44 protein-coding genes (2 of these 44 cut by a window edge) are annotated in these 57671 nt (G+C 52.1%); 10 read left to right on the top strand and 34 right to left on the bottom strand.

What is annotated here, in order from left to right; translation table 11 throughout:
* The 7 genes from AC506A_RS22640 to pdaA all read right to left on the bottom strand — a co-directional run.
* Nucleotides 1-854 carry the 5' portion of an MFS transporter gene (locus tag AC506A_RS22640; protein ID WP_495463262.1) on the bottom strand. 355 nt of this gene lie to the left of the window's left edge, so 854 of the gene's 1209 nt are visible here — the first part of the coding sequence; the start codon lies at nucleotides 852-854; the stop codon falls past the left edge of the window.
* A 14-nt stretch (nucleotides 855-868) separates the two neighbouring features.
* Entirely contained in the window at nucleotides 869-2197 is a 1329-nt protein-coding gene (locus AC506A_RS22635; protein ID WP_495463261.1) for a D-arabinono-1,4-lactone oxidase, read from the bottom strand.
* A complete protein-coding gene (locus AC506A_RS22630; protein ID WP_495463260.1) occupies nucleotides 2194-3387 on the bottom strand; it encodes an amino acid deaminase/aldolase in 1194 nt (397 codons plus the stop codon). The genes AC506A_RS22635 and AC506A_RS22630 overlap by 4 nt, the downstream gene beginning before the upstream one ends.
* 24 nt (nucleotides 3388-3411) lie before the next feature.
* On the bottom strand, nucleotides 3412-4785 hold the full coding sequence (locus AC506A_RS22625) for an aldehyde dehydrogenase (RefSeq protein WP_495463259.1): 1374 nt from the start codon (nucleotides 4783-4785) through the stop codon (nucleotides 3412-3414).
* An 86-nt stretch (nucleotides 4786-4871) separates the two neighbouring features.
* Nucleotides 4872-5930, bottom strand: coding sequence for a class I SAM-dependent methyltransferase (locus AC506A_RS22620; protein ID WP_495463258.1), 1059 nt, complete (start codon nucleotides 5928-5930; stop codon nucleotides 4872-4874).
* 99 nt (nucleotides 5931-6029) lie between these two features.
* Complete coding sequence (locus AC506A_RS22615) at nucleotides 6030-8885, bottom strand: response regulator (protein WP_495463257.1); 2856 nt, start codon at nucleotides 8883-8885, stop codon at nucleotides 6030-6032.
* Between the two features lie 148 nt (nucleotides 8886-9033).
* Nucleotides 9034-9849 carry a delta-lactam-biosynthetic de-N-acetylase gene (gene pdaA / locus AC506A_RS22610; RefSeq protein WP_495463256.1) on the bottom strand — a complete coding sequence of 272 codons (816 nt, stop codon included), beginning with the start codon at nucleotides 9847-9849 and terminating at the stop codon, nucleotides 9034-9036.
* Nucleotides 9850-10029: 180 nt separating this feature from the next.
* Here pdaA and AC506A_RS22605 point away from each other — a divergent pair, with 180 nt between their 5' ends.
* A complete protein-coding gene (locus AC506A_RS22605) occupies nucleotides 10030-10620 on the top strand; it encodes a DUF3238 domain-containing protein (RefSeq protein WP_495463255.1) in 591 nt (196 codons plus the stop codon).
* Nucleotides 10621-10649: 29 nt separating this feature from the next.
* Entirely contained in the window at nucleotides 10650-10865 is a 216-nt protein-coding gene (locus AC506A_RS22600; protein ID WP_495463254.1) for a hypothetical protein, read from the top strand.
* Nucleotides 10866-11231: 366 nt separating this feature from the next.
* On the opposite strand, the gene AC506A_RS22595 is transcribed toward AC506A_RS22600, so the two are convergent.
* The 11 genes from AC506A_RS22595 to AC506A_RS22545 all read right to left on the bottom strand — a co-directional run bounded on the left by AC506A_RS22595 (nucleotide 11232) and on the right by AC506A_RS22545 (nucleotide 29527).
* A complete protein-coding gene (locus AC506A_RS22595) occupies nucleotides 11232-14360 on the bottom strand; it encodes an alpha-mannosidase (protein WP_495463253.1) in 3129 nt (1042 codons plus the stop codon).
* A gap of 3 nt (nucleotides 14361-14363) precedes the next feature.
* A complete protein-coding gene (locus AC506A_RS22590) occupies nucleotides 14364-16673 on the bottom strand; it encodes a glycoside hydrolase family 3 N-terminal domain-containing protein (RefSeq protein ID WP_495463252.1) in 2310 nt (769 codons plus the stop codon).
* Between the two features lie 76 nt (nucleotides 16674-16749).
* Complete coding sequence (locus tag AC506A_RS22585; RefSeq protein ID WP_495463251.1) at nucleotides 16750-18405, bottom strand: type 2 periplasmic-binding domain-containing protein; 1656 nt, start codon at nucleotides 18403-18405, stop codon at nucleotides 16750-16752.
* Between the two features lie 142 nt (nucleotides 18406-18547).
* A complete protein-coding gene (locus tag AC506A_RS22580; RefSeq protein WP_495463250.1) occupies nucleotides 18548-19447 on the bottom strand; it encodes a carbohydrate ABC transporter permease in 900 nt (299 codons plus the stop codon).
* A 14-nt stretch (nucleotides 19448-19461) separates the two neighbouring features.
* Nucleotides 19462-20367, bottom strand: a complete 906-nt coding sequence (locus AC506A_RS22575) for an ABC transporter permease (protein ID WP_495463249.1) — start codon at nucleotides 20365-20367, stop codon at nucleotides 19462-19464.
* A gap of 326 nt (nucleotides 20368-20693) precedes the next feature.
* Nucleotides 20694-22904 (bottom strand): helix-turn-helix domain-containing protein, encoded by a 2211-nt coding sequence (locus AC506A_RS22570; RefSeq protein ID WP_495463248.1) that lies wholly within the window; start codon nucleotides 22902-22904, stop codon nucleotides 20694-20696.
* Nucleotides 22905-23013: 109 nt separating this feature from the next.
* Nucleotides 23014-24396: an alpha-L-fucosidase gene (locus tag AC506A_RS22565; protein ID WP_495463247.1), complete on the bottom strand. Its 1383-nt coding sequence runs from the start codon at nucleotides 24394-24396 to the stop codon at nucleotides 23014-23016.
* Between the two features lie 35 nt (nucleotides 24397-24431).
* The gene (locus AC506A_RS22560; protein ID WP_495463362.1) at nucleotides 24432-25697 is read right to left on the bottom strand and encodes a glycoside hydrolase family 125 protein; all 1266 of its coding nucleotides are present in this window, start codon (nucleotides 25695-25697) and stop codon (nucleotides 24432-24434) included.
* Between the two features lie 84 nt (nucleotides 25698-25781).
* Nucleotides 25782-27554 carry a glycoside hydrolase family 35 protein gene (locus tag AC506A_RS22555; protein WP_495463361.1) on the bottom strand — a complete coding sequence of 591 codons (1773 nt, stop codon included), beginning with the start codon at nucleotides 27552-27554 and terminating at the stop codon, nucleotides 25782-25784.
* Nucleotides 27555-27818: 264 nt separating this feature from the next.
* Nucleotides 27819-28727: an AraC family transcriptional regulator gene (locus AC506A_RS22550; RefSeq protein ID WP_495463246.1), complete on the bottom strand. Its 909-nt coding sequence runs from the start codon at nucleotides 28725-28727 to the stop codon at nucleotides 27819-27821.
* 146 nt (nucleotides 28728-28873) lie between these two features.
* Nucleotides 28874-29527, bottom strand: coding sequence for a glycosyltransferase (locus AC506A_RS22545; protein ID WP_495463245.1), 654 nt, complete (start codon nucleotides 29525-29527; stop codon nucleotides 28874-28876).
* Between the two features lie 198 nt (nucleotides 29528-29725).
* Here AC506A_RS22545 and AC506A_RS22540 point away from each other — a divergent pair, with 198 nt between their 5' ends.
* Nucleotides 29726-30256, top strand: a complete 531-nt coding sequence (locus AC506A_RS22540) for a hypothetical protein (RefSeq protein WP_495463244.1) — start codon at nucleotides 29726-29728, stop codon at nucleotides 30254-30256.
* A gap of 53 nt (nucleotides 30257-30309) precedes the next feature.
* On the opposite strand, the gene AC506A_RS22535 is transcribed toward AC506A_RS22540, so the two are convergent.
* On the bottom strand, nucleotides 30310-32229 hold the full coding sequence (locus AC506A_RS22535) for a beta-L-arabinofuranosidase domain-containing protein (RefSeq protein WP_495463243.1): 1920 nt from the start codon (nucleotides 32227-32229) through the stop codon (nucleotides 30310-30312).
* A gap of 189 nt (nucleotides 32230-32418) precedes the next feature.
* On the opposite strand from AC506A_RS22535, the gene AC506A_RS22530 reads away from it, so the two are divergent.
* Nucleotides 32419-33273, top strand: a complete 855-nt coding sequence (locus AC506A_RS22530) for a helix-turn-helix transcriptional regulator (protein ID WP_495463242.1) — start codon at nucleotides 32419-32421, stop codon at nucleotides 33271-33273.
* A 77-nt stretch (nucleotides 33274-33350) separates the two neighbouring features.
* On the opposite strand, the gene AC506A_RS22525 is transcribed toward AC506A_RS22530, so the two are convergent.
* The 3 genes from AC506A_RS22525 to AC506A_RS22515 all read right to left on the bottom strand — a co-directional run bounded on the left by AC506A_RS22525 (nucleotide 33351) and on the right by AC506A_RS22515 (nucleotide 36185).
* The gene (locus AC506A_RS22525) at nucleotides 33351-33779 is read right to left on the bottom strand and encodes an SRPBCC family protein (RefSeq protein WP_495463241.1); all 429 of its coding nucleotides are present in this window, start codon (nucleotides 33777-33779) and stop codon (nucleotides 33351-33353) included.
* A gap of 54 nt (nucleotides 33780-33833) precedes the next feature.
* Nucleotides 33834-34322: a GNAT family N-acetyltransferase gene (locus AC506A_RS22520; protein ID WP_495463240.1), complete on the bottom strand. Its 489-nt coding sequence runs from the start codon at nucleotides 34320-34322 to the stop codon at nucleotides 33834-33836.
* Nucleotides 34323-34715: 393 nt separating this feature from the next.
* On the bottom strand, nucleotides 34716-36185 hold the full coding sequence (locus AC506A_RS22515) for a DHA2 family efflux MFS transporter permease subunit (protein WP_495463239.1): 1470 nt from the start codon (nucleotides 36183-36185) through the stop codon (nucleotides 34716-34718).
* 158 nt (nucleotides 36186-36343) lie between these two features.
* Between AC506A_RS22515 and AC506A_RS22510 the strand changes: the two genes are divergently transcribed.
* Together AC506A_RS22510 and AC506A_RS22505 are read left to right on the top strand one after the other, a co-directional pair.
* The gene (locus tag AC506A_RS22510; RefSeq protein ID WP_495463238.1) at nucleotides 36344-36877 is read left to right on the top strand and encodes a PadR family transcriptional regulator; all 534 of its coding nucleotides are present in this window, start codon (nucleotides 36344-36346) and stop codon (nucleotides 36875-36877) included.
* A 173-nt stretch (nucleotides 36878-37050) separates the two neighbouring features.
* A complete protein-coding gene (locus AC506A_RS22505; protein ID WP_495463237.1) occupies nucleotides 37051-40350 on the top strand; it encodes a DEAD/DEAH box helicase in 3300 nt (1099 codons plus the stop codon).
* A gap of 81 nt (nucleotides 40351-40431) precedes the next feature.
* On the opposite strand, the gene AC506A_RS22500 is transcribed toward AC506A_RS22505, so the two are convergent.
* Nucleotides 40432-40821: a VOC family protein gene (locus AC506A_RS22500; RefSeq protein WP_495463236.1), complete on the bottom strand. Its 390-nt coding sequence runs from the start codon at nucleotides 40819-40821 to the stop codon at nucleotides 40432-40434.
* 42 nt (nucleotides 40822-40863) lie between these two features.
* Nucleotides 40864-42036, bottom strand: coding sequence for a WD40/YVTN/BNR-like repeat-containing protein (locus AC506A_RS22495; protein WP_495463235.1), 1173 nt, complete (start codon nucleotides 42034-42036; stop codon nucleotides 40864-40866).
* 187 nt (nucleotides 42037-42223) lie between these two features.
* Between AC506A_RS22495 and AC506A_RS22490 the strand changes: the two genes are divergently transcribed.
* Nucleotides 42224-42469 (top strand): hypothetical protein, encoded by a 246-nt coding sequence (locus tag AC506A_RS22490; RefSeq protein ID WP_495463234.1) that lies wholly within the window; start codon nucleotides 42224-42226, stop codon nucleotides 42467-42469.
* A gap of 106 nt (nucleotides 42470-42575) precedes the next feature.
* Here AC506A_RS22490 and AC506A_RS22485 read toward each other — a convergent pair whose 3' ends face one another.
* The gene (locus AC506A_RS22485; RefSeq protein ID WP_495463233.1) at nucleotides 42576-43124 is read right to left on the bottom strand and encodes a hypothetical protein; all 549 of its coding nucleotides are present in this window, start codon (nucleotides 43122-43124) and stop codon (nucleotides 42576-42578) included.
* Between the two features lie 430 nt (nucleotides 43125-43554).
* On the opposite strand from AC506A_RS22485, the gene AC506A_RS22480 reads away from it, so the two are divergent.
* The 3 genes from AC506A_RS22480 to AC506A_RS22470 are packed head-to-tail and all read left to right on the top strand — an operon-like array spanning nucleotide 43555 to nucleotide 47330.
* Nucleotides 43555-44622: a LacI family DNA-binding transcriptional regulator gene (locus tag AC506A_RS22480; protein WP_495463232.1), complete on the top strand. Its 1068-nt coding sequence runs from the start codon at nucleotides 43555-43557 to the stop codon at nucleotides 44620-44622.
* An 8-nt stretch (nucleotides 44623-44630) separates the two neighbouring features.
* Nucleotides 44631-47003, top strand: a complete 2373-nt coding sequence (locus AC506A_RS22475) for an alpha-L-rhamnosidase-related protein (RefSeq protein WP_495463231.1) — start codon at nucleotides 44631-44633, stop codon at nucleotides 47001-47003.
* A gap of 12 nt (nucleotides 47004-47015) precedes the next feature.
* On the top strand, nucleotides 47016-47330 hold the full coding sequence (locus tag AC506A_RS22470; protein WP_495463230.1) for a TfoX/Sxy family protein: 315 nt from the start codon (nucleotides 47016-47018) through the stop codon (nucleotides 47328-47330).
* 144 nt (nucleotides 47331-47474) lie between these two features.
* Here the strand turns inward: AC506A_RS22470 and AC506A_RS22465 are convergent, their stop codons facing one another.
* The 9 genes from AC506A_RS22465 to AC506A_RS22425 all read right to left on the bottom strand — a co-directional run.
* On the bottom strand, nucleotides 47475-48353 hold the full coding sequence (locus tag AC506A_RS22465) for an ROK family protein (protein ID WP_495463229.1): 879 nt from the start codon (nucleotides 48351-48353) through the stop codon (nucleotides 47475-47477).
* Nucleotides 48354-48446: 93 nt separating this feature from the next.
* The gene (locus AC506A_RS22460; RefSeq protein ID WP_495463228.1) at nucleotides 48447-49187 is read right to left on the bottom strand and encodes a hypothetical protein; all 741 of its coding nucleotides are present in this window, start codon (nucleotides 49185-49187) and stop codon (nucleotides 48447-48449) included.
* The gene (locus AC506A_RS22455; RefSeq protein ID WP_495463227.1) at nucleotides 49180-50469 is read right to left on the bottom strand and encodes a M48 family metallopeptidase; all 1290 of its coding nucleotides are present in this window, start codon (nucleotides 50467-50469) and stop codon (nucleotides 49180-49182) included. Before AC506A_RS22455 ends, AC506A_RS22460 begins: the two co-directional genes overlap by 8 nt.
* Before the next feature lie 100 nt (nucleotides 50470-50569).
* Complete coding sequence (locus AC506A_RS22450; RefSeq protein ID WP_495463226.1) at nucleotides 50570-51655, bottom strand: glycoside hydrolase family 172 protein; 1086 nt, start codon at nucleotides 51653-51655, stop codon at nucleotides 50570-50572.
* Nucleotides 51656-51795: 140 nt separating this feature from the next.
* Nucleotides 51796-53151, bottom strand: coding sequence for an ABC transporter substrate-binding protein (locus AC506A_RS22445; protein WP_495463225.1), 1356 nt, complete (start codon nucleotides 53149-53151; stop codon nucleotides 51796-51798).
* Nucleotides 53152-53153: 2 nt separating this feature from the next.
* Nucleotides 53154-55439 carry a putative bifunctional diguanylate cyclase/phosphodiesterase gene (locus AC506A_RS22440; protein ID WP_495463224.1) on the bottom strand — a complete coding sequence of 762 codons (2286 nt, stop codon included), beginning with the start codon at nucleotides 55437-55439 and terminating at the stop codon, nucleotides 53154-53156.
* Nucleotides 55440-55640: 201 nt separating this feature from the next.
* Nucleotides 55641-55949, bottom strand: a complete 309-nt coding sequence (locus AC506A_RS22435) for a thioredoxin family protein (protein ID WP_495463223.1) — start codon at nucleotides 55947-55949, stop codon at nucleotides 55641-55643.
* A 45-nt stretch (nucleotides 55950-55994) separates the two neighbouring features.
* Nucleotides 55995-56654, bottom strand: a complete 660-nt coding sequence (rnhA, locus tag AC506A_RS22430; RefSeq protein ID WP_495463222.1) for a ribonuclease H — start codon at nucleotides 56652-56654, stop codon at nucleotides 55995-55997.
* Nucleotides 56655-57671: the 3' portion of a diguanylate cyclase domain-containing protein gene (locus AC506A_RS22425; RefSeq protein ID WP_495463221.1), read on the bottom strand. Its footprint extends 387 nt past the window's final position; the window shows 1017 of its 1404 coding nt (coding positions 388-1404); its start codon lies beyond the right edge, outside the window — the gene reads right to left on this strand; its stop codon occupies nucleotides 56655-56657.

Genomic DNA, 57671 nt, shown 5'->3' with positions numbered 1-57671 from the left:
CGATTGCCGCGCATTGCGAAGTCCGGCAGCACCGCCGCCCCGATAATACCAGCCGCCGTCATGAGCCCAAGGCCCGTTCCGACCTGCACCGAGTTGTAACCGATTGCATCCGCCAATACTTCGAGCCATGTCGCCAGTGTAATGAAAATACCGAAGCCTGCAAACAGGAGCAAGCTAAACAACCGGACCCACTTCTGCGACCACAGCGTTCGTAAGGTGCGAAGCGCTGGCGCTGGCTCCACATCCGTTGTCGCCCCTGCATACAGCGGAGGCTTCCGAAGCGTAATCAACAACGCCAAACAAGCGGCTGCACTAATAATCGCCTGCGTCCACAGCACGGCAGGCATTCCGCCCCATTCCAGCAAAAAAGGCACCGTCACATTGGAAACCATGATGCCGACAAACAAGCTGGCGGTGCCGGCTGCAATGGCAATTGGACGTTTTGGCGGTGCCGCATAGAGCACCGCCATTTTGTTTACCGCATTGAGCACAAGCGGCTGACCAACAGCGATGACGAACTGCCCGATCAGTGCATACTCATATCCGGGCATGACCCGGATTAGCGCGCCGGCTACGGTAAGTCCCGCTCCCCAAGTGAGCGCGCCGCGGAAACTGCGATCCGACGCGAAACCAAACGGAATAGACAGCAGCACATAGACAAGCGGGAAAATGAGCGAAAGCCACCCAACGGCATCGACAGATACCCCCCACAGTTTAGAGACGTCCGTTGTGATAGGCGTAAAGGTTACCCATAGCAGCTGAGTGACCGCCACCAATCCCGCATAAGCAGCGATAACGGACCAGCGCGAAGCCCCGTGCCCGTGCCCGTGCCCTTGCCCTTCCCTCTGATCCAAACCGTGCCTCCCCATCATAACGACAACTCCGAAACCCCAAACAGCTTCTCCAAATAAGGATTCAGCAGAACGCCATCCGGATCGTACTGTTCACGCAGACGGACGAAGGGTTCCCACATCGGGTACAACTCCTGCAGCTGCGACGCGCGAAGGGAGTGCATCTTGCCCCAATGCGGCCGCCCCCCGTAGCGCAGGAAGATCTTCTCCATCGCCGCAAAATAAGGCCCATATGGCATTCCTTTGTACATATGTACGGCAATATAAGCAGAATCCCGGCCATAGGCAGGGCTCAGCCAAATCTCATCACCTTTGGCATAACGGCATTCAATCGGAAAATGAACCGCGAACCGCTCTTGCGCCATAACCGCACGCATCTCCTCGATGACAGCAGGCATGGCTTCCGCAGGCAAATTGTATTCCATCTCATTGAAACGAACGAGCCGCTTCGTGGCGAACAGACGATGGCTGTATGCCACCTTACTGAAGAGAGGGAATTGCGCCGCAGAGAATCGGCTTACAGACCTGCACAGCTTCGGTACCCGTCGACATAATCCGGAGAGCAAGCCGAATACGCCATTCTCAAGCACGACATCGCTGATATAATCACCTACCCGCCGCGGCGTGACGGAATCGAAAGTTTCATTCATGATTTTGAGCTGGCACGACTCCGCATAGGGGAACCAGTACATCTCGAAATGACGGTGCGAGTCAGCAAGCGTTGGCAGCTGCGTTAAGCAATCCGTCAGCTTCGCCCGCTTGCTCTCGTAGCGCATTTTGAATGCAAATCGAAGTCTCAGCTTAACCTGCACCAATACGCCGAGTGCGCCTAGTGATACTTGCATCCCGCGAAACGTTTCCGGGTGGGAATCCATCGTGCATTCGACAACCTCGCCGCACCCGGTTACAACCGTCAGCCCAATCACCTGTGTCGCTATATTGCCGAATTGCCGGCCTGTTCCATGCGTGCCTGTGCTTATTGCCCCTGCGATGGATTGGACGTCAATGTCGCCGAGGTTCTCCTGTGCCAATCCTTGCTGAAACAACAGATCGCCGAGCAGCTTCAGCTTCGTACCGGCCCAGACGGTGGCCGTCTCTGCTTCGGCATCGACTTCAACCAAGCCCTGCATCCGATCGAGTGAGACGAGCACGTCACCGGACGCTGCTATTGGTGTAAACGAATGTCCCGTTCCGACAACCCGAAGCTTCCGCCCCTCTCGCCTGCACGATCGCACAATATCGACGACCGCCTCTATCGAATCGGGGTAGAGGATCGCAAGTGGAGTTGCCTGCACGGAGCCGGACCAATTCGACCATGCTACGCGCATTGCCGCATGTCCATTCATAGAAAACAAACCCCCATTCCGCGATAGGTTGCATATTCACCAACAAGTTGGCCATTCGACACAGCAACCAGGTGCAAGAAGCGCTCACACAGCTCGCCTGCTTTGGCATGTCGAAAGAAGACCGGATCGCCGATCGCAGGCACAATCCCGTTCTTAAGCACGCGCAGCGGTGTCTGTACCTCGCCTGCCCCTTCAAGGGGAAACAACTCCAGCCCCATTGGCAAATAAACCTGTGCCTGCTTCTCGATGCCTACCGCACCGGAAGCCGTATAACCGCCGCCCATGCAAGTCACGATATCCGGCTTTGGACGGCGCACAACCTCCACCGCATACCCCGCCGCGGGCTCATAGCGAAACCCGGCGTACCCGTCAAACAAGCCAGGCGCATAGAATCCTGAGCCTGCCGTAATCTCGGTCACGCACGCTTCCAGCCGTGAACTGTCCATACTGCCGGTGCCTCCGGCATTCACGAAACGAAGGGCCGCCCCCATCGCTTCGAGGCCTTCCGCGACTTCGCGGCGCCGCTTCGCCACCTCGGCGATCGAACGCTTCTTCAGCCAGCGGATCACGCTGTTCTTCAGCTTCTTGCCGGGCACGTTGTCGCCAATACCGGCAACCTGCGCCTCATAGCCCATAATGCCATCCAGCTTAAGCCACGCCGAAGCGACGATGAGTTCCGCAACGGGGCGCACCTGCTCCCATTTCGATAACGGTGAACGCCAGACGCCAAAGTGCAACCCCGGATAATCCGCCGACATGTCGATATCCAGACATAGCGGCACGATGACTCCCTGCTCTGCGGCAATCCGCTCAATCTGAAGCACATGCTCGGCACAGTCGACCATAAAGGTAATCGAGCGACCCTCTCCGATTGACCGAACCAGTTCGGCAATCCGATCCGGCTGCCACTGCGGGTAGCCAAGCAGCAGGTCATCAAAGCCTTCACGTATGAGCATCGCTGCTTCATCAGCGGTGTAGCACATGATCCCTTGATAAACCGGACTGCTGGCCAGTATTCGCCGCATCACCTCCGGGCATCGGATCGATTTGCTCGCGATCCGCACTTTCTTGCTTCCCGCTGCCTGCGCAATAGCCGCGATGTTGCGGTCCAGCATATCCAAATCCACGAATGCAAACGGCATCGGCACGCCTTCAAAAACCGTTTTGTAATACGCATAGGTACCCTTCATAGTCGTCTGCACATCCTCTTTCGCCTAAGGCTTCATTAGCATGCGAATAAACTTGAGCCCATTCTTGGCAGATGGGTAGCGGAAAGGAAAGTCGAACAACGTTGTCTGCTTAAGCACACTCTTCATATGGGAGAACGTGCGGAAGCTCTGCTCGCCGTGATAGCTGCCTGTTCCGCTGTGGCCTACCCCGCCAAATGGCAAATACGGTGTACCGATATGCAGAAGCGTATCGTTGATACAGCCGCCGCCGAAGGAGATGTTTTCTGTAAACAACTGCTGCACCGCTTGATCCTTGCTGAAAATATACAGCGCCAGCGGTTTGGGCCGCGCATTCACAAGGGCCACCACTTCACGCGGGTCATCATAGGTGAATACGGGCAGGATCGGCCCGAAGATTTCCTCCTGCATCACGGGAGAGTCCCAAGCAACATCCTCAAGCACGGTCGGTGCGATGCGCAGCTTCTCGTCATCCGTTCCTCCGCCGATGGCAGCCATGCCATCCGCAAGAAAGGCGCGAAGCCGATCATAGTGGCGACGAGTGACGATCGCGCCATAGTCCGGATGCTCCAGAGGTGTCTCTCCGTAGAACGCGGTCACGGATTGATGAATAGCTGCAAGCAGCTCATCCTTCACGCTGTGATGCACGAGCAAGTAGTCAGGCGCGAGGCAGGTCTGCCCGCTATTGAGAAACTTGCCGAAAGCAATCCGCCTGGCCGCAAGCGCAATAGACGCATCGTGATGCACAATACACGGCGACTTGCCGCCGAGCTCTAAGGTGACGGGTGTTAGATGCTTGGCTGCCGCAGCCATCACCGACTTGCCAACTTCTACGCCGCCGGTAAAGAAAATATGATCAAAGGGCAGCTCCAGCAATGCCTGACTTGTCTCCACCCCGCCTTGGACGACAGCAATATAGTCGGGCTGGAAGCTGTCTGCAATTATAGAAGCGATGACGTCCGTCGTTGCCAGTGATAATTCGGATGGTTTCAACACAGCTGTATTACCAGCGGCGATTGCGCCGATTAGCGGAACTAACGTGAGATTGAAGGGATAATTCCAGGGGGCTATGATGAGTGATGAACCAAGCGGCTCCGGCATCACGTAACCTCGGCTGCCAAGATGCGTAGACGGCGTCTTGACCCGCTTCGGCTTCATCCATTTCTTAAGATGTTTAATCGCGAAGTTGATCTCGGTGTAAAAGGGGCCGATCTCCAGCGTATACGCTTCATGCTCACTCTTATTTAAATCCGTGTGGAGCGCTGCGATAATCGCAGCCTCGCGCTCTACCACAGCTCGCTTCAGCTTCTGAAGCTGTGCAATGCGAAACGAATAGCTTCGGCTTTCACCTGTTTGAAACCAGGTCTGCTGCCGCTTCAACAATGGATCAAACGAAGTCATGCTATCCCTGCTCTCCCGGTCAGCCGGACCAATCCGGCCTCCGAATGTAAGTGCTTACATCAATCCATAACATAGAAGCATACGCCCTAGCGTACCTGGGCAATTACCGCATTGTGCGCCTTGATATAGCCATGGCGTATGATGTCGAAGCCATTTTCGTAAATATATAATCCCATCTGCTCCACCGTCATGAGCTCGCGATACGTGTGATTCATAATATCAGCCATAACGACGTAGAACAATCTGCTCTTCCATTGGTTGCGCGGTGTTGTGAAGATCGCATAACCGCCGTCTTTGAGGAATCTGCGGTGCCAATCCACGACTTCCGGTTTGTAGGCATCCGGGAAATGCTCCAGTAGTCCAACCGACAGCACAATATCAAACGTCTTGCCAAACGATAGATTACGAACGTCATCGACCACGTATTCGATATTGAAGTCAGTCTTATAGTACACCTTCGCCCCGCCCGTAGATGAGCTTGAGCCTAGAAACGGATATGAATCGGGAAACTCACCGTGACGAACGGTTTTGCAATAGGCATCATAGTCGACCAGCACAACCTCGGCACCCGGATACAGCGCCGCAAGCTGCATCGCCTCATAGCCTTCCGCAGCACCGAGAAACAGAATGCGCGGACGCACTACATTCAGCCCTTCAAACAAGGATCGTTTACCGCGCGGGTCCCATACACCGTCTTGCACACGGTGCACATAATTCCAAAAATGAATGCGGGCCACATCGCCAAGCGCAGCACGAATTTCGGACGGCTTGAACGTTGCGAGACTCTTCATAAACGCAGACTGTTCGCTGCTGATTTCCTTCGGGATGTCCTTGTCAAACCACTCGTGAAAGGCTTTGTTAAAATAGGTCCACGACGTCTTCGCATCCATCGCCTTCTCATGCTCCTGCTCCCACTGCTTGCGGGTTTCCGACATCGTCCGCACCTCGTAAGGCTTGCCAACCCGCTCCCAGGTCAGCTGAGACCAATCCTTCACCGTATTCACCCGGATAAATTTCTCATACGCTTTATCTTGATGCGGGCGCAGATCCACTCGGTAGGATGGCGTGAGCTCCGTTAGGCCAATCTGCTGCTCCGAGTAGGGCTGCTCTAAGCGGGAAGTGTTCGCTGGTTTTGCTACATTCATTCCTTACTCACCTCGCTCATAAATGACCAACTATACATCAAAGTATATCATCAGCAGCTCATCTTTAGTGGTGAATTATTCCCAGTTCCCACTCCAATACTAGACTGTTTTCTGCAAAGATTGCAGCAGCACCGTGTAAATCAATGCAGGATCAAACGGCTTGGTCAAATAATAGTCCATGCCCGCTTCAAGCACTTCTTCCTGCACGCCTTTCATCGCATCCGCGGTCATCGCGATAATCGGCGTTTGTTTCGCATGCTCGATCTGCCGAATGAGTCTTGTTGACTCGTAACCGTCCATAATCGGCATCTGCAAATCCATCAAAATAACATCGTATCGCTTGCCCCGCACACTGTTCACCGCTTCCTCGCCGTTATCGACGACATCGATGAGCATCCCCATTCCCTTGAGCAGTTCCATCGCAACGAGCTGATTGATCGCGTTATCCTCCACAAGCAGCACGGAAGCACCGCGAAGCACCGCATACTTCTCTGCCCGTTCCGCATCTTCCGTCTCGAGCAGTTTCACATTTGCTTGCGGCTTCATCAGCGAAATCACTTCATCGAACAGATGCGACTGACTGATTGGATAGAAGAACACCTTCTCAATTGCCGGAGACGGTACGCCCCTTTGCAGCTCCATCTCGTGATAGGCGCTTGTAAGCACAATGGCTTGCGACTTGTCAGGCAGATCTCGTTTGATTCGTTCCGCAAGCTGCACCGCATTACCGGATTGCAGTTTCCAATCCACCATAATCAAGTCATACCGGTTATGCATCGATAGGTTATAGATCGCTTCTTGCTCCGACGCAGCCAAGCTGACAATAAACTTAAACTGCTCCAGCTGGTTACGCAGCACCTGCTGCATCTCCGGGTTATCGCATATGAGCAGCACGCGCAGAAACTTCATATCCAGCTCCAGTCCTTGTCGCATAACCGGAGCATCCGTACTTCTAAACTCCGCCATAAAGGAGAAGCAGCTGCCGACGCCAGGCGTGCTTTCGACTTCGAGCTTGCCGTTCATCAGCTCGACGAATCGCTGACTGATGACAAGTCCAAGTCCCGTGCCGCCATACTGCCGCGTCGTCGACATGTCTGCCTGCGTGAAGTTATGGAACAGCTTCTTCTGCTGCTCGCTGCTAATGCCGATGCCGGTATCTCTCACTGCAAAATGCAGCGTAACATCATGTTCGCTTCGTTCCACGAAATCGATGGCGACCGCAATTTCCCCTAGATGCGTAAATTTCACGGCATTGTTAACCAGGTTAAGCAGAATCTGTTTCAAGCGAAGCGGATCGCCGCTCAGCATTTGCGGTACACGGTGATCAATCGCGAAGTGCAGCTTCAGCTCTTTCTCGTACGCTTTGACCGCTACAATATTGGAGAGATCATGGATAACCTCGTACAAGTCAAAAGCAATCTGCTCGAGCACAATCTTATTCGCTTCGATCTTCGAGAAATCAAGGATATCGTCGATAATATTAAGCAAGCTTCTCGTCGATAAAATCGATTTGTTGACATAGTCTTTCTGTCTATCGGAGAGTTCTGTTTTCTGCAGCAAATAATTAAGTCCCAGAATCGCATTGATCGGCGTCCGAATCTCATGGCTCATCTGCGCCAGGAATTGGCTCTTCGCTTTGTTGGCCCCATCGGCTTCGCGTTTGAGCTTCCAATCGGTCAGATCATGGAAGGTAACCTTGATCCGCGTCTTCCCTTTCACGGTCATAGGCAGAATGGTGACGGAGAAACTCCGCGGGGACTGATCCTCGAAGTAGAGCTCCAGCTCAAACCGGAGCATCTCCTTCGTTTCGACTCCTTCACGGAAATACCTTTCCCACTCTTCCTCTTTGCCGATGCGTACCAAATCAGTGAGCCGCTTGCCCTCAATCCGCTCCATATCCAGATCCAACATCTGGGCCAGCTTCGCGTTTACCGATAGAATCGTCCCATCATCATTGAACGCAATGAAGATGTCGTTGGAATTCTCGACAATGGTCCGGTATCGCTCTTCGCTCTCGCGCAGTTCATCCTCCGCTTGCTTCCAATTCGTAATATCGGTGCTGGAGAGAATGATCTCCGTCACTTGTCCGTCCTGATAGATCGGCTGCACGATATTAAACGTTCGAAACCCGTTAAAACCCGACTCGTACCTGACTTCCTCGCCTCCGAACGCACGATCGTAGATGCTTGCAACCTGTTCTAAATGTTCCTGGGTCAGTCCTTCTAAATCGTTCAGCCGTTTGCCCGTTATCTCGACATTCGTCCAGCCTTGTTTGTGCAGCAGCTGTCCTTCAATTAAGGAATAGCGGTAGTCGCCGCGGCTGTCCCGGATGATCTTCGCCGTCATACCGGATTGGAGGTGCAGCAGACGATGCAGTTCTTCGCCTGCGCGGAGATTCTTCTGTTCCAGCTCGCTCGCACGAATGATATAAGACCGGAAATAAATCATCGCGTAACAACCTAATGTATTGGTAAAGCTGAGGATGAGCAAAATCTTCACCGGAATGTGAATCATCTGTGTGCCGATGATCAGGAAAACAATTCCGCTGAACAGCGTGGCATACACCCACTGGCGGAAGAGGCTGCGGACACGCAGCATGATGAATCCAACCCCGCCTACATAAACCAGCATCGTCACAATTGCCGTGATGGCGCCAATCCCGAACGGTGAAACCGTCAAACGGTATATAATGACTAATGCTCCCGCTATTGCGGCAGCCCAAAACCCGCCGAAGTAAGTCGCCATCAAAACCGGCACATAACGCAAATCGATGACAATGCTATCGCTCAGGCGGACACCGTAGTAGACGAGAATACAGCCGAGAATGCCTTGTACAATGCCTAATTTGAGGATTTCTTTCCACTTGCTATATTTTCTGTTTGTTGCAAACAGCCTGCTGGAGAAGAAGGTGATCATGGTCATGAATGCCGCATTAACAACCAAATCTTTTATCATATCTACTCCCCTTCCTACTGTTACTGTCGTGCTCGTTGGTATTACCATCCAATATTCGACATAATTCGATAATTCCCTCTCTTTGTCGACAAATAAAAGAGAGGTGCCTGCGCAGCACCTCTCTTCGCCTTCCCCTTACTTTATACGGTTAATAACTCTTGGTTTCCAGCTCATTGAGCGGCTTAAAGGTGTAGCCTAGCTGCCTCGCCGCATCGATGATTTGAGGGAGGGCTTCCGTGTTGTCTTTCGATACACTGTGCAGCAAAATCACCGCTCCGGGATGAAGCTGCTTCATCACGTTATCGTAGGCGTAACGCCAGCCGCGCTGGGCATTCGGCTCCCAATCTCTATAGGCGACCGACCAGAATACACTCGTATATCCCTGCTCCTTGCTAACGGCAAGTACCCGGCTGTTGAAAATCCCCCTAGGCGGACGAAGATACTGCATCTCCTGCTGCCCGGTCAGCTCTGCTACGGCCGTCTTCACTTTAGCGAGCTCCGTTTGGATTTGACTGCTTGGAATAACGCTCATATCCGGGTGGCTCCAGGAGTGATTGCCGATCAGATGTCCCTCAGAAGCCATCCGCTTCACCAGCTCCGGCTTGTCCTTGACGTAATGACCGGTTACGAAGAAGATGGCCGGGACGCCCTTCTCCTTCAGCACATCCAGGATGCGGCTCGTGTAGCCATTCTCGTAGCCGTTATCGAACGTGAGATACAGCTCTCTTTGTTTCGTATCGCCAAGGAAGATTGCCCCGTGCTGCTCCAGTATCTGCTGAAAGCCCTCTTCTCTAATTGAAGGCAGCATACCGCCAACACTCTTCTTAAATCCAAAATGGAAAGGGCCTCCTGGCGCGCCGACTGTCTCCGAGGCCATCGCCGTTCCTGCAACGGAAAGCATGAGGACAAGCGACGCCAACAGAGAAAGCCAAGCTTGTGGGCGAAGACGGTTTGGTTTGTACATGATGTTCGTTGTTCACCACTTTCTTCTCGCATGTAGCCTGCTGCATGTTGGAACCATACAGAAGTTACTGTATCCCGGAATGCTGGAAGTTATGTGAATTTTTCGGACAGGCTGCAAGGTGAGGGTCATTTCTATGCTAAAATAAGCGGAGCAAATGCTGAAGGTGAGGAGAATTCAACAATGGCTTCAATTGTGAAAATAAGAGGAAGTGTATTTATCGGCGGCTTGCAATGGCTCCCAGCTATGACCGACCCCGAAACCGGCCTGATCCATGAGTATGCAGGTGATGCACGGGAATTTACGCCTCATGCCGTTAATACAGGAAGATCTCGCGTGGAGCAGGAGGTTGTCGTTGATTTTGTGAAACGCAAGCTGTTTACGTTTGCCAATACCGGCCTTACTACGCTGCGAGTGACCAAACCGGGCGGGATTGCCGAGTTTAATCAAGGCAAAGCCTCTGTCGATGGCGTGACGGTCTCGGATGAAACATGGGAAGCTTCATCGGTTGCCTTCATCATGAAAGCAACTGCCGCCAATCCGCTGCGACCCGCTGCTCCGGCAGTCGATTATGAGCTCCAAGTGACCGTTCACGAAGAAACCGGTCAAGTCGAAGTGAAGGGCAGCCATGACGGGTTCCCTTGCTTCGAGTTCTATAAGCAAGTCGATTTCGGTGATTATGAGCTGCTGTACACGCATGATTTCCGCGTTACGGGCGATACGCCTGCCGCAATGGCCGGAGACATGGAATATGATTTCGAGCGCAAGCTCTAGTACGGGAACCTGAGGAAGGAGGCCTTGTCATGGCCATTTACCGCCGTCTCCAGACGGATGACGATTTCAACGAGGCGATGGAGCGCCAGTTCAAGCTTCGGGTCTATAAGGACGACCATATCGTCGACACAGGCGGCATCATTATCCGCTTCGACGATACGACCGTCGTCAGCCAATCCAGCGTCAGCGACGTTGCTTACCACGAACGCGCCGCATGCGAGTTCTTCGAGATTCGCAAGCGGTAGTTGTCGGAACTGCATAAGAGCCATTTTCCAACTTGTAACGGTTGTGAGAGTGGTTATATTGCCGAAATAGCCCATTTTTATTTTCTTACGGTTGCCATCGAGCTTATTTGGACATGTTCCGGTAGAAATCAACCATTTTATAGCGAATAAAGATGCTCACAACCGTTAGAATTCTAAAAGTCGTTCATTTCATGAAATAGACACGCTGACAACCGTTAAAGTTTATTCGGTATGAAGAAGATTGCCCTCAGATTAACCGACAATTAAAAAGAAACCCAACGTTATAAAAAACGCTGGGTTTCTCTATAATCCGAAGAGCTGTCCCACATATGGGACAGCTCTTCATGGTTTGATTAACAGTCTTCATTATTCGAATCGAACCGTTTGAATCTCGTATGGTTTAAACGACAGAGTAAGTACGCCATCCGCTCCAATGCTGCATGGTTCCAGCTCATCCTCGAGCAGGTTAACGATGCTCGCCCGCTTCGTACCCGCCGGCAGCTGCACTTTCACTTGATCACGGCTTCCCGTCGATTCATAGAAACGAAGAATCGTTCCTTCGCCGCGTTCTGCCGGCTTGACGGTATCCAGCAAGACGGAACGGCTGTCCAGCTGCAGCATCGAACACGATGCCGGCAGGGAGTTTGCCGATACGTTGCCTTCCGGAAGACGAAGGGCAATCGCGGGATGGTTCAATTCCGCCGCTCTGCGCACAACCTCAGCCTGACGCCAATCCTGCTCATGCGGGAACAACGAATACGTAAATTCATGCTCGCCTTGATCCGCGGTATTATCCGGCCATTTCGGAGCGCGAAGCAAGGATAGACGCAGCACGCCGTCTTTCACGTCGTAGCCGTATTTGCAATCGTTCAGCAGGCTGACGCCGTAGCCGCCTTCCGACAAATCCGCCCAGCGATGTCCGCAAACCTCGAATTGCGCCTGCTCCCAGCTCGTATTGCGATGTGTCGGACGCTCCATGGCGCCAAACGGAATTTCATAGGTTGCCTTCGTGCTCAAGACGTCCACAGGGAATGCGACCTTCAGCAACTTATGGCTCTCATTCCACTGTACGCGCGTCTTGAAATCGACACGTTTCTGATGATGGTACAGCATCAGATCCTGCGTAATACTCGATTCGCCCAAGCGCCACTCGAAGCGAATGATATCGAGCGATTCACCGGAAAGAACGAGCTTCTTCGAAATCAGCTCTGCTTCGCCAGCTCTGTACTGCTCAAATTTAGGATCGATGTCCCACGCGTCCCAGTACAGCGGTCTGTCGTGGAAGAACTGCAATTCATTGGCCTTCGCACCCTTAGGCAGCAGTTCACGGTTCGCCGCTTTGTCGAGCCAGCGGACGATCTCTCCGCGCTCATTGAATGCCAGCTTGTAGTGAGCGGTTTCCCACTCGTCTAGGGAACCAGCATCGTTAACAGAGCTCACCTGACGCAGCTTCGCTTCAGCACCTTTTGGCTCCCGCAGCCAGATCGTTTTATAGCCAAAGGCCGGGATAGCAGAGACGGCAATCGACAATTGGAACTTGCCGCATTCAAGCTCTACCCGATCGCATGGCAGACGACGGCCCCCGTCATCAAACGCGCTAACGCCTACTTGATGCGCGCCGACCTCAAGCACGACGGTTTCATCGCGCTCCCAACCAAGACTGTTGAACACGGCGTATGGCGTTCCTTCGCCGACCGCGCCAATTTCTCCAGCGACTGTAAGCATCGCTTGCGAGAGCCCTTGGTTGCCGATCGCAAAAATTTGCTCGTATTCCGCAGCTGACGTTTCATACGTTTCCGTAATGGCTGTACCCGGGATAATGTCGTGGAACTGGTTAAGCATCATCAGTTTCCAGCCCTCAGCAAGCGCATCCGTATTGCCGACAGTGCCCGTGTATGCACGAGCCAGCGAGCTCCAAATTTCCGCTTCGCGGTACAGTACCTCCGCTTTGCGGTTGCTCCTCTTGTTTCGACCATGCGTCGTCAAGGTGCCGCGATGCAGCTCCAGATACAAATCACCATGCCACTCCGGCAAAGTGTGAGCGACTTCTTCGACAGAATCGAAGAATGCGGCTGCCGTGCTGAAGCTGCTCGTCGGAAGACCTGGCATCAACGACCCGCGTTTCGCGAATTCAACCATTTCGCGTGTCACGCCGCCGCCGCCATCTCCATGTCCGTACAACAGCATCAGCTCGTTCAGCTTATCCTTCTGACGATACTCTCTCCAGTGCTCCTCAACGTCTTTCGGTCTTGTATGCTCGTTAATGCCATGGTTCAAGTACGAGACAATTGCCGTTCCGTCGATGCCGACCCAGCGGAACAGCTCATGCGGGAATTTGTTCGTATCGTTCCAGTTCAGCTTGGTCGTCATGAAGTAATCGACTCCTGCCAGCTTCAGCAGTTGAGGAAGCGAAGCGCAATAGCCGAACGTATCCGGCAGCCATTCGATCGCCGAGCTCTTGTTAAACTCATCGCGGTAGAAGAGCTGTCCGTACAGCATTTGACGAACAAGCGACTCCCCGCTTGGAATGTTGAGATCCGGCTCGACCCACATGCCCCCAACAAGCTCCCAACGGTCGTCTGCTACGGCTTGTTTGATTTTGGCATAGAGTGCAGGATCATGCTCTTTCACAAACGCATACAGAAGCGGCTGGCTTTGGGAATAGATGAACTCCGGGTATTCCTCCATCAGCGACGTCATCGTCGAGAAGGTACGGCTCGCTTTGCGCACCGTCTCCCGGACAGGCCACAGCCAAGCAATATCAATATGCGATTGACCGACCATATGCATCTTACCCTGTGAGGGACTCGCCGGGAATTGTTCACCGATCCGGTCACGAAGTCCCTTCTCAATCGCAGCAACAAGCTCAGGGCTATGCCAGCTATCCTCTGGTAATTGCTCCGCTTCTTTCATGGTCACATACAGCGTGTCCATCATCTGCTGGCGGTTGTAGTCCTGCTCCGGCAGCATACGCATCGTTTCGTAAACCGCTTGAACACTGTAGAGCAAGCTCTGCACAGGTTTGTTGACGCGAACTAGATTCACTTCATAATTCGTTATCGGCGCGACAACCGGTGCTTGGTTGTTCAGCGGATCAAACGGCTCCGGAATCGGATCCATCAATTCGATCTCAAGCAGCGGCTCACGGCCCGCTCCTTTCAGGTAGAGGGGTACGAAGTCATGATTGCGGTCCAAGCCCTGATAAGACGCACCGTTTACGCGAAGCAGTCCTTCTCCGCCGCCACTGATCGATAAACCAGCCGTTCCGTCCTCCCAATGAGCAGGAATCGAGATTTGCTTCGTCAGAAAATAAGTAATCCCGTGCTTCCCATCCAGACGCGTGTCCTTCAAGATACTTGACTCTCCGCCCGGAAGCGTCTCATATTCACCCGGCAAGCCGTAGCGGACCTTTCGCATCTCCCAATCCAGCAGGGTCGACGCCTCTGCCCACTGACGCTCCGACAGATTTCGAATAAAACGATTAATGCGATACATTCTCTACACCTCGCTTCGCACATGCAAGGATGTGCTGATTACGTCTTCTGCGTTTCTTCCGATCATCATCAGGAACTCGCCTGCTTCGACAAAAGGCTTCAAGTTCGCATCCAGCATTTGCAGATGCTCCTTGCCTACGATGAAGCTGACGGTCTTTGTTTCTCCCGGCTCAAGCACAACGCGTTCGAAGCCTTTCAGCTCCTTTATCGGCCGAGTAATCGAGCTTACTTTATCGGAGATATAGAGCTGAACGACCTCAGCACCTGAGACATCCCCGGTATTCGATACATCTACGGTTACGACTGCCTTCCCGTCCGGTGCTATCACCTCAGGGAATACGGCAAGTCCGCTATATTCGAAAGTCGTGTAACTCAGTCCAAAACCAAACGGATAACGCGGCTTTGCATCCATTTCCAAGTACCGTTTGCCCCGGCTTCTTTTGCCGTTATAGTAGACCGGAAGTTGACCTACATGTTTCGGTACAGATATCGTCAGTCTGCCGGACGGATTGACATCGCCGAACAGAATGTCTGCGAGTGCAGCGCCCCCTTCTTGCCCCGGATACCAAGCTTCAAGAATAGCATCGGCATGCTCGTCGATCCATGGCTCCACAATCGGTCGTCCGTTAATATAGACCACAATAAGCCTCTTGCCTAATTTATGAATTTCCTGCGCCAGCGTAAGCTGCACGCCCATCAAATGAAGACCGGTGCGGTCGATCCCTTCCCCGCATTCCATATCGCTCCAAGCAAGCTCCGATACGACGGATGCGCCTGTGCGCAAATCGATTGTGCCTTCGCCAAAGTCCCGCGCACTGGAGCCGCCAAGCGCCAGTACGACGACATCTGCTTGCTCCGCACAGGCCAAAGCGGAAGCAAAGCCGTCCGTGGAATCGCCTTGAATTCTGCAGCCTGGCGCGTAAAGCACACGCTCCTGCGCCTGTTCGCCCAGCGCTGCCTTAATTCCGTCAAGCAGCGTGACAATTTGTTCGCGTGGCTGCGGCGACGTATAGTCGCCAAGCTGGTTGTAGATGTGATCGGCATTGGGACCGATCACGGCAATTTTACCACTCGCTGCTTTGGACAGCGGAAGCGCCGCATTGTCGTTCTTCAGCATAATAATGCCTTGACGAGCAACCTCGCGCGCAAGCTCGGCATGTTCCGGGCAGCCGATAATCCGCGCAGCCGCTGCCGGATCGACATAAGTACGATCGAACAATCCCAGCTCGAACTTGGCCTTTAGAATCCGAAGCACTGCCACATCGAGATCCGCTTCTTTAATTAAGCCGTTACGCAGCGCGCCGTGAAGATGACCTGCGAACATCGCTCCCGACATCTCCATATCGATGCCTGCCTTAAGCGAGATCGCCGACGCTTCCTCGCCATCCTTGGCGACATCATGTCCCCAAGCAAGCATATTGATCGCTCCGCAGTCGGTAATGACGAATCCGTCAAAGCCCCAATCTTGGCGGAGCACTTGCTCAAGCAGTTCGGCATTCGATGTGCATGGCACACCGTCAATCTCGTTATAAGCAGGCATAATCGACTTCGCCCCGGCTTCGACACCTTTCCGAAACGGAAGCAGGTCGACCTCATGCAGCTCCCGTTTGCCCATATGAGCCGGGCCGGCATTTCGTCCTCCTTCCGAAGCACCATAGCCGACAAAGTGTTTCAGCGTCGCGATCAAGCTGCCTTCGCCATCAAGACGTTCCCCTTGCAGTCCCTGTACAGCGGCAACCGCCAGCTCCCCGATCATGAACGGGTCTTCCCCGAAGCACTCCTCGGTTCTGCCCCAGCGCGGATCCCGTACGACGTCGAGCACCGGCGAATACGTAGCTGCTCCGCCTTGGCTGCGGGTTTCCAGCGCTACGGCGCGGCACATCTCGCGGTACAACTCCACATTCCATGCGCTTCCGATTAGAAGCGGAACCGGAAATACTGTAGCGCCAATCGCCATATGTCCATGCGAGCACTCTTCGCCGAAGAGAATCGGAATGCCGAGTCTGGACTGTTCCATCGCATAACGCTGTATGTCATTAACAGCGCGAGCGCCTTCCTCTGGCGAGAGTCCGTTCTCCAGCGTTACTTCCGTCCATGGGTCAGCACGAAGCGTGCCATAGAGTGAACCGATGCCGCCCTTCTTAATCTGTTCTTGAAAGTCAGCATCCAGCTCGATCGTGCCATCAGCCCTCTTATGATACGTTTTCCACCCGAATGGCTGGGTCATTTGACCGATCTTCTCTTCGACTGTCATATGTGCAAGTAAGTCACTTGCCCGTTCAGAGACTGTAAGCGAAGCGTCTTTGTAACGCATAGTACCTTCCTCCCTTTCTCCCCCAAGACAAGCACAAGGAAGTACGCCCGAAGGAATACTTCCTTGTTCTTTTCATTTATTTCTTTTCAATCGCGGATTGATAAATTTGGACGTATTGCGGCAGGTTCAGACCATCGAACCCTTTCACGTAGCTGTCCCAATCTTTCTCAATATCCTTATCGCCAATGATGAACTGTGCCATGTTCGAATTTACATAATCCTTGATGGAAGTCGCCAATTGAGCGATTGTATCCGTATCTTCTGCTTTCACATAAGCGCCGGATGGGTAAGTTTCCTTCGGTGCATAGGCATCATATGCTGCTGTTGCGTCTGCAAGGCGTTTCTCGTAACCTGCAGCTGTCAGCGGGTCTTGAGCTGTCGCGAACAAATCGCGGAATTCCTTGGACAAGTCTTTAGGTCCAAGAAGCGACCAGCTGTCATTGCGCACAACATTTTCGTCTAGCGGCTGCAGTCCGGAGAAGCTGTACTTCGCAGGTTGGCCGGTAATGTTAAGCTCGCCTGCTTCAGCTTTCTTCCAGCCGATGCCTTCTTTGACGCCATATTCGCTGAACAGCGAGCCTTCTTCGCTATACGCATAGTCGATAATTTTGATTGCTGCGATTTGCTGTGCTTCAGACGCTTTATTCGTAATCGCCATCGGGAACTCGGCGATCCCTTGCGACGTGCCTGCAAGTTGAACACCGCTCGGACCTTTTACCGGTGGTACGATAACCCAGTGCTTTTGACGCTCATCTGTATCTTCATAAGCTTTAACCAGGTAGCTGACAAGAGCAGTAGTGATGGAACCTACGATTTCATCGCCTTCGCGTTGGCCGAGCTGACCAACTGCTTGATCATTCTGTGTGAATGACGCTTTGTCGATCAAACCTTCGCTGTACAGCTTGTGCATGTAAGCCAAGCCTTCTTTCCACTCCGGCTTGTTCGCTGCAAAGTCTACTTTACCATCTGTTACTGTTAAATACTTATCGTTATCGTTATAAATAAATGAATTCATCAGATAGGAGTCGATGTTACCGTTCCAAACCGATTTGTTTGGAGCACCTGTCAATGGAATTTCATCTGCCTTGCCATTGCCGTTAGGATCTTGCGTTTTGAAAGCTTTCAGAGCCGTATAAAGCTCGTCAGTCGTTGTAGGAACACCAAGTCCCAGCTTGTCTAGCCATGCTTTGTTCATCCAGAACTTTTGCGCATGTGTACAGTGGTAACATTCATTCAAGCGCGCAATTCCATAGATGTTGCCGTCCGGCGCAGTCATAGCTTCCTTCAGGTAAGGCTTCTTCTCAAACATCGCCTTCAAATTCGGTGCATATTTGTCAATGAGATCGTTAAGCGGAATCAGCACGCCTTGCTTGCCGTAAGTCATCAAGTCGCCGGTCGTGAATTTCGCTTCCAGGAACACTTCCGGATAGTCGCCGCTTGCAAGCAGCAGCTGTCTACGGTCTACGAGTGCATCAGTAGGAGCGACATCCCACTTGATTTTGACGTTGAATTTCTCTTCCACGAGCTTCGTGTATTCATTGTCCTCAAGCGGCGCTTTGCCTTGCGGTGCAAAAAATCCGATATCGATAGGTTCAGACGCTTCAGTAGCTGCGTTGTCACCTGTTGTTTCATTGCTTGCACCGGCATTCTCTTTATTATTGCTGCCACATGCGGAAAGAACGATACTGCTGATCAATACGATCATGAGTGATACCCAGATGGACTTTTTCAAAACGAACTCCTCCTAGAATGAATAGTTTCGTTGCAGCTGCTCGAATTTCCCGAACAGTTCCCCCTGATTGCCGACACGCTTCTGACTGATCGATGTTGTCGTTGCCCCACCTCCACAATTAGTTCACACTATATTGTTGAAGTTAGCCCTTTAAGGAACCAACCATAACACCTTTGACGAAATGCTTCTGTACGAAAGGATACATAATGAGAACAGGTACGCAGGCTACGACGATCAGCGCATATTTAAGCACTTGCTCGAAGCCCTTATCCCGAAGACTCTGTGCGGTATTCGCCAGCATCGCAGGATCGGCTGCATTAAGAATCAGCATGTTACGAAGAACATATTGAAGCGGGAAAAGATGTTCCGATCTCAAGTAGATCAGGGCATCAAAGTAGGCATTCCAGTGTCCTACTGCGTACATCAGCGTCATAACTGCCAAGACCGGTTTGGACAACGGCAATACGATGCTCCACAAGTAACGCAAGTCTCGGCAACCATCCATCTGGGAAGCCTCTTGCAGCTCCGATGGAATCGAAGATTGGAAGAAAGTTCTTGCAATAATGACTTGGAAAATGGAGAACGCTCCAGGGAGCCATAATGCCCAGCGTGTATCCAGCATGTGTAAATTTTTCACCAACAAGTACGTTGGTATGAGTCCGCCGCTGAAAAATAACGTCACCATCATGAGAATCATGATGTATTTGCGGCCCGGCATCGTCCGCTGCGACAGCGGGAAAGCCATGAGTACGGTAAAGGTAACGTTAATCAACGTCCCGAAAATCGTATAAATAAAGCTGTTATAATAACCTGTCATGAGCTGCGAGCTCTGGAAAATCGACTTATAGGCTCTAAAGGAGAAGTCGACCGGGAACAGCCACACTTTGCCTGAAACAACGGCATCCGGCGAGCTGAGGGATGAGCTGAAAATGTAAAGCAGCGGATAAAGCACAGTCAGCGTAATCGCTGCAAGCAAGAGATACAGACTTATCAGCAAGACACGGTCGCCGAAAGGTTCTCTGATTTTTTGTTTGATAAACATAGACGGCCGCCTTTCTACCACAAGCTGTTTTGAGAAACTCTGCGTGCTACTGCGTTTACACCGACAAGCAGGATCAAGTTAATGACGGAATTGAATAATCCAACCGCGGAGGAGAAGCTGAAGTTCGCTCCAAGCAAACCGACCTTATACACATAAGTCGAGATAACCTCGGAAGTACTCAAGTTCAGCGAATTTTGCATCAAGAAGATTTTCTCAAAGCCGACCGCCATGACGTTGCCCAGACTTAGAATGAGCAGCGTAATCGTGATCGGGAGCAGAGATGGTAAATCGATATGAATGATTTTCTTGAATCTCGAAGCGCCATCCATACGTGCCGCTTCATAGAGCGAAGGATCGACACTGGCCAATGCTGCGATATAGATAATGGATGCATAACCCATTTCCTGCCACACACCGGACCAGACATAGATGGACTTGAACAATGCAGGCTCACCCATGAAGTTAACGGACTCCCATCCTAAGAAGGACATGACTCTGTCAATTACCCCAACATGCGGTGAAAGCATCAGGATGATAATCGATACCATGATAACCGTCGAAATGAAGTGAGGCGCGTAAGTGATCATTTGAACGGACCGTTTAAAGAAGCCTGTCCGAATTTCGTTTAGTGCCAGTGCCAGCAGAATCGGAATCGGGAAACCTGCCAAGAGTGAGTAGAAACTGATGATTAGCGTATTCTTAATTAATATAGGGAAGTTTGGCGAGCTAAACAGATTATCAAAGTGTTTAAACCCAACCCATGGGCTGCCCAGAATCCCTTTAATAACATTAAAGTCTTTAAACGCGATAATTACTCCAAACATCGGTATATATTTGAAGATGATAAGATAGAGTACCGGAAGAAGTACAAGCAGGTATAGCTCCCAACTCCGCTTCATATTGCTCCATGTCTGCGCCATCCGCATTACCCCTTAATTCAGTGTCGTATTCGATAGCTCGATTCTAGCCTGCCGAGGACAACACCAGCAATTCGTAAGATTCCGCGATACCACTATTTTCGCGGCGTGCGCATTTGGCTGATATCAGCGTTAAGAAATAAGAGTACTCCTCATTTTTCTACACATGCACTTTTTCGCCCCCGCAAAGCGCCGATTTTCGGGTGGGCGTTACCATACATCACAGAGTTAAGCGCTTCATTGGCTGTATATCCATCCTATAAAAGTCCGCAAAAAAACCTTGGTGTCCGCCGATGCTGCCGGCATGACCCAAGGTTATAGAATGCCCATCATTTTTGCTGCTTGCGGTAATCACTCGGTGAAAGTCCCGCAACGTTCTTGAACGCTCGGTTGAAGGAGTTGTAATTAAAATAGCCGACCTGCACACTAATCTCCTGTAACGATTTATCCGTACTGAGTAGCAGTTGTTTGGCTTTATCCATCCGCAGTCCGATTAAGAAGTCTACAAAATTCCCGCCCGACTCTTCTTTAAACAGCTTACTGATGTTCTTCGCATGAAGGTTGAACTTGTCGCTAAGATGGTCAAGCGAGAGCTCCGGATTGGCGTAATGCTCTTCGATATAGGCCCGAATATCGCCGATTACAGCCCGCGTCCGCTGGGAATCCTTAAGCGCCTGCAATCGATCAGTAGCTGATTCGAAGATTTTCGTACAGCCCTGCTCTAATTCCGCTACAGTCTCCCAGTTTCTCCCTAGTTCAACCAGCTCAGCGCCTGCATCTTTCCACACATTGCGATAATCCTTGGACAGCTCCACAAATACGCGGCTCAGCTGTTGGTGCAGAAACTGCAGGAAGCTCTCGATTTCCTTCCGCGATGAGATGGAATCTTGAATTTGATCGAACAGTTCGTCCAGATGCTTCTTCCATCCACTCTCGGCAAGCCTAATCGCCTGGGATAGGGAATGAATCGTGCCAAAATAATCGTGAACACGAAACTTTGACGCATCGAGCTCCGATGGTTGAAGCAATCTTCCCGTTCCGAGCACAGCCTTATATTGCAGCAAATTGCCCGCGAGCTCGTACGAGCTTCGGATTTCTTCAAGACTGCCCGCCTTAGCACCTACGCCAATGGTGATCGTAAAGCTCAGATTGCTTTGCACCCATTCTACGATTTGCTCACCGATTTGTACGCTTAGTGCAGACCCATCCGCTTCATCCGGTACCCATACAATTGCAGCGAGCTTACTTTCCGTAATCCATTCCGCCCATACGCTTGCACTGCTAAGTCCGGACATTTCCTGGGTAACGCTCGTTACGACAAATTTAAGAATGGATTGATCCTGATGATGATACGTCTCTATGAACTGCTTATAACGGTCAATTTCAAAAACAAGCACGAAAGCCTGCGAGCCTGCCGGATTTACATGATACGTAAGCAAATCGGCCTGCCATTCCGACTCTCGAATGGGAACTCGCCCTTCGACGGCTTCATTAAAGCGATGCTTCTTCTTCAAAATAACCGTTTCTTTATTCTGTTCCCTCGTTTTCGTCGTTTCCTCCATAAGATGCTCTAGCGCGCCTTGGATAAACCCGAACTCATTGCTGCCAACTTTGTCCTCCTCCGGCTTGATTAACGCACTTGTCCGAATAAGGGAAACAAGTTGACTGATCGGTTTATAGTTACGCCTTGTTACGTGAACGACCCATATGACGCCTAAGAGAACCGCAACTATGGCAATGATGACCCAAATACTATAGAAATTGAGCACAAGCCGCGACAACCCGGAATCAGCCGGTCCACTCTCGACACCCCATCCCGTATAAGGAGAAACATACCGAGACAACACGCTCCTGGATTCAAGACTTGTTGCGCTATCATCCATAAGGCTGTTTCCTTGTTTATCGCTTATACGAACAAAAGTAAGATTCGGGTTGTACATCGGCGTAACAGAGGCTTTCAGTTTGGACAAGCTGACATTCACCACGATGTAGCCTTTCTTCAACGTCGTGAAATGGGGATAATCCTGCACAAGCGTAATGACATCCTTAGCTTTCTCGGCCGGATACGGCTTATAGCTTCGCTTGCCTGTCCACTTGCCTGAAGGCAGCTTCTGTTCAATAAACGGTTGTATGAATGGCTTGTCCACAAAGTCTGCGGTGATGCCTGATCCGTCACCCGCAACGAAATCATCCTTTAACCGGATGAGATAGACGGAATCGATGATTGAATAATTGAGTTTCCAATCATCCATGAGCGTGTTTGCCTGCATATTGATGAACACATCTTCGCTCTTCGCATTAAAGAACTTCCTCAGTTCCGTAGACGAAAGAGTGTCCCGTAAAATACGATAATCAAGCGTCTTGAGTGAATTGTCCGTGAACCGGACAACCTGCTGGGCAAGAAAATCATTCGCCTTGATCGCTTCTTTGCGATTCTGCTCGTTAAGGGTTTGGAAGAAGACCACAAATAGTATGGTTACCACGACAAAAAACACGGGAAGATAGGATAAAAGTAATTTCCGGAACCAGTTTCTGTTCATGTCCATCCCCCTTTATCTTATGTTCCCGCGTCGCCGGTTTAAAAAATCCACTTTATTCTACACTAATTTAGGTCTCCTTGCCAAATTAGCTGGATTTAGCCCTCCCGAATTACTTCGTAGCTATGCGGAATACATGCGCGATTGGAGCTGCTTCGGTCAACTGGCTCTCCGGCAGATGCACGGTAATGAATTCTTGATCCCGTGTGTAGAAGACGGATTCTCCTGTATCCACGAGTTCGATGCCCGTAATCGCTTCTGCATACGGAATTCGGATTTGTCCGGATACCGGCGAATTCTCATTTGCATACAGATAAGTGCAGTAAACCGTGTCGCCTTTGCGCGTAAATGCACAATCGCTTGTGTAGTAAGGCGCGCAAATCCGCGTACCGTAGACCGCTTCGCCGTACACTTTCATCCATGCTCCGAGGTCCTTCATGCTCTTCACTGCGCCTTTAGGCAATCTACCATCAGGCTGAGGTCCAACGTTTAGCGCCAAGTTGCCGCCTTTTGCGACTACTTCCATTAAGATATGAACCAATTGACGAGCGGATTTATACTTGTCCTCGAAACCAAACGAGAAAGAAGTTCCGATTGTGATACAGCTCTCCCACGGCACATGCAGCGGACGATCCGGGATCGTTTGCTCCGGTGTGACGTAGTTCTCATATGCGCCGCCAACTGTACGGTCAGCCGACAGCAGCCATGGCTGCGATGTCTGACGTGCACGCTCAACCACTTCACCCAGACGAATATCTTGATTCACCTTGCCGCCATCTCGTACCCAGCCGGCATCCAGCCACAGGATATCGATTCGGCCATAGCGAGTCATTAGCTCCATAATTTGCTCATGCGTGAACTGCACGAATTTCTCCCACATCGATGGATGCTCCGCCGGATTGTAAGAAGGTCCGCGCCACATATGACGGCCTCTCTCCATTCCCGGTGCCCAGTAATACGGCGTATTCCAGTCCGCTTTGGAGAAATACGTCGCGATCGCAAGTCCTTTATCACGGAATGCATCGAATACATTCTTGCAAATATCCGCGTAACGGTGCGCATGGAAAGGAGTCTCTTTGCCTGTAATGCGATAGTCAGTCGTATGCGTATCCCACATGCAGAAACCATCGTGATGCTTAGTTGTGAAGATCAAATATTTGAAGCCGCCTTCGGCAGCTACTTCTGCCCACTTCTCCGGTTCGAAGCGAATCGGATTAAATGTCTTATTCAGCGCGAAGTACTCGCGTTTCATTTCTTCATAATCATTCGTCCAATCGACGTCGTTTCGTGCCCAATCGCCGTCTTCGTCACTAAGTGTCCACGATTCCACCATCCCGATCTGGGAATAGGGACCCCAGTGCATCATCAAGGCGAGCTTCTGATCCTGGAACCATTCCAGACGTTCCAAGGTTACCGGGTCCGTTGGTTTTACCCACTCGGATTCACTGCTATAATTATGAACGCCATTTTCCACTTCATGTACGGTCTCACTCATGTATTTAGCCTCCTTAATAGTTAACGATGCTTCGCTTAGGCGAGCATAGCCCCAATCTTCTTCTCTTTCATCAACTTCAGAATCAGCTCGCCGAACAAGGTGTTTGCCCAAGCAAACCATGATCTCGTAAATTGAGTCGGGTCATCCACGCTAAAGCCTTCGTGCATAAAGCCGGTCTCTCCGTCGGTAGCGATCAGCAGCTTCACCAGTTCAGCGATTTCCTGATCGTCCGTTGAAGTAAGAGCCTGCATAACCAAACTGATGTGCCAGATATAACGCGGCGGCGTATGCGGGCTTCCGATCCCTTTCGCGCGGCTGCCCTCGTAGTAGTACGGGTTGTCCTTGCTTAGAATGAAGCGGCGCGTGTTCAAGTAAATCGGATCATCCTTTGCCGCATAACCCAGATAAGGAATAGATAGCAAACTCGGCACATTCGCATCGTCCATCAGCGTGTAATTGCCCTCTCCATCGGTTTCATAGGCATACATTTCGCCGTAAACCGGATGCTTATAGATACCGAAGTCGCGAATGCCAAGGTCGATCTCTCCCTGCAGCGCAAGCGCCTCGCTCCGCAGAGACGCATCGCCTAGCACTTCGTTTGCGATTTCAGCCAGGTAGCCCAGCACAACGCTCGCGAACATATTAGCCGGAACCAGATACCCGTAGGCGCAAGCATCATCGCTTGGCCGGAAGCCGGACCATGTCATGCCTGTATAGCTAACCGGTGCGCCCATTCCGTTGTTGTGGATCGTATCGCTTGGCGGACCGGATAGGCGGGTGAAACGGTACGGAGACTCTTCCACATGCTTCTGCTCAATGCGCCATAGCTGCAAAATACGTGCCGCTGCCTGCTTGAAATTGTCGTCGAAAGCAGCTGTGCTGCCTGTCTGTTTCCAGTACAAGTAGCTGATTTGTAGCGGATAACATAGGGAATCAATCTCGTATTTACGCTCCCATACCCACGGGCTCGGTGCAGGCAGCTCCGTAATATCGTTCTCGTAGCGATTGTCATTGGCCTCTTCGTTGAAGGCATTCGCGTACGGATCAATGAGGATGCACTGGAATTGGCGCTTCAACAGTCCTTCAATGATGCGGCCAAGTTCAGGATCTTCCGAGGCCAGCTGAATATAAGGTCTGACCTGTGCACTGGAATCACGCAGCCACATCGCCGGGATGTCGCCGGTAAATACGAACGATGTACCGTCTTCCATAAGACGTGTAGTGGTTTCCAATGTATTCGGGAAGCATTGCTTGAACATATGGAGCAGCTTCGGGTGACCGGCGAGCTCCGTCTCCGCCATGGCTAGGATGTCTTGGATCGATTGCGGCAATTTCGATTGTAATTGTACGGTCAATGGATTCACCTTCTTGTGTGTATTTATCATTTATTGCGGCTGATGATTTAAAACCGGCGTATCCGTGAGCATGACCGTCGATACTTGCTGTGGAGCGCCATGCAGCTCGAAAACGATGATTTCATTGCTGCCTTCGAGAAGCAGTGGGGCAGGCACATACAACGTTTGCTGAGGCCCCTTGCTCCAGTAACGTCCCAAATTAAAGTTGTTGATGAAGACGACGCCTTTCGTCCAGCCCTGCATGTCCAAGAACGTATCTGCATTGGCCTCCGAGACGTGGAAAGTTCCTTTATAGAACCTTGGCCCATCGGGATTCAAGCTGTCATTGGCAAAAGTCAGCTTCGTCAAGTCTTCCAGCGGAATCGGCCGAATCGTCCAATCAAAGAGAAATTGGAAACCAAGTCGAACCCCTTCCGTGATTCCTTTGCGGTCTTTGAGGTAAGGACCATAGTTGATTCTGCCCATGTTTTCAACGAGAATGTCAAGCCTCGCTCCTCCAGCCGGCACTTCAATCGCAAGCGATTGCGGTGTCTGCGCCCGCTCGATTACGCCTTTAAACTCGCCGTCAACATAGACCATTGCCCGGTCGCGCACTTCTTGCAAATAAAGCTGCTCTGAAGGTCGCGGTCCGGAAATCCGAGTCGAATACAAAATAAAACCATAATTCTGTCCGACCTTCTCCATCGGAACCGGGGTAACGGATGGGACAGGTGCCGACAGCGCATCGAGCTGCTCCCATAAAGCCGCCTGCTCCGTCAGTTCGACTTGCCCGTAGGCTCGGCGAGGTATGGCAGGAGGAAGCTCAAGTGGACCGAGATCCTCATAACGGGCAATGACTTCACGCACCGCATAATACTTAGCCGTTGGCACCCCGGTCTCATCCAGAGGTGAATCGTAGTCATAGCTCGTAATCGTCGGCTCATAGAGATTGGGTTCCTGGCAGTTGGCGCCGTTATAGAATCCGAAGTTCGTGCCGCCATGGAACATGTAGAAGTTGACGGAAGCGCCGGCTGCCAGCATTTCATCCAGTACTGCTGCCGCATCTGACGCATCGCGGGTATGATGCGGCTTGCCCCAATGGTCAAACCACCCATTCCAATATTCCATGCACATTAACGGAGAGTCCGGTTGATAGTCCTTCAGCTTATCGAAAGAAGAGGTCGGATTGGAACCAAAGTTAACCGTCGACAGCACACCTTGAACGGATCCGCCCTGCAGCAGCGCGTCCGTTGGTCCATCGGAGGTAAATAGCGGTACATCGATACCTCGCTTTATTAGAGCCTTCTGCAAATACGCCAGGTACTTGGCGTCATTGCCGTAGCTGCCATATTCATTCTCGATCTGCACCGCGATAATCGGTCCGCCGTTCGTGCAGAGCAGCGGCTTCAGCTTAGGAATAAGGGCATCGTAATAAGCATCAACCTTGCCGAGATAAGCCGGATCGCTGCATCTCAGCTGCATATCGGAATCGGCTAACAGCCATGCAGGCAATCCGCCAAATTCCCATTCTGCACAAATATATGGACTCGGACGAACAATGACATGCAAGCCGAGGCTGCCCGCAAGCTCGATATAAGCGAACACATCGGCGATTCCGTCGAAACAGAACTGCCCTTCATTCGGCTCATGCACATTCCAGGGAATGTACGTCTCCACCGTATTCAGTCCGCAAGCTTTTAACTTCATTAAACGGTCTTTCCAGTACGAAGGTACAATCCGGAAATAATGCATAGCGCCGGACAGAAGGCGGACAGGCTTGCCCTCATACACAAACGCATCTCCTTCTATTGAAAAATGGCTCAACATACTCGCTCCTTACCTCTATCATGTAGACTTAGGATAAACGCGGCACTTCCTGTGCTCAACGGGATTTTTTCGGGAAGTTCACCTTTTTCCACCCCAAACAGGGCACTACACAATATTCTCAAGCCCCTTCTCCGTTGAAAAAGGAGAAGTCGACGAAACTTGCATCCTCGTACGACGCAGAAATCGCTTGCCGGCAGCAATAATAAAAGGTGCGGCCGATTATCGGCCGCACCTTTTATTGGCAGATCTATGAGTCAGCACTTACGCGCCCTTGCGTTTCACGGGGACATAAATGTCCATTTCGACCAGCTCTTGGTCCGGGTGGCAGCGATAATCATACAGCTCGAACTCCGCAGCACCGGAATGCTCATAACCGGAATGCGGGAACCACTCGCTGAAGATCGCGCCCCATGTGCTTTGGATCGAGTTAGAGAGCTGCTCGGTCGGCACTTTCGGTGTCGTAAACACCGCATAGTCGGATGCACCGAACTCACGGCAAACAAGATCCTCCGGCACATTGTCGAAGTGCTCTGCTTCCATGCCAATCAGATACTTGAAGCTTCCGGTCGCCATATCGAAGCTGTGGCAGATGCCGAGCTCGATCGGGCTGTCCTTATGAACGCGGTTCGGAATGCGGCCCGACCAGCCATTCTTCAAATACTCCTGCCAGTATGCCGGAATCTGGCGATGGTTCTCTCCGTTGTTCGTGGATGTTTGAAGCTCGTAGCCAATGACCTTGTACGCTGGTTTGGTTTCAATCCGATACTCCATGCGAATGCCTCCCAAATAAGGATTGTATTTGCGCTGCAGCACATTCAGCTTCGAGTAGGCGGGCGGCTTGATCCCATGTTTGCGGTAATCAGCCGGCGTCATCTCGAACATGCGCTTGAAGGCGCGGGTGAACGTTTCATGATTCTGAAAGCCGTAATCGAGTGCAATGTCGAGCAGCCTTGTATCCGAATAAGCTACCTGCCAAGCCGATAACGCCAGACGACGCTTACGCACGTATTCCATTACGGTATCTCCCGCCATGGACAGAAAGACCCGGTGGAAATGAAAGTCGGACAGCCTCGCGACCTGCGCCAGCCGCGATAAGGATAATTCCTCCGCCACATGTGCTTCCACGTAATCAATGGTCGTTTGAATCTGCAGCAGGTAATCCTCTCTCATTCGAGTACATGACCTCCTCTTCCTTTGCTGTTCCCATTGTAACTTGGTTCATTGCTGTATTCTTGATGATTCTTGCTTAACCCTGCTCGAAGCACGAAAAAAAGGCCGCCATTACACGCTGCGGCCTCTTAGATGGATCAAGCTTGTTATTTGAACTTCTCCGGAAATTGGCTGATGACCCCATTCGTTAGAATATCCGCGAACATCAACATGTGAGCCAATCCCTCATCGAAAGCAAGAATATCCCCATTCCAGTCCTTCTTCAGTCTCGCAGTCACTGCAACCGTAATCAGCTGCAAATGTCGATCCATCATGCTCTTAATCTCTTTGTGCGTCCAATTGGGGTTAGCGCCGCTTAGGAACTTAGCAATATCATCAGCGTTACGGTACCATGCCTTATTATACTTCTCCAAGTCAGCCTGATTGCCGGTTTTCGCGGCTTCAAGCACTTGACCGGCAATCAGAATATGCTCCCGCAGCAGCTCAGCCAGTTGATTGCCTGCTTTCTCGCCGTAGTACGGCTTAAAGGCATTGCCGAGATCCTGCTGATTTCGGAGCAATCGCTCCAAAACCTTGTTGCGATCCGCAAGCCCTTCGGTCGCACTCACGATGTAGGTTTTTGTCCAGTAGACATGGTCCCCCCACAGCTTTCGGAGTTCTTTGTTCAGGTTTACCATGGACTGCGTATAGCGTATTTGGTGGGCATGATGGTCCTGCCTGGACGCCGAGGCATTTATTGGAGTCACCCCTAGCCCAAGCAGCACGCATACGAGCGTTAGACTTAGCAATTGTCTTCTCATGTGCTTTTGTTCTTCTCCTTCTCTGAGGCCTGTATGGTCTGGATGGTTAGCCCCTTATATTGTGGACGTTTCCATTCATTTCATGCATAACCTTTCTTATATTTCGGGGCGGGAACCCGTACCATTTTGCCTCGCTTGGCATCTATTAAGAGGAGTATGCAGACTAGCAGCATGAATGAGAGAGTAGGGGATGCGAGAATGTCGATGATGAGAAAGAACAGCAACGTCTTCGCAAAAAACCGCAAGTTACGGAGCGGTAAAGTTACCGCAACCAGCAGCAAGCTGCAAAACAATGTCGGCAAAAACAGCCGTAAGGTTCAAAGCAGCAGCACAGCAAACGCCCGGGGCAGCTACAGCAGAGCCGTTTATTCGACCGGGATCCTTCGGCGGAATCCCGGTACCAACTTCGCCCTCGTTGACCTCGTCAACCTGGGCTACGGAAATGCCTTACGAATGAGCGTCCAAGTATTCGACTGGTCAAGCGGCCTTCCTGTCGCACTCACGCTAACACCGTGCAATACGACAAAATGTTTCGTGTCCCTAGCCCCAGGCACATCGAATTTCGTATACGCAGATGTATCGAATGTGCAGTACAAGTACGAGGTCCGTATCAGTCGCAACGCATATAATCGCAACGTCATACTCAACGTATTCGGCCTCAGCCAAGAGCCGCTTACGCCACAAACCGGCAACAACGTCCTGCAGCACGCGCTTGTCCGGATTAAATGAACAAATAAAAGCGGATGAACCGGGCTAATCACCCACTTGGTTCATCCGCTTTTTCAACCCACAACCGCTCCGATTTTCTTCCATGCCTTCTCGCGTTCTCCGATCAGCGGGAATTCGCCGATCCGCAGCCGCGCGCTGCCGTAAGGGACAAGCGTCAATTCCGCCATCTCCTGACCTTCGGTCTTTGGATAGATCGGCGGCGTCCCCGCGTTGTTGCCTTCCATTTTCCACTCGCGCACCAGCTGCCCGGTTGCCCTCAACCGAACAGGTGCGTGCTCTGCCTCGAATGGCTGATACGGCACTTCACTTTCGCTAACCGCGTAATCATTGTCTGCTAAGAGACCGTATTTCCAAGGCGAGCCCGGGTAAACCTCCCAATCGTGAAACTTCGCCCGCTTCGTCAGCAGCTGCCAATTCTCTTGAATCGGAAGAGCATAGACAAGAGGTCCGCGTTCAACGCTAATGGCGTACAAATTACGGGACGTCGTCGTCACAACCATCGGCAAACGAAGCGTCAGCACATCCCCGTTCTTCCACTCACGCTCGATCCGCGCATAGCCGTTAACGATGTTAAGCGAAACGTTAGCACCATTAACCGACGAGGCAGGCGAACCACACCAAGCCGGAATCCGCAGCGAAATGGCGAAGGTTTCACTCGGACGATCCAGCGACACGGCCATGCTAACCGTATCCCGGAACGGATACTCACCGCTCACCGTTACGGTAGCCGCCGCACCACTGCCAACAGCAGCGTTTACTACGCTAGGCGCATACGACACAGCTGCCAAGCCGCCGTTCCCGTCCCCCATCCACAGGTGGGACGTAAACTTAGGCCAGCCTTGATGCATATTCGACGTGCAGCAGCCGAAATGCGGTTCCAAACCAAACAAGTTCGCATCCGGGCCATTGCTCCAAGCCCGCGGAGCCACATTGCATACGATCTGATTCACCTGTTGATCGTATTGATGCGACGTCCAGTCCTTGGAGATTGCGGCAGGGAGTGCGTTGAACGCCACCTTTTCCAAAATATCGCCGAACCGTCCTTCGCCGAATACGCGGGTCAAATGCTCCATCGAATACATATATTCGACCACGGCACATAGCTCGACGCCTTGACTTGGGCTCGTACCGGACAGCCACTCGTCGCCGGAGAACATGCCATGCGCTTGACCATGGTACGTCATCAGGCTGTCGATGCCGCGATGAACGGCCGCAAGCTCGGCTTCCACGCCGCTAAGCTCATAGCGGATGGCTGGTGTTTTGATACCCATGGCCACGTTGACGACATGCGTGCTCCAATCCCACTCCTCCACTTTGCGCCAGTAGGGGAAGTCATGGAATACATCTGTCCAATCGAGCGTCTGCTCGGCCACTGTCGCTGCCAGCTCCAGCAGGAACGCCTCTCCGGTCACTTTGTACAGCCATTGCACGCACAGCATCATCTCTGCCCCGCGAGCCTTCGCCCACCCTTCAAGCGGGTTGGATGCGATGTGACTGTGAACGTAACGGAAATAGCGGGTCAAGAATGGAACAACGCGCTCATCCCCCGTTACTTCCGCATATTGCGTCATCACCTTGAGCATGATCATGTAATGCCACCAGTCATGCTTCTTGTTGATGTCGTTATTGACCGATTGAATCGTTCCGCGCGGACCGAAGTTGCCGTCCTCCCCTTGGCTTGCGAGCGACCATTCCACCCAGCGCTGCGCTTTGGCAATCAGCTTCTCATCCTCCAGCAAATAAGCAAGCGGCAGCAGGCCGTCCAAATAATAAGGCCCGCGCTCCCAGCTCTCGCCGTGACCTCCGATCCAGCCGTTCGCCGAACCGACATCACTCCAATGCTCTTCCAAATGTCCGGTTAATCCATCGGCCTGAATACGTAATTGATTGCGGAGCCAGCCTGCTGGCTTAATCGCCCCTAGCGGTAACGCTTGAAATGCAGTGGCAATCAGTTTATTTGTCGTCGTCTCCATGCGAGTCGTCTCCTTCTTCATACAAGATAGCTATGAAGCGAATATAGCATGTTCACGCAGCCGCAGCCGATAGCCGATGACAACCCCTTTTTATCCAATCACAACATAAGCCTAAATTGCCATATATGGCATAAACCCTTATGAACCCTTATGATAAAAGGAAACCTTCCCGGAAGGAGCTGCACGCCAATGTTCCGATTCACTTCTCCTCCTATGCCGCACTACATCACCTCAGGTGAAGATACGTATGCAGCAGGCGGCAAACACCCGGACCGCGCAAGCATTGGCGTATTCGACTTGCTCGCGGTAACACGCGGCGCTCTCTATCTGGAAGAGGATGGGGCTGCGCTCACCGTTCTGGCTAATCAGTTTGCGATTCTGCGTCCGGACCGCTCGCACAAGACCGTGATCCCCTGCCGCGAGGAGACGCATTTCTACTGGCTCCATTTTCAAACGCTAGGCAGCTGGAGCGTCGTGGCGGAACGCGAACCGCATCTATTCCCGCCTGCCTCTGATCCGCATACACATATCGAGACATTCGTGTTTCATGTCCCGAGATTCGGCGAACTGCATGCACGGGAAGGCGTTTACGAACGATTGGAAAAGCTGCTGCTGCTGCATGCCGATTTCCATGCAGCCGCCCGTTTCCGCCAGCAAACACTTCTGCTCGAGCTGCTGCTCCAGCTGCAAGAGGAGGGCAGCAGCGCTGCCGCCAAGGACCCGCAACTTGCGCTGGCGGATGAAGCCGCCGCTTTCTTGCGCCGCAATTATCGGGAGCAGCTTAGCTATAAGGAGCTGTCGGATCAGCTGCATTTTCACGCCAACTACATCGCGCTCTGCATGAAGAAAGCATTCGGCTGCACGCCGCAAGACTACCTCACCCGCTACCGCATCGAGCAGGCCAAACAGCTGCTCATTCACACGGGCGAGCCCATCGGCAAAATCGCCGAAGAAACCGGCTTCCAAACCTTCCCGTATTTCGTCCGCTGCTTCAGTAAGCACACGGGAGCGCGACCGAAGGAGTTTCGACTTCGGTATCGGTAATCTGCGAACGACAAAAGGCAGCTCAGATGTGGACATCTTGCTTCTGTCCTAGCCCGAACTGCCTTTGCCTAGCCTATTTATTTAACAATGCCTGTCCGAAGCTGCGTTACGCCGAACTCCAAGTAGCCTTTCAAGCACGACAGCACAAACACCCAGCCTTCTTTGTTGTCCACGATTTTGTGCAGCAGCTCGGGATCATTCTCTTGGAATCCCTCTTCGTTAACGGTAATAATCGTGCTCGCATCAGGCTGCTCTTCCAGCGTAATCGTGACAATATGGTCCTCGCCGGCCCATTGAAATACGATCCTTTTATCGGCCTCAACTTCGAGCAGTGTTATGCCCACTTCAGCGTTGTACTCTTTGTAGAGCAGTGTAATGCTCTTGCCTTGCTCCCATCGCTCCGAGCTGGATGAGAACCAGAAGTTGCCGATCTTCGCAGGGTCTGCAAAAGCTTCAAATAGATCATGTGCCGGTCTGGCGATTCGAAATTTGGTTAGGTTATTCATAGGCTTGTATCCTTCCTTCGCTTGGATTGTTGAAGCTGCGGGAGCTGCCGCTTCTTATCTCAGGATCTTCTGGTAGCTCGCAATGTCGAGCCATCTGCCAAACTTACGCCCAACTTCCTTGAATAGAGCTGCCCGCTCGTAACCGAGGCGCTCAAACAGGCGGATACTTCGCTCATTCTCCGTACACACCGTCGCAACCAGTACATGAAACTCGCTTTCGCGCGCTTTCGTCTCTAGAAAAGCGACCATCTCTGCACCGATCCGCTTGCCGAGATGCTCCGGGGCCAAATAGATCGTGACCTCTGCCGTCGTATTATAGGCTTGCTTGTTCTTATGCTGCGTGAGCAGACCGTAACCGATAATCTCGCCGTCTTCTTCGCAAACATACGTGCTATACAGCGGGTTGGCAGGCATCACATTAGGCCGAATTTCATCTGGCGTCAGGGCAACCGTATGAAAAGAAACCGTCGTATGCTCAACATAATGGTTGTAAATCTCCAGCACCTGCGGCAGATAACATTCATCCATCTCTACGAATCGCATATTGCTCGTCCCTTTCTAATTCATCTTCCCGCCGAAATCCACATTCAGCAAGCAGCATTCATTTCACTCTACTCACCATACCATATTTTGCACACAAAAAATGACCTCTGCGCACCTGCAAACTACACACATTTTGTTCTAACGAACTGTGGAGGTCTTATTTGCGCTCAAATAGCGGCCAAAAAAATCTAACGAACCCACAGGGCCTTATTTAGTGGATTTGGGGTCTATTTGGGCTCATTTTCACCAAATAAGACCTCCTGGGTTCGTTAGAATTTAGAAACCCCGATTTTGGGCCGAATAAGGCCTCTGTGGTTCGTTAGAGCAGTGAGCGCAAAAAAGCCTCCCCATCGTCTCATCAGACAACGGAGAGGCTTACTTTCAATTGACGGGCTATGCGGACGCCGATTGGGGTTCTTCCACTACAGCAATCTTCTGCTGCTTCGCTTTGCCGACGAACAGCGCTAGCGGGAATGCAACAGCAGCAATTAATGTAGCGAGCAGATACACGTCGTTGACACTCATCGTGAATGCCATATTGGCGATGTGCAGCTCGTTCGTATCGCCGGCCATCGCTAAGTTCGTGCCGTGCGTAACCGAACGCGAGGCAAGCAGCGTCGTGAAGATCGCAATCGCGAAGGACCCGAATACGTTACGCGTCCAGTTGGAGATCGAAGAAGCATGACCAACCAGATGACGCGGGATTTGCTCCATCGCCGCATTGCTGGCAGGCATCATAACCATCGCGATACCCAAGTTCCGTACCGTCATCCACCAGAGGATGTAGGAATGGGAAACGTCGATACTCAGCCAGCTAAGCGTCAGCGTACCGATCGCAAGCAGCGGAATCCCAATCGCCATCAACCAGCGTGGTCCAACCATCCCATACAATTTGCCGACAATAGGCATAATAAGCGCCATAGCCAAGGAGGCTGGAAGCAGGATCAATCCTGTATCCATTGCGGATACATGCTGAATGCGCTGCAGGAAGATTGGCGTCAGGAATGTACCGGAGTACAAACTGATCGTCAGAACGATCGTGATAATTAAGTTTAGCGTATAACGCCCATTCTTAAATACGCGCAGATCAAGCAGCGGAGTATCGGTTCGCAATTCCTGCCAAATGAACAGCACCAGCGTTACGGCGCCTACAATGAGAAGCGAAATAATGCGAGCCGAGTCCCAGCCCCAGTTGTGACCTTGACCAAGCGCAAGCAGCAACGAAGAACTGCTGACAAGGACGGTCACGAATCCGAAGCCATCGAAACTCTTCGGCACGCTGAGACGATAATAAGGAATAAAGGCAAACACCAACACAATCGAGATCAAGCCAATCGGAATGTTCATCAAGAACAGCCACTGCCAAGCAAAATTCTCGAGCAGCCAGCCGCTGAACGTTGGTCCGATCGCCGGTGCCATCATCGCCGCGAGCGACCACAGCGCAATCGCCATCGCTTGTTTCTCACGCGGAACGACTTGATAGATAATAGCCATCGATGCCGGCAAGATCAAGCCGCTGAATGCACCTTGCATAACCCTGAAAGCGATAAGCGAATATTCGTCCCATGAAGCGGCACACAGAATAGAAGCAACAACGAATCCAATAAGTGCGAATAAATAAAGCCGCTTATAGCTGAATTTTTCTCCCAAATAACCGACAATCGGGGCTAACGTGCCCATTGCCAGCATAAATCCGGTCAGCGTCCATTGGATGGAGCTAAGCGTCGTATGGAAATGATCCTGCAAAATCGGCAGCGCGATATTAATCGTACTCGACGCCAACACACACAAAAAAGAGCCGACAAAGATCGCCGTCATAATCGGCCAAAACTTCACTTTGTCCTGCTGCTCCTGTTCAGTCAACTTGTTTTCCCCCTCAATACCAGACCATCTTTCCCCAACTGGCACCTCTACCGGCGCTAGTTGCATATATGTCGGTATTTACATATAATCAAAGCCAATGACAATCATATATCACTCCCAGGGATATGTCAAAACTTACGTATGGAAAGGGACTGCCTATGAATACCCTTGCTTACGGACTCCTTAGTTTTCTCGCCTATTCACCTGATTCAGGTTACGATCTGATGTTGAAAATCCAGTCCTGTTGGCCGGCCAAGCACAGTCAAATTTATCCGCTCCTTTCCCAAATGGAAGGCGACGGCTACGTTCGGCATGTGCTCGTCACCCAGACGGACAAGCCGGATAAGAAGGTGTACTCGATAACCGATACAGGCCGGGACGCGCTTCGCGCATGGCTGTCTGTGCCTGCGAACGAACCGGTAACACGTGATGAATTAACGCTCAAAATCTTCGCCATGGATCAAGGCAATTTGGCTGATAGCAAGCGCCAGCTTGAGCTTCGCGTCAACTACTGCCGCGACCGCCTGCACTGGCTGGATCGTAAAATCGAATTCTATTCCACCAAGGAACCCGCTCCTTCACGGGGCATGCGACTCCTGATGCAAAGAGGTCGGTTCTCCATCCAGTCTGATCTGAGCTGGGCGGAATGGGCGCTTGAACAACTGCAAGACGAACTGCAAGAAGAATCGTAACACAAGAAGAGCTGAGTTCCTGCTGACAGCAAGCGTCAGGGATTCAGCTCTTTTTACTATTGTGATGCAATAAACTGGTGCAGCCGTTATCAAAACGGTTATGATGCTGATAGAGCTTCATTAGCAGACCCCTTGCCCCGGGCAAGGTGAGTAGGGAAAGGAACATACCGCACATGAGCTACCATCTTACGCAGTCCGCTATCTTCTCCATGTGCGGGCAGCTTTCTTATAAGAAAGGGGAAGCCGCCTTCCGAAGCCGGAAAGTGGCGATTACCTATTACGATCCGGACGCCGCACGATGCGAGGCGACAGTCAAGCTGCAGGAGACATTCGAGGTTGGCATCCGTATCGATGACGACGGCGATGTCGCCGCCAAATGCACCTGTCCTTCCTTGTCTTCCTACGACAAATATTGTTCTCATATTGCCGCCGTCCTATTGCTCTTATACGATGCGCAGCAGAGCGGCCGAGCTCCGGGTGGACATGCAGCAGGCTCCGGCTCCGGCTCAGGCTTAGTCACCGCCGATGAGCCAGCCGCAACGAACGGCGAGCTTGCCCGCGAGCTGCTCTCGATGTTCGCGCCTGCCGGTGCTCGCAGACCAATCAGCGGAGCCCAGACTCGGTTCGATACCCGCGAGCCGCTTGCCGCAACCTTCATCTGTAAACCGTTCACCTATAGCGGGGGCAAGATTCTGCTCGGCATCGAACTGAAGGTCGGAACGAAGCGGCCGTTCATCGTACAGCAAGTACGCGATTTTCTCCGTCATATCGAGCTTAGCGAATCATTTGCGATATCCAAATCGTTCATCTACGACCCACTGCAGCACAGCTTCCTGCCCCAAGATTTCGAGGTCATAAAGCAGCTTATTGAGGTGCTGCGGCAGGAACGCCTGTACCAGGAAACGTCCAGCGTCTATGCTGTGCATGCGGCTCCGCTCAGCGGCCAGCGGATGCTTCCGATCCCGCCTGGCGCTTGGAAGTCTCTTCTCGCTGCATTGACAGGTGCGCCATCGACGATGCTCGAACAAGACAATACCGTTTATCCCGCTATCCTCATTTCGGATCAGCGGATTCCGCTGACATTCGATCTTCAGCAGCTTAGTGATGAGCGGGGCAGCTATCATATTCATGCACAAGGCTTGGACCAACTGACCGTCATCGAAGCCTATGGACTTGTTCTCGCCGAAGGCAGCCTAATCGAACTGCCGCCTGCTGCTTGCCGCAGGCTAGCCGAGCTGAAGCAGCTGCAAGAACGCTCAGCGCTCCCATATATCCCGATTTTGCCGGAACAAATCGAGCCCTTCATGGAACGCGTCGTGCCGGAGCTGCTGAAGCTCGGCAGTGTCCATATCGCGGAAGACGTATCGCGCCGCATCACGCAGCGGCCGCTTAAAGCCAAGCTGTTCCTCGACCGTGTTCGGGACAGGCTCCTGGCTGCACTTGAATTCCATTATGGCGATCTCATCATTAATCCGCTGGAATCGGAGAGCGAAGTTCGTACAGACGGGCCGATTCTGGTGCGCGATGGGGAACAGGAACGCCAAATCCTCACACTCATGGAGGAGGCCTCCTTCGCCAAGACGGAAGCCGGCTACTTCTTAGGTGATGAAGAAAGTGAATATCATTTCCTCTACCATGTCGTGCCTCAGCTGGAGAAGCTGCTAACGGTGCATGCCACTTCGGCTGTGCGCACACGCATCCATACGGGAAGTGTGCCGCCGATTGTGAAGGTGCAGTTCAATGAACGGACGAATTGGCTGGATTTCAAATTCGATATCGAGGGAATACCCGAAGCCGAAATTCGCAAGCTGCTTAAATCGATCGAGGAGAAAAGAAAGTTTCACCGCCTGGCAACCGGTGCCCTAATGCCGCTTGAGACGGAGGCGATGCAGGAAATTATCCGCATGATCAATGAAGCTCGTTTTACGCTGAAGGATCTGCGTGATTCCGGCATTTCCATTCCGCTCTTCCGCGGCCTGCATCTGATGGATACACCGAGGCAAGGCAGCTCGGTCAAGCTTGATAAGCCGCTCAGACAGCTCCTAGAGAACCTTCGAAATCCCGACAACCTGGACTTCGAGATTCCGGAAGGGATGACAGGTGTGCTGCGTGACTATCAGATCTATGGCTACCAATGGATGCGAACGCTGGCGCGTTATGGCTTCGGCGGAATTCTTGCAGACGATATGGGGCTTGGCAAGACGGTGCAGGCTATCGCTTTTCTACAATCATTCCTACCGGTCATTCGGGAAGAACGGATACCGGCACTTATCGTCGCTCCCGCCTCCATCACCTACAACTGGCGCAATGAGCTGCGTAAATTCGCGCCGGATCTTCGCGTAGCCATTGTTGACGGCACGAAGCATGAACGAGATGCTATTTTGCGGAGAGACTCTACGCCTGATGTCTTGATTACGTCGTATCCGCTGCTAAGGCGGGACATCGAAGCTTATGCGGGAATGTCCTTTCACACCTTGATTCTGGATGAGGCGCAAGCTTTCAAGAATTACACCACCCAGACAGCGCAAAGCGTTAAGCTGCTGCAGGCCCGCCATCGCTTTGCTTTAACGGGGACGCCGGTCGAGAATCGGCTGGAGGATCTATGGTCGATTTTCGATGCCGTGTGCCCGGAGCTCTTCCCGGCAAGACGCGCATTCGGCGATCTGCCGCGCGAAGTAGTCGCGAAGCGTTCGCGTCCGTTCTTGCTGCGCCGCGTAAAGACCGACGTCTTGAAGGAGCTGCCGGAGAAGATCGAGTCCACGCAGGTGTCGAAGCTGCTGCCGGAGCAGAAGAAGCTGTATGCAGCCTATCTCGCCAAGCTTCGCGAAGAGACGCTGAAGCATCTGAACAAAGATACGCTGCATAAGAATCGGATCAGGATCTTGGCCGGCCTCACTCGGCTGCGCCAGTTATGCTGCCACCCTGCCCTCTTCATCGAGGACTACTCGGGCAGCTCTGCCAAGCTGGAGCAGCTGCTTGAGCTGATCGAGGAATGCCGAGAAGCAGGCAAGCGGCTGCTCGTGTTCTCCCAGTTTGTTGAAATGCTGAAGATCATCAAGCTGGAAATGCATCGGCGCGAAATTCCCCATTTCTACCTGGATGGCAGCACTCCGTCTTCGGAGCGTGCTGAGCTGAGCACCAGATTTAACGAAGGCGAACGGGATCTGTTTCTCATCTCGCTTAAAGCCGGAGGTACGGGGCTTAACCTCACGGGTGCAGACACCGTCATTCTGTATGACCTCTGGTGGAACCCTGCCGTAGAGCAGCAGGCCGCGGACCGCGCTCATCGCATCGGACAGAAGAAGGTCGTCCAAGTCATCCGACTTGTCTCGGAAGGCACGGTCGAAGACAAAATGTACGAGCTGCAGCAGCGCAAGAAAAACCTCATCGACGAGGTCATTCAACCTGGTCAAGAGGCGCTCTCTGCCCTCACCGCCGAGGAAATTCAGGAGCTGCTCATGGTGGAAGGATAGAGACACCATAACTAGAAAAAGGCCGACTCCCATGCGTGAACGTCATCGACGTTACGCGTGATAGTCGGCCTTAACTTTTGCTCATGCATCCTGCCGTGCGGCATTCAGCTCAATCACATTATGATCGGGATCGAGCAGGAAAATCTGGGAGAAGCCCGTGATACTGTTGCGGTTGTGGCGATGCGGAATGCCGCACTCATTCAGCCAATCGATCGTTTCGTCGAAGTCAGCTACGCGAATCGCAAAATGCCCATCCCGCGTATCAATGCCCCCGCTGCGCTTCGTCTCGCCTTCATGCACGAGCAGGTGCAGCTGCTGGCCGCCGCTGCCAACGGCATACCATGCCCCTTCAAAATCAAACGCCGGCCGCTGAATTTCCTGCAAGCCGATTACATCCCGATAAAATGCCTTAGCTCGCTCGATATCGGTCACGATCAAGCTGACATGATGAACGCCCTCGTGGTGAATCATCGCGCTCGTTCACCGCCTTTTTTGCTCCCATTATATCATCAATTATTGAGGTTCTGGCAGTGAAAATCGTTTCGCCCATGTCTTCCCGCCGTCAACGGTCCGATAGACACCGGACTTCGAGAGGCTCGTTACCGCCAGATAGCCAGTCGTCGAGGACACGAACGAAAGCTTCCCTTCATATCCCGGCGCGGCCGCGGGCAAATTGCTCCATGTCTTCCCATTATCGAGTGAACGGCCGAATTGCAGCTCATCCATCGCGCCGCTTCCGGCAACAAGGAATGCCGCTTTGCTTCCGATGACAGCCATATCTGTCGGCCTTCCCGCTGGTCCGACAAGCTTACCCTCGGGGGCAACCGGCCCCGGCGCCGGTCCGCCTCCCGCTGTAGGACGCGAGATCACTTGCTTCCAGTGCGCACCTGCATCCGTGGTATGGAACAGCGAGTACGACGTCTGGGACATCCCGGAATCGCCATACAGCAGCACCCAAATATCCGCGCTGTCCGTTCCATAGATGGCTCCGCCGTAATTGACTGCCGCTTTTACCTTGAGTGAATCGGTCCAGTGGCGACCGCCGTCAATCGTGCGCTTCACCTCATAACCACCGGCTGCCAGCACCGTAATCACCCAGCCCTTATCCTCCGTTATGAAATGAACATAGCGGGAATTGGGCGGTGTCGTCACCTTGGTCCATGTCTGTCCGCCATTGGTCGTCTTGAAGGTGAAGGCGCGCGTAAATCCATAACCGACCTTTTCGCTCAGAAAATCAATCCGATCAAAACCATACTGCCCTGTCGGTACCCACGTATAGCTGGATCCGCCATTTGTCGTCTTCAGCAGCGTATTCTGCTTCGTTGCACTCGTCTTCGCAAGCACGTAGCCGACCGAATTGGTCAAGAACTCGAGCTGGTTGAAGCTCAGCTTGCCTGTGTTATAGATCGCCTGCCAGTGACAGCCGCCGTCTGATGTCCCGATCATGAAGCCGTTCCCGGCCGCGCGTCCGATGTTGGCGCCTAAGAACTGGATTGCCTGCATGTGCGGAGCGTCTGTGTCCTTCATTGCCATTAAGGAAAGCCCGTGGTCGTCGGTTCTGCAGGCTGCAGCAGACTCTGCCGGTGCAGTTACCGCCTTTGCAGAAGCATTATAGCCCGGCACCAGTAAGGATGTCCCCAGCAGTACGGCCATGGCCAGCATCGCCAATCTTGTTCCTCTTCCCATCGTCATCACCTCATATTCGTTGATTACCCAACTTGCCCCATTCTCTATCTCTACCTATGACGAGCGAACGAAGCAACCAGTTGCAGGACATTGGACCAAAAGCTAACACAGCTTTTACAATTCTCACATCTTCCTCTAATCATTCCTTGCTATACTGGGTTCAAATAAACCACGAAGGAGCTGCACCATGTCCACGTCTTTGAATGCCATCATCTATACCACAAAGTTAAGCGAAAGTGACACCATGACCAACAAACTGATTTATCAGGTCAAACAAAATCAGCTGTCAGATAGAGAGCTAAACAAGCTGCAAGCCCGCTGCAGTAAAGAACTAATTGATTTACGTAACGAACTGAACGTCCTGCTTCAAGAGCTTCGCATGATCGCAGATCGCAATACGGACAAGCCCCTTTCCCCTTCGAAAGCTGCCTAATCTTCATCCTCATCCTTTTCGAACTGCCTGCCCCTCCCACAACTAAACCCTGACTAAGCCAAAACAAGCCCTCGATCACATGTGCCGATCGGGGCTTGTTTGCATGTTATTCGCCTGCTATATCCCAACGATGGCGATACTGCTCCAGCTTGGGATGCAGCGCTTGCGACGGTTTAGAAGCAAGCAGCAGTCTTAATTTCACGATCCACTCCTCGAAAGAAGAGTAAGAGGCGAACAAATTAGCCGTCTCCGGTGTGACATACAAGAAATAAGGAGAGGGGTAGGACTCTGCCAGATGGCGCAGTGCCGCCTCGATCGGCGTATACTTCTTCCGCTTGCCCTCCAGCCCCTCTATGCTAATGGTTAACCCGCGGCCAACCTCATGCCCGGCCTCAAGCTCGCGCTTCCAGTCATGCAGCCGATCCAGCCTTTTATAGTAAGGAAGTACGTTTTCCTTCGTCATCCGTCTGATCGTCTCTTCATGCAGCGGGTACAGCACCAGCTTGGCAAAACGAAGCTTCACCGCTGTTTCCACGACAAATGATAGACTTTCGTTTGACATCCGCTGGAAGGAATCGTACACAATCATCGTCCCTTTCAACTGCTCCTTAGGCGGCTCGTAGCCATATGGAACGGTTTGAGCGATTCGGTCCACCTCGATCTCCTCCCTTTCCCAGGTACTCTTTACCAGTATGCAGTACAGAGTATACCCTGGCAATTATGAAATCATGTCGCACTTGTGCTAAAGGCCACTCACTCTAACGAATCGTAGAGGCCTTATTTGCCCGAAAATAGCCCCTTTTCAGGATTCGTTAGATTTTCAAGCTCGCTCATTTGGTTGAAATAAGACCTCTGAGATTCGTTAGAGCGTACTAGGTGACAGCGCTTGCCTCTGCACCTATCACTAGCTATGCCGCCGCGAGAAATGGACGCCGCGGAACAGCTCCTTCAGCAGCCATGTCTCCCCATGTAAAGCGCATTCCGCTCTGCTCCACCCTCATTTCTCATAGCAAATCCATTTATTGACGCTCTAAGTTCCGTATGCTACGTTACCCCTATAAAAACGTTTTTAGAGGGTGCGAGCGATGAAGAAATCAGACCGCAGCGTCACGATCAAAGATATTGCGCGAGAAGCCGGAGTATCGATTTCTACGGTTTCTTTCGCCTTTAATGGTACCGCTCCTGTCGCACCCGAAACGAAGGAACGCATCTTCGAAGTGATCAAACGGCTGAACTATCAGCCCAACTCTGCTGCCCGCGGCCTTGTTACTCGCAAAACGAACAATATCTGTTTATTTACGCCTCATCCTGCTTCACATTTCTTCTCCTTTGCAGGCAATAGCGTGTTTCCCCACCTGCTGCAAGGCATCGGCGAAATTCTGGATCACAAAGATTACAATCTGCTTATCTCCTGGGATAACCTTGGCCATAAAGCCAAAACGCCGAAGCTCATCAAGCTGATGCGTGAGCGTGCCATGGACGGCGTGCTGATCTGCCTGCCCAGTCACGATTCCTCCGTCATCGAGGAGCTGCTCGAGCATCATTTTCCCGTCGTCATTATTGGCAGCAACGGACTGAAGAACCAGGTCAACTCCGTCGACGTCGATAATTACGATATTGCCTACCGCAATGTGCAGCATTTGCTTGCTCTCGGACATACCCGAATCGCCTTCATCAGTCCGGGACCGCTCGAATTTCTCGTGTGCGAGGACCGGCTTGAAGGTTACCGCGACGCACTAGAAGAGGCGGGAATTCGGTACCGCGACGAGTATCTGTTTATCGGTGATGAGCATGAACGAAGCGGCTTCAACGCTACGGATGCTTTTCTTAGCTTAAAGGAGCCGCCGACAGCCATCGTATCCGGTCGGGATACGCAAGCTGTCGGGGTGTACGAATACGCGAGTGAGCATGGCATCTCCATCCCGGATGACCTGGCACTCATCAGCTTCGAGAACTCCGAGCTTGCCGAGAAATACAGCATCTCATCAGTGACAACAGATCTGCATGAAATCGGCAAGGAAGGCGCGAGACTCCTCTATAAACTGCTCACACGCAAGAAAGAACGCAGCGCTCAGAATATCGTCATCCCCTCGGAACTCATTATTAGGTCCAGCTGTGGCGGTACGAATCAGATAAACCATTCCCGGAGGTAGAATTCCATATGTTTCAATTCGCACGGCCTATTTGGCCGGAAGGGCTAGAGAAGGAAATGAATATTACCGGCGGCTTCAGAGCTCCATTTCAGGTGAGCGCTGCACCCGGATCCGTACGCCGACTCGTGAGGGTCACGGCTTCCTCCCGTTATCGTATTTATGTGAACGGGCATTTCTGCGGGCATGGCCCTGCGGCAGGACCGCATGACTATTACCGCGTGGATGAATGGGAGCTCTCGCCGGATGTCGTGCAGGAAGGCGTAAACATCGTCGTCATCGAAGCAGCTGGCTACAATGTGAACAGCTTCTATACACTTGACCAGCCTTCTTTTGTCCAAGCCGAAATTGAAATTGATGGACGTATCGAGGCAGCCACTGGTAATCCGGCCCAAGGGTTCGACGTGTTCGTGCTGCCGGAACGTGTGCAGAAAGTACAGCGCTACAGCTTCCAGCGTGCTTTTATCGAGGCATACCGGTTGGATGCGCATGTCCATGAGTGGCGCACGAACGTCCAAGCGTTCCCTGCTTCCCATGCGGTTTGGCATCTTGCAGAAGAGAAGCAGCTGCTGCCGCGGCGGGTCAGCTATCCAGACTTTACAGTCAAAGCCCCGTCTGCAATCGCTGCGACCGGTACTGTTGCGAAACGCTCAGATGTTGATGCCCCTTGGCGGGACCGCGCGCTAAGCGAAATCGGCCCGAATCTCAAAGGCTTCGAAATCGGCGAACTTGCACTTCTGCCTACCGATGAGCTCGGTGAGTTAGTGACGAGCTGGCGGGATAGCGAGGCTATTGTGTATGAAGGAAAACAGCAGCAGCAGCTTGGCACCCACGATACAACAGTTCTGGCATATGATCGCAATTTAACCGGGTTTATTGGCGTCCAATTCTCTTGCGAGCGCGCTTCGCGAATTGCGATTACATTCGATGAGATTCTCTCGAACGGCGATGTCGATCATTTGAGGTTGGAATGCTCTAACGTCATCTATCTGACCTGTGAACCTGGCGCTTATACCTTCGAGTCGATTGAGCCGTATACGCTGAAATATATGAAGATTATCGTTCTCGACGGCGACTGCCTTCTCTCCGGCTGCTCCTTGCGAGAATATGCCAATCCCGATGCGGATCGCGCCGAGTTCAGCAGCTCCGATGAGGCGCTGAATGCCATCTTCGAAGCAGCGCGGGAGTCGTTTCGCCAGAATGCCGTAGATATTTTCATGGACTGCCCTTCTCGCGAACGAGCAGGCTGGTTATGCGACAGCTTCTTCACCGCTCGTGTGGAAGCCGATCTGACCGGACGCTCCGTCATCGAGCACAACTTCCTGGAGAATTTCTTGCAGCCGGAGCACTTCGCTCACCTGCCGGAGGGGATGCTGCCGATGTGTTATCCTGCAGATCATTACAGCGGTGAATTCATTCCCAACTGGGCGCTGTGGTTCATCATCCAGCTGGAGGAATTCCGTTTCCGCGGCGGAGATGAAGCGCTTATCCGTTCGCTGGAGCCGCGAGTGGATGCGCTTCTGCGATATTTTCAAGGCTTCCATAATGAGTTTGGGCTGCTTGAGAATTTGGAGAGCTGGGTGTTCATCGAATGGTCGAAGGCAAACAGCTTTGTTAGCGGCATTAACTTCCCTTCCAACATGCTCTACGCCGGAGCGTTAGAGGCAGCAGGAAGACTTTATAGTAATGAAGACTATTTGGCGCAGGGGGCCGCACTCAAACAGATCATCCGAGAATTCTCGTTTGATGGGCAGTTCTTCGTCGATCAGGCGATTGAGAATGCGGACGGCGAAATCGAAATGACCGACAACCGCACTGAGGTGTGCCAGTACTACGCCGCCTTCTTCGGGATTGCGGATGCCGAGGAGCAGCGCGAGTGGTATGCGAGCCTCGTTCACGATTTCAGCCCGAGCCGTGGCGCGGATGAGCCGACAATCGCCGATATTCGTGAGATTCATCCCGCGAATGCGTTTATCGGCTACTATTTGCGCATGGAGCTGCTGTCTCAATTAGGCGCGTCCGTACAGCTGCTAGAGGAAATCAAAGCCTTCTTCGGAGTAATGGCCGAGCAAACCGGGACGCTCTGGGAGCATAATCGGACGACTGCCAGCTGCAATCACGGCTTTGCCTCTCATGTCGTACGCAGTCTCTACCGGGATGCACTCGGCATCGAGTCGCTGGATCTCAAGCATAATAAGCTGTCGATTGCCTTTACGGACACGACACTGCAGTCGTGCAGCGGGAAGCTTCCGACACCGGAAGGTCCTGTTGAGCTAGAATGGCGAATCGAGAATGGGGAGCTTCGTTATCGCATAACAGCACCGCCGCAGCTAGCGATCGAAGTACGTAATTTCAGCGGCAAACCGCTTGTTCGCGAGGAATAGGAGGAACGGATTTTGTCTCACTATGAGGAGAAGTACAACGAGATCGGCGACCAACTGGTTCTGAGCGATGAAGTCGTGAAGGGCAGCATGTTCGGTGCAAAATGTTTGAAAATCAACAAGAAAGCATTCGCCATGTTCCATCGTGGCAACATGGTCTTCAAGCTGCCCGCGGACAACGGCGCCGCAGCTTTGGAAGGCGCGGGGACATTCGAGCCGTCCCCCGGGAAGGCGATGAAAGGCTGGATCCAAGTCCCGCCTGACCACGCGGATCAGTGGGAAGAGCTTTCAAGCAGCGCACTGCGCTATGTACGCTCGCTGAGCGAGTAATGCAATAGTATGCTTTTCGCACCTGGAACACCCCGTAGTGCTACGCGCGATGTCCTCGAACGGAGACGTCAATCTCCCCCGAAGCAAAACAAAAGCTGTCCCACAAGTCGACTTATCGACTTGTGGGGCAGCTTTTTCACATGCTTATTTCGCGCCAAACGCACGCAGACCAAGTGCCAACGCACCGCTCAAGCCCGCGTTATCGCCAAGACCCGGTGGCACGATGTACTCGTCGATACCGCCAAGCAAAGCTTCCGTGCTGACATAGCCGTTCAGGTTCTTGCGAACCTCCTCACGAATCATCGGGAACAGATGCTCCTGATGCATAACGCCGCCGCCTAGAATAATTCGCTTCGGCGACATGAGCAGAATCGCACTCGACACAGCCTGTCCGATATAGAAAGCCTCCATCGCCCAAGCCGGATGATCGATCCCAAGCTCGCTGCCCTTCACTTTCCATCTGCCCTCAAGCGCCGGTCCTGCGGCCATGCCTTCCAAGCAATCGCCATGATACGGGCAGAAGCCTTCATACGTATCCTCAGGATGACGACGCGTCAGCACATGTCCGCCTTCCGGATGAACCAGACCATGCACGAGCTTGCCTTCAGCATAGACGCCCACACCGATTCCGGTTCCGATCGTGTAATAAAGGCAGCTATCCAGTCCGGCAGCCGCGCCCCAAGTTGCTTCACCCAGTGCAGCCGCGTTTACATCTGTATCCCAGCCAAAAGGAACGTCAAACACCTTACGCAGCTCAGGCAGGAACGGATAGTTGCCCCAGCCCGGCTTTGGCGTAGTTGTTACATACCCGTATAACGGGCTGGCCGGATCAATATTAATCGGACCGAACGAGCCGACTCCGATTGCTTCTACTTCTTTCTCACGGAAATACGCGATGACGTTCGCCAGCGTCTTCTCCGGCTGTTCAGTCGGGAAGCTCACCCGATCCAGAATTTCGCCTTTCTCATTACCGATCCCGCAAACAAACTTCGTGCCTCCGGCTTCAACCGCTCCAATAAGCATGCTCCCTAGTTCCTCCCAGTCGTTGTGTCACCATGAATTGTTTTGTCTATTATGCAAAATAGCAAAAATTCCCCTGAACAGCAAGACATTGTTCTAGAGGACCCCGCTAAGCCAGCCCCAAACGGCCTGCAGCGTCAGCCATTGGTTGGATAAGCCCATCCGATTCGTGTAAGGAGCGTGCTCGCGAAAATAATCCGCATGTTTGCCTATAATCGGTACGCCGCATGATCCTGCCGGACCGTGCTTATCCTGCTGCCATACAGGCAGGAAACCTCGCCGACGACCTTGAACCCAGCCGCCGAATGTGCCCAGCCGGCTAATCGTATCAACCGCTCGGTCGCTAGCTGTGTCCGACTCCGCGGTGGCATGAACAAACAGCACCGATTGCCGCAGTTCCTGCGCAATGCGGCATCTGGGCGAGCCAATCATCACAACCGGGCTTGGCTGCCCGCCCTCTTGTTCATGCAGAAGCTTCGCCGCTTGCACGGCGGCTACGCCACCGCCGCTGTGGCCGATTAGAATCGTCCGGCCTCCATGCTGCCCGCGGCGAAGCCGTCCGGCCTGAATTTCCTCGAAGGCCCGCTTCCCCCCGATGGAACGAGCAGCACCTCGCGGGTTAAGCCTCATATCTCGCCCGATTTCCCAGAGCTGCGGGATAACGTTCCGGCTCCAATCCCCATAAGGAAAGAGCAGCTTAGATGCTGTAACCTCGTAGCCTTCTCGAGTCAGTATAGCATGCAGCGCAGCGCGAAAGCTCTCCATGAATTGCGGAGCGGTTGCTAGGCCGCTGAGCAAGTAGAGCGAAACTTCTCCTCTCTCAGAAGGATTACTCATGCGTCCCTTCCCCTTTATGCTCACGTTCGAATTTCATCGCCGCGGCAATCCGCTCCAGATCACTTGGATGCGTATCCCGGAACCAACGCACGAGCAGCGGCGGGTTAATATCACTAAGCGTAATGACCGCAGTCTTCTGTTGCATCGAGATAGAGCCGTCCGCACTATCGAGCAAATCCATCGCATACGCATCGGCTGCGGATTCCGCGCCACGCGAAACGAAATTGCTAACCGGCAGTGACGCGAAGGAAAGCACCGCGATAATAAGCAGCAAGAGCGGCAGAGCCGTCATATCCGAGCGACTGCGAATACCGAAGCGTTCTCCGTAGCGGCGAATACTCCATGTATACACCCAACCGCCGACTATAATAACGACAAGGGATGAACCGACAGCGCCTAGCGCGCTCCACTCTAAGTGATGCATCACATAGTGCCCCATCTCATGCGCCATGATGAGCAGAATCTCCTGCTCCGTCAGCTGTTTGAGCGTCGTGTCCCAGAGTACAATGCGTAATGATGAACCGATCCCTGTCACATAAGCGTTGATCGCATTCGTCTTGGTGGACATATCCGCCTCATACACGCGATCAGCCGGTATATCTGCTTTGGCAGCGAGCTCTAGAATACGTTCTTCCAGCTGCGGATTAGACAGCTCTGTAAAATGATTGTACAGCGGATCAATGACGACCGGCTGCACGTACATCATGAACACTGTGAACGGCACCGAGATCAGCCACAGCTTCAGCCACCATCTGCCTTTTCGCGAGAGAATCCAGAACGCGACCGCAGAGACTACCAGCAGCGTCACATACCCCACACCAAAGGCAACCAGCTTATCCCGGATCCATCCCGGCACGTGCTGCGTTGTAATGCCATATGACTTCGATAAGCTATACCCGAGCACGCGAAGCGGCAAATACAGCACGAATGAGGCTGCGTCGACAAGCAGCACGAAGATCGGAAAACGCACAACAAGCGGCAGACCTGTGCGTTCCAAAGCATCCCGCCAATAACGAGCTAAGCCGCCGAAGAGCAGAAACAAATAAATCAGCCATTCCCATGGCCCGCTAATGAAGAAAATCCAATTGCGCATCGCGTTTAACACCGCGCTGTCCTTCAATTGTTCCGCACTGAAGAATGTCGCCGGGTCGGCAGCGGTTCCGACGTAGCCGGTCGGTACATTATTCGGCGATGTAAACCAGACGTACACAGCCATCAAGACCGCATAGCCGGCTGTTATTGCGATCCATTTCCACAAACCAGCGAACTTACGCGAAGGCATAGCGATACCACCTGCTTTTCCAATGTTTAGGATGAGTTTATCATAGCATACAAAAGAAGCCGACTCATCTTGAGCCGGCTTCCATCCTAAAAAACACGAATTAAATAACTTCCCGCTCGTCATTCCCCGGTAAGGTTGGGAATGGCGCATGCGGTTCCGCTTGATACCAGAAGGTAGTCGAAGCGATATCGCTCTGCTGCGGCAAGTAGCGGCCGCCGGAACGCCAGCCCAGATCTTGAATCGTCACGCGCAGCTCGGACTCAAAGCGAATCGGATCCTGGATATGCCAGCGATACATGCCGAAACGCTGTTGGCTGCGATACAACCCGTCCGGTTTAATCACTTGGTGCATTCCGAGGAACGGCGTAGAGTAGACGCCGTATTGTCCCTGCGGATGCTCCCAGTTCCAAGCGCCGCCGAAATAATCCTCCGTACCTGTTCCGCAGATGGTCGGGAACTCACTGTCCCCGTCCATGAAGAACTTGATTTCGCCTTCACCCCACCAGCCGGTATTGTTTACCTGCCAAGCGAGGTACGTACCAACGTAATGGCCTTTACCTTTAACGCCGTCAATTAATGTATGAACATCCTTATAAGCAACCGGATTGCTTCTTCTCCACTGTGCATGGAAATAAGCCATATCCTCCGGCACTTCCGTCAGAGTGTAATCGATTTGATAGTATAGGACATGCTTATCCGTTGTCGAAGTATTCTCCATCGTAAGTCGTGCCGAGCCGCGGAAAGGCATTTGCCAGTAGCTGTTCATGCCCCCAGCCGGATTGACCGCAACCGGGAAGGAATTCACGTTGCAGCGCTCTTGCCAGCCATTGCAGAAGAAATCGCCGACAGGTACTTCCACGGAAGGCGTCTCTTCATTGTCCCAATAAATGCGGAAGATCATATTTTTCCACGAACCCGGATGGCAAGTTAGCCAAATATGTTGAATCGCCCCGGGGCCGGCAATTTCGCCCATCGTTAATGTTTCTCCCGCCGCGATTTCGACCGATGGCGATACTTTCCAGCCAACGCCTAAATCACGTGCACAGTTTGCGCCTGTACCCTCAGCAGCCATAGCGCCCTTGCCTGGCTCACCTGTAAAGTTCTCCGGACTAATCGACCTTGTCTTCGCATTCGACAGTCTTGCTAGGTTACCAATGCCTAAATCCAAACCATTAAAGTTATACAAGTCGCTGTACACTCCCCGCAATAGAATGAAAACGGTTTACTTTTTGTAACATGGCACCTATGCTACTCCCGCTTAGGACAAACTGTCAACGTTTTTTTACAAAAAAAGCAAGCCCACCCAATTGGCAGACCTGCTTCTTATTAACGCTGCATGAGCCCCTGCTGTTCCTTCCAGAAGGCATCCCACTCCGTCAGTGTTTCCTGTACCGTTGCTTCCCCGAGGAGCATCTGCTGTTCTGTTTTGGTCGAGCGTTTCTCCCATTCCAAATAACTTGGATACTGAATGGGCAATCGATAATACCTATACTTATCCGGATTGTTGTTCATTTCGATTAAAGGTTTATAGGGACCGGTCATAAAAAACGGATCAGATGCAGCAGTCGTATGAATCGGCACCAATCCGTACCGCTTGCCAAAGGAGATGTTCTGCTCCGGGCTCGACAGGTAGGCGATCAGCTTCCATGCCTCATTCTTATGCAGCGACTGTGTGGGAATTCCCCAGCCTGCTGCGCCGACTGTAATTAACGCTTTCCCGTTCGGTCCTGTGGGCATCGGGGCTGTAGCCCATGTGCCATGCGCCATCTTAGCCTGAAGCGTCTGAATGACATCCGAATCCTGAAGCAGCATCGCAGTCTGACCCGAGGTGAATGCCTTGACCTGCTCCTCAAAGCCAAAATACAGAGACTCCTCGGGCGAGGCATTCTTATAGAGCAATTCAAATAACGTAAGTGCCTGCTCCGCTTCAGGCGATGAATATGCACTCGTGCCGTCTTTACGGAATGCCCCGTCATCCAAATTCATCTGATCGCCATTGTACGTCCGAATCATCGTATCAAAGATCGAATTGGCTCCCTTCGCACCGCGGAAGGAGAAGCCATAGCGGTTCTTGGTGCGATCTGTCAGCTTCACTGCCGTTTCATACAGCTCCTGCCACGTTGCCGGCGGGGTCAGATTCTGACTGTCGAACCAATCCTTGCGATAATAAAGCTGCCGTTCATACAGCCCATTGGCCAGAAAATAAAGCTGCCCCTTCACACTGCCGACACCTAGCGGAATCTCTGCCACAGTCGAGAAATCCTTCCAGCCCGCAGCATACGTATCCAGGGGGTCTATGTACTGTTTACTCACATAAGAGGCAATATTAACATCTCGAACCTCGATAACGTCCAGATCTTGTTTTGCAGCCAGCATCGTTCGAATCGTCTCGTCCGCCTGGTCAAATGGAGGCGAGATGAGCTCCACATGAATCATGGGGTTCTCCGCCTCAAATTGAGCGATCTGCTCTTTCAAGATGCTCGTTCGCTGAGGGTTCGTTAGGCTTTCCATCATCTTGAGGGTAACCTTCTCTGCGGGGGAATCCGACTGGACAGGCAGGCTCATTGGACTGACATCTTCCGAACTCGGATTGTGCTTATTGCTGCAGCCTGCGATTATTATGGTTATCATCATCAATGCGTAAACAAACGGACGCAGCTTTCTACTAGGATAAACTCCCATAGTTATGGCCTCCTGCCTGCATAACTGACATTTTCGACTAAACGCTTCGCGCAATCTTCTGGCAAGAGAGGGCGGCTGAATATGTAGCCCTGAACATCGTCGCAATTTAATTCGCTGAGCAGCTGCACCTGCTCCATGGTCTCGACACCTTCGGCAGTCACGCATAAATTCAAGCTGTGGGACATGACGATGATGGCTCCGACAATCGCCCGTTCCTTCGGATTCTCGATCATATCGTCCAAGAAGGACTTGTCCACCTTGAGTCGATGGATGGGGAAATTCTTCAAGTAATTGAGTGAAGAGTACCCCGTTCCAAAATCATCGATGGATATTTTGACACCGAGCTCTGAGAGACCTTGCAGCGTAAGTATGACCTTCTCGACATCCTGCATGGCAATGGATTCCGTAATTTCAAGTTCCAGATACCGTGGTTCAAGACCTGTCTGCTGCAACACACTCGACACCGTTTCAATAATGCCGTTGTTCTGAAATTGATGAATGGATAGATTAACAGAGACCTGCACCGCAGGTAATCCGGCATCCTGCCATGCCTTATTCTGCTTGCAGGCCGTATACAAAATCCATTCCCCGATCGGAATTATGAGGCGGGAGTCCTCGGCAATCGGGATAAACTCAGCCGGCGAAATGAGTCCATGCTCATGATGCTTCCATCTGACAAGCGCCTCGACGCCGGCGATTCGTCCGGTAGCGAGCTCGTATTGCGGCTGATACATCAGCAGCAGCTGCTCCCGCTCCAATGCCTTGCGCAAATCCCGCTCGAGCGACAGATTTCCATACGATTTCTTCTCCATCGCCGCATCGTAGAACCTGTGGCTGCTTCGTCCGCTTTCCTTGACGCTGTACATCGCCATATCGGCGTTCTTGATGAGCGACTGTCCGTCTTCACCGTGCTGCGGATAGATACTGACGCCAATACTGGCGGAAACAAATAATTCTTTATCTTGATAATAGATCGGCTGTTGAATAAGGGCTGCGATATCATAGATAACCGTTTCAACCTCGTCGTAATCACTGATTTGAGGCATCAATACAAGAAACTCATCCCCGCCAAACCTCGCAATCGTGAATGCTTTATCGAGATGCCGTTTCAGCTTATCGGAAATATCGACGAGCAGCTTGTCACCAGCGCCATGTCCGAATGTATCGTTAATGATCTTAAGTCGGTCAAGGTCGATAAACAATACGGCAAAACGGTGTCCATGCTGCTTGGCAATGCCAATCTCCTTCTCCAAGAGCTCGTTAAACAGCTTGCGGTTCGCTAAGTCCGTCAAATGGTCATGATACGCCATATAGCGGATCTTGGCTTCACTTCGCCTGCGCTGGTACAAATAATTGAGCAAATACGTCACGATCGCGATAGTAAGCACACTTGCGAGCGTTGTATTGCGAATTTTCCTCGTATCCTTCACCAGATCCGAAACCGGAAACACCGCTTCCACCTTCCAGCCTGCGGAGGACAGCTTGCCTACCACAATCAAATACTGCGTACCTTTCACCTTGATCGTAGCGGTATCGATCGTAGACAAGGATGCATCCTTATCAATATTAGCCCAGTTCAGAGCAGGGACCTTATAAACCTCTCCCTCACTGGCGCCGCTGGCTGCGCTCAGCAGATGATTGCCTCCACCCAGAAGCACAATTTCACCGCTGTCACCCAGCTGCCTCTCCGAGAGCGTGTCATTCAACACTCGGGTACTGATCTCAACCATAAGAATATAGCGTTGTCCCGAGCTCAGTGTCAGGCTGCGGCTAATAGCAAACGACGACAAGCCGGACATGTAGCCCTCGCTCTTCGTTTCATGCCATACCACCCTGCCTCCGGCTATGGCTGCTCTATACCAATCTGTATGCGTGTAGTCGATGATAGGCATATCAGGGGGGATTGTCGTGATTGCCTTAAAATCAGTATCCTGAGGCAAGAGGTGGACGGCTGTAATTTCGCCTTTGCTGAAGAAACGTACCGCAATGGTAGTTTTGATTGCATTCGCAGCGGAATATTGATTCAGCTTGCCGCTGCTGCTGCTGCTGTAATCGGCCAAATTGCTTAAGATCACACTGTCCGTAATAAAGTTATAGGTCAAATCCTCGTAGTTTCGTAACGTGAGGTTCAACTTATCAACAGACTGCATAACCATCTGCTGCGTGGAGAGCGTCATCTTCTCTTTCAGAATCGACTTGGACTGTGAATAGGAAAAGAAGCTGATTCCGGCAACCAGCAAGGTAGAGCATAGTAATATAAATAGAAAGGGCTTGAAATTCGCCTTCACAAGCTCCGCCTCCTAATCAGCTTCTTTTATATGTCAATGAAGAGGGATTTTCGACAAATTCCACCAAAAATCGTGCTTTTGCACTACTATGATACTAATGTACCACACAGTCGTTAGTAAAGTTATTTAGTAACTGTTAGATTTCTATTTATTCTCAAAAAAAAATCAAAAAAAAACGTTCCTTTCTGTGTGAAAGGAACGTTACTTTAGCAGTCGATACAGGTCGTCGACAGACCTCATCGCGTATTCGAAACGGACAGGTTCTCCACCCTCCAGAAGTACGAGGCAAGGTACACTAGTAATTCGCCATCCGTCTCGCAGAGTCGGTGAGAAATTGATGTTCATCGTCCGAATCGGCGTCGCAGCCCCAGCCGCTTCTACGATTTCGAGCATACGCAGCCCCAGTTTGCATGTCCCGCAGAGCGGCGTGAAGAAGTAGATCGCTTCCCGCTCGTTCTCCGCTTTGGTTTGCCCCAACCATTCCTGTTCGGTAATCTCTTGAAAAGCCATAACTGTGCTCCGTTCATTTACGAGTATTCTGCATAATACGGATGCTTATTTGCGCCCGTAATCCGCTTTAATTTCGCCCCACTGCTTCGTCTGCCACTTGAGCACTTTGTTCGAATACGAATTGGTTTGCAGCCATTTGACCGCGCGGTCTACCATGCCCCAAATTTCCGCCGTTGACGCATCCCTGACAAGCGTGGAGGATACTTCTTTCTGCCTTACCCATTTGAGCGCATTCATCGAATCGCTGTATACCGTCTTCGTGCTGCCAAGCTTCTTCAAATAAGCTAGTCCATGTACAATGGCAAGAAACTCTCCAAGGTTATTCGTTCCTTTGGAAATCGGGCCTACAGCAAAGATCACCTCGCCTGTTTGCGTATCCACGCCTTTATATTCCACAGGTCCGGGATTCCCGTTCGTCCCTACGTCTACCGAGATACTGTTGTAATCAATCTCTTCGCTGCCCACATCCGCTGCTCCGGCGCTCTTGCGTTTAGGCGCGCCTTTGAAGCTTGTCCCCGCGCTGCTGCCTTGTCCCCAATGCTTCTTCCATCCGCCTTGATAGGCTTCGTCGGCTGCAGCCTTTGTTTCATAGGACTTGAATTTGGCATCGTCAAATCCGCTCGTTTGCGCCTGACACTCGCCCCAATTGCTGTATACGCCCGGCTTTCTTCCTACCCAAACGACATAAAACTTCTGCTTGGCCACCTACACACCTTCTTTAACCAAAGATTCGCTGCTATAGACCTTCATTTGATTCCGCCCCTGCTGCTTAGCCTCATAGAGTGCCGTGTCCGCATGACGAACGAGCATATCTCTGTCGATCAAGATCGTCGGGGTTAAGGACGCTACACCTACACTAATTGTAACCGAGCTGCTAACGCGCGAAGCACGGTGCGGAATATCGAGCATCATCATTTGTTCGCGGAGCATGATGCCGAACGCAGCCGCATCCTCAATGTTCGTCTCCGGAAGCAGTGCAATGAACTCTTCACCGCCGTACCGCGCGACAAACCCGCCGTTAGGCAGCGATATGCTGCTTAGAACACCAGCCACCCGTCGCAGGCAGGTATCACCTTCTTGATGCCCGTAGCTATCATTATACGCTTTAAAATAGTCGATGTCGCAAAGGATAACCGACAGCGGAAGCGCTCCATGAACGGCCAGCTCCCATTCCTTGTCGAACATATCGTCAAAATGTCGGCGGTTGGCAATGCCCGTCAGTCCGTCGACATTGGCTAGTTGAGAAAGCAGCTTATTCGTTTCCTGCATCTGCTGCTCCGCAAGCTTACGCTGCGTAATGTCTCGGAAGATAACCATAAGGGCAGACTCTCCGTTATATTGCATCCAGGATGCCGTCACCTCCACATCGATCGGCTCCCCATCGACGCGCAAATAGACACTTTCGAAAGGAAGAAGGACGTCCTTACTTTCAAGCACTTGTTCGACATGCTTCCTCGCTCTTGGCAAATAATCCGGATGCACCATAGCCTGAAGCGGACGCTCCATTAACTGCTCCAGGCTGCCGTCGCCCAGAAATTCAACCGCCTTCTGATTGGCGAGTACAAGTTTCCTGTCCATAATGACCATAATGGCATCCGGCGACAAATCCACTAAGCGGCGATAGCGGTCTTCGCTCTCTTGAATGTCTTTCTCCGCCTTCTTCCGCTCGGTAATGTCGCTGCCAACAATGATGACTTCCACCGTTTCGCCGTTTTCCTTAAT

The organism is Paenibacillus sp. N22P23 (assembly GCF_059383735.1).
Note: the sequence above shows the minus strand (reverse complement) of the source record. Positions and strands in the feature narration are given on the sequence as shown.

What these genes read in the sequence shown, in the direction of transcription:
- AC506A_RS22465 (WP_495463229.1), bottom strand. Translation starts at nt 48,353, where the DNA reads ATGCTTATTGGAGCGGTTGAAGCCGGAGGCACGAAGTTTGTTTGCGGG.
- AC506A_RS22540 (WP_495463244.1), top strand. Translation starts at nt 29,726, where the DNA reads ATGTCGATGATGAGAAAGAACAGCAACGTCTTCGCAAAAAACCGCAAG.
- AC506A_RS22445 (WP_495463225.1), bottom strand. Translation starts at nt 53,151, where the DNA reads ATGGGAGTTTATCCTAGTAGAAAGCTGCGTCCGTTTGTTTACGCATTG.
- AC506A_RS22635 (WP_495463261.1), bottom strand. Translation starts at nt 2,197, where the DNA reads ATGAATGGACATGCGGCAATGCGCGTAGCATGGTCGAATTGGTCCGGC.
- AC506A_RS22525 (WP_495463241.1), bottom strand. Translation starts at nt 33,779, where the DNA reads ATGAATAACCTAACCAAATTTCGAATCGCCAGACCGGCACATGATCTA.
- AC506A_RS22500 (WP_495463236.1), bottom strand. Translation starts at nt 40,821, where the DNA reads ATGATTCACCACGAGGGCGTTCATCATGTCAGCTTGATCGTGACCGAT.
- AC506A_RS22595 (WP_495463253.1), bottom strand. Translation starts at nt 14,360, where the DNA reads ATGTATCGCATTAATCGTTTTATTCGAAATCTGTCGGAGCGTCAGTGG.
- AC506A_RS22570 (WP_495463248.1), bottom strand. Translation starts at nt 22,904, where the DNA reads ATGAACAGAAACTGGTTCCGGAAATTACTTTTATCCTATCTTCCCGTG.
- AC506A_RS22530 (WP_495463242.1), top strand. Translation starts at nt 32,419, where the DNA reads ATGTTCCGATTCACTTCTCCTCCTATGCCGCACTACATCACCTCAGGT.
- AC506A_RS22510 (WP_495463238.1), top strand. Translation starts at nt 36,344, where the DNA reads ATGAATACCCTTGCTTACGGACTCCTTAGTTTTCTCGCCTATTCACCT.
- AC506A_RS22455 (WP_495463227.1), bottom strand. Translation starts at nt 50,469, where the DNA reads ATGCCTTCGCGTAAGTTCGCTGGTTTGTGGAAATGGATCGCAATAACA.
- AC506A_RS22565 (WP_495463247.1), bottom strand. Translation starts at nt 24,396, where the DNA reads ATGAGTGAGACCGTACATGAAGTGGAAAATGGCGTTCATAATTATAGC.
- AC506A_RS22535 (WP_495463243.1), bottom strand. Translation starts at nt 32,229, where the DNA reads ATGGAGACGACGACAAATAAACTGATTGCCACTGCATTTCAAGCGTTA.
- AC506A_RS22560 (WP_495463362.1), bottom strand. Translation starts at nt 25,697, where the DNA reads ATGGCGGAGACGGAGCTCGCCGGTCACCCGAAGCTGCTCCATATGTTC.
- AC506A_RS22545 (WP_495463245.1), bottom strand. Translation starts at nt 29,527, where the DNA reads ATGAGAAGACAATTGCTAAGTCTAACGCTCGTATGCGTGCTGCTTGGG.
- AC506A_RS22495 (WP_495463235.1), bottom strand. Translation starts at nt 42,036, where the DNA reads ATGGGAAGAGGAACAAGATTGGCGATGCTGGCCATGGCCGTACTGCTG.
- AC506A_RS22475 (WP_495463231.1), top strand. Translation starts at nt 44,631, where the DNA reads ATGTTTCAATTCGCACGGCCTATTTGGCCGGAAGGGCTAGAGAAGGAA.
- AC506A_RS22480 (WP_495463232.1), top strand. Translation starts at nt 43,555, where the DNA reads ATGAAGAAATCAGACCGCAGCGTCACGATCAAAGATATTGCGCGAGAA.
- AC506A_RS22490 (WP_495463234.1), top strand. Translation starts at nt 42,224, where the DNA reads ATGTCCACGTCTTTGAATGCCATCATCTATACCACAAAGTTAAGCGAA.
- AC506A_RS22600 (WP_495463254.1), top strand. Translation starts at nt 10,650, where the DNA reads ATGGCCATTTACCGCCGTCTCCAGACGGATGACGATTTCAACGAGGCG.
- AC506A_RS22590 (WP_495463252.1), bottom strand. Translation starts at nt 16,673, where the DNA reads ATGCGTTACAAAGACGCTTCGCTTACAGTCTCTGAACGGGCAAGTGAC.
- pdaA (WP_495463256.1), bottom strand. Translation starts at nt 9,849, where the DNA reads ATGTACAAACCAAACCGTCTTCGCCCACAAGCTTGGCTTTCTCTGTTG.
- AC506A_RS22625 (WP_495463259.1), bottom strand. Translation starts at nt 4,785, where the DNA reads ATGACTTCGTTTGATCCATTGTTGAAGCGGCAGCAGACCTGGTTTCAA.
- AC506A_RS22630 (WP_495463260.1), bottom strand. Translation starts at nt 3,387, where the DNA reads ATGAAGGGTACCTATGCGTATTACAAAACGGTTTTTGAAGGCGTGCCG.
- AC506A_RS22620 (WP_495463258.1), bottom strand. Translation starts at nt 5,930, where the DNA reads ATGAATGTAGCAAAACCAGCGAACACTTCCCGCTTAGAGCAGCCCTAC.
- AC506A_RS22550 (WP_495463246.1), bottom strand. Translation starts at nt 28,727, where the DNA reads ATGAGAGAGGATTACCTGCTGCAGATTCAAACGACCATTGATTACGTG.
- AC506A_RS22460 (WP_495463228.1), bottom strand. Translation starts at nt 49,187, where the DNA reads ATGAGTAATCCTTCTGAGAGAGGAGAAGTTTCGCTCTACTTGCTCAGC.
- AC506A_RS22605 (WP_495463255.1), top strand. Translation starts at nt 10,030, where the DNA reads ATGGCTTCAATTGTGAAAATAAGAGGAAGTGTATTTATCGGCGGCTTG.
- AC506A_RS22575 (WP_495463249.1), bottom strand. Translation starts at nt 20,367, where the DNA reads ATGGCGCAGACATGGAGCAATATGAAGCGGAGTTGGGAGCTATACCTG.
- AC506A_RS22580 (WP_495463250.1), bottom strand. Translation starts at nt 19,447, where the DNA reads ATGTTTATCAAACAAAAAATCAGAGAACCTTTCGGCGACCGTGTCTTG.
- AC506A_RS22435 (WP_495463223.1), bottom strand. Translation starts at nt 55,949, where the DNA reads ATGGCTTTTCAAGAGATTACCGAACAGGAATGGTTGGGGCAAACCAAA.
- AC506A_RS22505 (WP_495463237.1), top strand. Translation starts at nt 37,051, where the DNA reads ATGAGCTACCATCTTACGCAGTCCGCTATCTTCTCCATGTGCGGGCAG.
- AC506A_RS22520 (WP_495463240.1), bottom strand. Translation starts at nt 34,322, where the DNA reads ATGCGATTCGTAGAGATGGATGAATGTTATCTGCCGCAGGTGCTGGAG.
- AC506A_RS22615 (WP_495463257.1), bottom strand. Translation starts at nt 8,885, where the DNA reads ATGATAAAAGATTTGGTTGTTAATGCGGCATTCATGACCATGATCACC.